The sequence below is a fragment of the Pseudomonas morbosilactucae genome (assembly GCF_023241715.1).
Classification (GTDB): domain Bacteria; phylum Pseudomonadota; class Gammaproteobacteria; order Pseudomonadales; family Pseudomonadaceae; genus Aquipseudomonas; species Aquipseudomonas morbosilactucae.
The window spans coordinates 57,427-114,841 of the sequence record NZ_JALQCW010000005.1 but is presented as its reverse complement, the minus strand read 5'-3'; the positions used below and the strand labels follow the sequence as shown (position 1 = coordinate 114,841).

The following is a 57,415-nucleotide window of genomic DNA, read 5'->3' as shown; positions in this document are numbered from 1 at the left end:
AGGCCGACCAGCTGGCGCGCCTGGAATCCTTGAACTGCGGCAAACCCCTGCACCTGGCCCGTCAGGACGACTTGAACGCCACGGTCGATGTGTTCCGCTTCTTCGCCGGCGCCGTGCGCTGCCAGACCGGGCAATTGGCCGGCGAATACCTGCCGGGCTATACCAGCATGGTGCGCCGCGACCCGATCGGCGTGGTCGCCTCCATCGCGCCCTGGAACTACCCGATCATGATGGCGGCGTGGAAGATCGCCCCGGCCCTGGCCGCCGGCAACACCCTGGTGTTCAAACCCTCGGAACACACCCCCCTGTCGATCCTGGCCCTGGCGCCGACCCTCGCCCAACTGCTGCCCCGCGGAGTGATCAATATTCTCTGCGGCGGGGGCGAAGGTGTGGGCAGCCATTTGGTCAGCCACCCGAAAGTGCGCATGGTGTCCCTGACCGGGGACATCGTCACTGGGCAGAAAATCCTCCAGGCCGCCGCCAAGACCTTGAAGCGCACCCACCTGGAACTGGGCGGCAAGGCCCCGGTGATCGTCTGCAACGACGCCGACCTTGAAGCGGTGATCGACGGCGTACGCAGCTACGGTTACTACAACGCCGGCCAGGACTGCACCGCCGCCTGCCGGGTCTATGCCCAGGCGGGCATTCACGATCGCCTGGTGGCGGAACTGGGCGCAGCGGTCAGCAGCTTGCGCTTTGCCAGCAAGCGCGACAGCGACAACGAGATCGGCCCGCTGATCAGCACCCGCCAGCGCGACCGCGTGGCCAGCTTTGTCGAACGCGCCTTGGGCCAGCCCCATATCGAACGCATCACCGGCGCCGCCGTGCATTCCGGCGCCGGCTTTTATTACCAGCCGACCCTGCTCGCCGGCTGCCGACAGAACGATGAAATCGTCCAGCGCGAAGTCTTTGGCCCCGTGGTCACCGTGACCCGCTTCGACGAATTGGAGCAGGCGGTGGACTGGGCCAACGACTCGGAATACGGCCTGGCCTCCTCGGTCTGGACCCAGAACCTGGACAAGGCCATGCAAGTGGCCGCGCGCCTGCAATACGGCTGCACCTGGATCAACAGCCATTTCATGCTCGCCAGTGAAATGCCCCACGGCGGCCTGAAACGCTCCGGCTACGGCAAAGACCTGTCCAGCGACTCACTGCAGGATTACAGCGTGGTGAGGCATGTGATGGCGCGCCATGGCGCGGCGTTTTGAGCGCTAAGCTGCAAGCTACAAGGAACGGCCGTACCGCCTTGAAGCTTGCCGCTTGCAACGTGCAGCTCGCCCCAATAACAACTAGCCACACCGCTTTTGCTCCAACTGCCCCGACCATAATTAAAGTAGAGGGAACCCCGATGTCCGCGCACAAGACTGCAATGCTCAGTGCTCTTACCACCGCCCTGCTGGCCAGCGCCAGCCTGCAGGCCGCCGAACCGTTGAAAGCCGTGGGCGCGGGTGAAGGCCAGTTGGATATCGTCGCCTGGCCCGGCTACATCGAACGCGGCGAGAGCGACAAGAGTTACGACTGGGTCACCGGCTTCGAGAAGGAAACCGGGTGCAAGGTCAACGTCAAGACCGCCGCCACGTCCGACGAAATGGTCAGCCTGATGGCCAAGGGTGGCTACGACCTGGTCACCGCGTCCGGCGACGCGTCGCTGCGGCTGATCGTCGGCAAGCGCGTGCAGCCGATCAACACCGACCTGATCCCCAACTGGAAAAGCATCGACCCGCGGCTCAAGGACGGGCCTTGGTACGTGGTCAACAAACAGGTGTACGGCACGCCCTACCAGTGGGGCCCCAACGTGCTGATGTACAACACCAACGTGTTCAAAGAGGCGCCCACCAGCTGGGGCGTGGTCTTCGAGGCGCAGAACCTGCCGGACGGCAAGCCCAACAAGGGCCGGGTCCAGGCCTACGACGGGCCGATCTACATCGCCGACGCGGCGCTGTACCTCAAGGCCAAACAGCCTGAACTGGGGATCAAGAACCCCTACGAACTGACCGAAGCGCAGTACAAGGCCGTGCTCGACCTGTTGCGCGCCCAGCAGCCGCTGATCCACCGTTACTGGCACGACGCAACGGTGCAGATGAGCGACTTCAAGAACGAAGGCGTGGCCGCCTCCAGCACCTGGGGCTACATGGTCAACGGCCTGCAGGCCGACAAGCAGCCCGTGGCCTCGACCATTCCCAAGGAGGGCGTGACCGGCTGGGCCGACACCACCATGTTGCACGCCGAGGCCAAGCACCCGAACTGCGCCTACAAGTGGATGGACTGGTCGCTGCAACCCAAGGTCCAGGGCGATGTGGCGGCCTGGTTCGGTTCGTTGCCCGCGGTCCCGGCGGCCTGCACCGGCAGCGAGTTGCTGGGGGCCGAAGGGTGCAAGACCAACGGTTTCGACCAGTTCGAGAAGATCGCCTTCTGGAAAACCCCGCAGGCCGAGGGCGGCAAGTTCGTCCCTTACAGCCGCTGGACCCAGGACTACATCGCGATCATGGGCGGCCGCTAGTACACCTTCGCGCGTTCCCACCGGCACCTGGGAACGCGGTTCGTGATGCCCCACCGACCTCAGCCGGCGCCTGGCGTCCGCTGAGGCCTGCCCACGCAGAGCGCGGGACCGATCATTCATTTCAGCGTTTCAGGCACCGCCTGCGATAGGCCCTGCCCTTTCGGAGCACCGCACCATGACCCTTGCAGTCCAGTTCACCCACGTTTCCCGCCAGTTCGGCGAGGTCAAGGCCGTAGACCGGGTGTCCATCGATATCCAGGACGGCGAGTTCTTTTCCATGCTCGGCCCTTCCGGCTCGGGCAAGACCACCTGCCTGCGCCTGATCGCCGGCTTCGAACAGCCCAGCGAAGGCTCGATCCGCATCCACGGTGCCGAAGCCGCCGGGCTACCGCCCTACCAACGCGACGTCAACACGGTGTTTCAGGACTACGCCCTGTTCCCCCACATGAACGTGCGCGACAACGTGGCCTACGGCCTGAAAGTCAAAGGCGTGGCTAAGGCCGAACGCCTGGAACGGGCCGAAGAAGCCCTGGCCATGGTGGCCCTGGCCGGTTACGGCGAGCGCAAGCCGGTGCAGCTTTCCGGCGGTCAGCGCCAGCGCGTGGCCCTGGCCCGGGCCCTGGTCAACCGCCCACGCGTATTGCTGCTGGACGAACCCCTGGGCGCCCTCGACCTCAAGCTGCGCGAGCAAATGCAGGGCGAGCTGAAAAAGCTCCAGCGCCAACTGGGCATCACCTTTATCTTCGTCACCCACGACCAGACCGAAGCCCTGTCCATGTCCGACCGGGTGGCGGTGTTCAACAAGGGCCGCATCGAGCAGGTGGACACCCCGCGCAACCTCTACATGAGGCCCGCCACCACCTTCGTCGCCGAGTTCGTCGGCACCTCCAACGTGATCCGTGGCGACCTGGCCCAGCAACTGGGCGGCAGCCCGCAGCCGTTTTCCATTCGCCCGGAACAGGTGCGCTTCGCCGCCGGGCCGCTGGCCAGCAATGAGGTGGAAGTCAGCGGCTTGCTGCACGACATCCAGTACCAGGGCAGCGCCACTCGCTACGAGCTGAAGCTGGACAACGGCCAGACCCTGAACCTCAGCCAGGCCAATAACCAGTGGCAGGACAACGGCGCCCAGCACCCGATCGGCGAGCGCCTGAACGTGCGCTGGGCCCGGGAAGCCATGACGCCGCTGAGCGACACCCTGGCGAGCGGGGCCTGACATGAACAGCCTGCCCCTGACTCAAGGCAAGGCCGACAGCTCAACGCTGCGGCGCTTCGCCAACCTGCTGTACCGCCGCCCCAACCTGTACCTGGCGCTGTTGCTGGTGCCGCCGCTGATCTGGTTTGGCGCGATCTACCTGGGCTCCTTGCTGGCCCTGCTGTGGCAAGGCTTCTACACCTTCGACGACTTCACCATGGCGGTCACCCCGGACCTGACCCTGGGCAACTTCGCCGCGCTGTTCCAACCGGCCAACTTCGACATCATCCTGCGCACCCTGGGCATGGCCGTGGCGGTGTCCATCGCCAGCGCGGTGCTGGCCTTCCCCATCGCCTACTACATGGCGCGCTACACCAGCGGCAAGACCAAGGCGTTTTTCTACATCGCGGTGATGATGCCAATGTGGGCCAGCTACATCGTCAAGGCCTATGCCTGGACCCTGCTGCTGGCCAAGGGCGGCGTGGCCCAGTGGTTCGTCCAGCACCTGGGGCTGGAACCGCTGCTGCAACTGATCCTGGGCATTCCCGGGGTGGGTGGCAGCACCTTGTCGACCTCGCACCTGGGGCGCTTCCTGGTGTTCGTCTACATCTGGCTGCCGTTCATGATCCTGCCGATCCAGGCGGCCCTGGAACGCCTGCCGCCGTCCCTGCTCCAGGCCTCGGCGGACCTGGGGGCCACGCCGCGCCAGACCTTTATGCAAGTGATCCTGCCGCTGTCGATCCCGGGGATCGCCGCCGGTTCGATCTTCACCTTCTCCCTGACCCTGGGGGACTTCATCGTCCCGCAACTGGTGGGCCCGCCCGGCTACTTCATCGGCAGCATGGTCTACGCCCAGCAAGGGGCGATCGGCAACATGCCCATGGCCGCCGCCTTCACCCTGGTGCCCATCGTGCTGATCGCCATTTACCTGTCCATCGTCAAACGCCTGGGGGCCTTCGATGCGCTCTAACTCGACACAGCATGGCGACAAAGCCTCCCTCGGCCTGCGGGTCGCGGCCTGGGGCGGGCTGGTGTTCCTGCACTTCCCGATCCTGATCATCTTCCTCTACGCCTTCAACACCGAAGACGCGGCGTTCAGCTTTCCGCCCCAGGGTTTCACCCTGAAGTGGATCAGCGTGGCCTTCTCCCGGCCCGACGTGTTGGAAGCCATCAAGCTGTCGGCGCAGATCGCCGCCATCGCCACCCTGATCGCCATGGTCCTCGGCACCCTGGCCTCGGCGGCGCTGTACCGCCGGGAGTTCTTCGGCAAACAGGGCATCTCGCTGATGCTGATCCTGCCCATTGCCCTGCCCGGGATCATCACCGGCATCGCCCTGCTGGCGACTTTCAAGACCCTGGGCATCGAGCCTGGGATGTTCACCATCATCGTCGGCCACGCCACCTTCTGCGTGGTGATCGTCTACAACAACGTGATCGCCCGGCTGCGGCGCACCTCCCACAGCCTGATCGAGGCGTCCATGGACCTGGGCGCCGACGGCTGGCAGACCTTCCGCTACATCGTCCTGCCCAATCTCGGCTCGGCCCTGCTGGCCGGCGGCATGCTGGCGTTCGCCTTGTCGTTCGACGAAATCATCGTCACCACCTTCACCGCCGGCCATGAACGCACCCTGCCGCTGTGGCTGCTCAACCAACTCAGCCGGCCGCGGGACGTACCGGTGACCAACGTGGTGGCCATGCTGGTGATGCTGGTGACCATGCTGCCGATCCTCGGCGCCTATTACCTGACCCGTGGCGGCGAAAGCGTCGCCGGCAGCGGCGGCAAATAACCCAACCTTCCAGGAGCCGGCTGGCCGGCCATGCGTCTTCGACGCCGGCTCCTAACGATCGCATCAAGAGAGGAGATGACCATGCAAACCAAGTTGCTGATCAATGGCCAACTGGTTGCCGGCGAAGGCCCGGCCCAGGCAGTGCTCAACCCGTCCCTGGGCCAGGTCCTGGTGGAGATCAACGAAGCCAGCGAAGCCCAGGTGGATGCCGCTGTACGCGCCGCCGACAGCGCTTTCGACAGCTGGTCCCAGACCCCGCCGAAAGACCGCGCCCTGCTGCTGTTGAAACTCGCCGACGCCATCGAAAGCCACGGCGCCGAGCTGGCCAAGCTGGAATCGGACAACTGCGGCAAACCCCTGAGCGCCGCCCTCAACGATGAAATCCCGGCGATTGCCGATGTGTTCCGCTTCTTCGCCGGCGCCAGCCGCTGCATGAGCGGTTCGGCCGGGGGCGAATACCTGCCGGGCCACACCTCGATGATCCGCCGCGACCCGGTGGGGGTGATCGCCTCCATCGCGCCGTGGAACTACCCGTTGATGATGGTCGCCTGGAAAATCGCCCCGGCCCTGGCCGCCGGCAACACCGTGGTGCTCAAGCCTTCGGAGCAAACCCCGCTGACCGCCCTGCGCCTGGCCGAACTGGCCGCCGGGATCTTCCCTGCCGGCGTGCTCAACCTGGTGTTCGGCCGAGGCCCGACAGTCGGCGCGCCGCTGGTGACCCATCCCAAGGTGCGCATGGTGTCCCTGACCGGCTCCATCGCCACCGGCTCGCACATCATTTCCAGCACCGCCGACAGCGTGAAGCGCATGCACATGGAACTGGGGGGCAAGGCGCCGGTGATCATTTTCGACGACGCCGACATCGACGCCGCCGTGGAGGGCATCCGCACCTTCGGTTTCTACAACGCCGGGCAGGACTGCACCGCCGCCTGCCGCATCTATGCCCAGGCCGGCATCTACGAACGCTTCGTCGAGAAACTCGGCGCGGCGGTCAGCAGCATCCAGTACGGCCTGCAGGACGACCCGGCCACCGAACTGGGCCCGCTGATCACCGCCCAGCACCGCGACCGCGTGGCCGGTTTTGTCGAACGGGCCATCGCCCAGCCCCATATCCGCCTGGTCACCGGCGGCAAGGCGGTGCCGGGCGACGGCTTCTTCTTTGAGCCAACGGTGCTGGCCGATGCCCAGCAGGACGACGAGATCGTGCGCCGCGAAGTGTTCGGCCCGGTGGTGTCGGTCACCCCGTTCACCGATGAAGCCCAGGTACTGGGCTGGGCCAACGATTCGGACTACGGCCTGGCCTCCTCGGTGTGGACCGCCGATGTCGGCCGCGCCCATCGCCTGGCCGCGCGCCTGCAATACGGCTGCACCTGGGTCAACACGCACTTCATGCTGGTCAGCGAAATGCCCCACGGCGGGCAGAAACTTTCCGGCTACGGCAAAGACATGTCCATGTACGGGCTGGAGGACTACACCAGCGTGCGCCATGTGATGTTCAAGCACTGACCCCTTCGCCGGTCCACCGGCGCTGGCAACACCACAACAATAACCACCGATCCGGGTTGGGCCGCCAAGGCCCAGCCACGGTGTCGGCCATCCGAAATCTGCCGATTTCCCGGAGAACTCCGCCATGAGTGCAGCACCCGATCTCACCCCAGGCGTCGCCGACAGCGATGCCGAACAGCTCCGCCAACTGGGCTACAGCTCGAACTTCAACCGCAGCATGAGCCTGTGGGAAAACTTCGCCCTGGGCTTCACTTACCTGTCGCCGGTGGTCGGGGTCTACACCCTGTTCGGCCTGTGCCTGGCCGCCGGTGGCCCGCCCATGTTCTGGGCCTACCTGCTGGTGGGTTGCGGGCAGATGCTGGTGTGCCTGATCTTCGGCGAGGTGGTCTCGCAGTTCCCGATTTCCGGCGGTGTCTATCCTTGGGCTCGACGCCTGGTGGGCAAGCGCTGGGCATGGATGGTGGGCTGGATCTATTCCATTGCCCTGTGCGTGACCATCGCCGCCGTGGCGGTGGGCGCCGGCCCCTACCTGGCCGCGATGCTGGGTTTTGAGCCGAACAACAACACCAACATCGTCATAGCCCTGGTGCTGACCCTATTCGCCACCCTGGTCAACCTCAGCGGTACCAAGACCCTGGCACGCATCGCCATGTTCGGCTTCCTCTGCGAACTGGTGGGCGCAGTGATCGTTGGCGTGTACTTGCTGATCTTCGAGCGCCATCAATCCATCAGCGTGCTGTTCAACACCTTCGATATCCGGGTGGACGGTTCCTACCTGCCGGCCTTTCTCACCGCGTCCCTGGCGGGCATGTTTCTCTACTACGGCTTCGAGGCCTGCGGCGACGTGGCCGAAGAAACCCCCAACCCCAGCCAGAAGATTCCGGTGGCCATGCGCATGACCATCTACATCGGCGGCATCGCGGCGATGTTTGCCTGCCTGGCGCTTATTCTCGCCGTACCGGACATGCAGGCGGTGATCGACGGCACCGACAAAGACCCGGTGACCACCATCCTCAACAACGCCTTTGGCAGCTTCGGCTCGAAACTGGTGATGGGCGTGGTGATGATTTCCTTCATCTCGTGCGTCATCAGCCTGCAAGCGGCCGCCAGTCGCCTGTTGTACTCCTACGCCCGGGACGAAATGGTCATCGGCAGCGCCTTGCTCAAGCGCCTCTCCCCCACCACCCAGGTGCCGGTGGCGGCACTGTTCGTCTCCGGCGTGTTGCCGGCCCTGATCATCGCCCTGGGCTTTTTCCTCCAGGACGCGGTGGCGACCATCGTCAGCTTTGCCGCCATCGGCATCTACCTGGCGTTCCAGATGATCGTCCTCGCGGCGCTCTACGCCCGCGCCAAAGGCTGGAAGCCCAGCGGCAAGTTCACCCTCGGTGCGTGGGGCTGGCCGGTGAACCTGGGAGCGCTGGTGTATGGCGTCGGCGCGATTATCAACATGGCCTGGCCACGGACCCCGGACGCGGCCTGGTACAGCAACTACGCCATGGTCCTGAGCACCGCCATCGTCATCGGCCTGGGGCTGTTGTACATGTGGCTGGCCAAGCCGTATGACCACGGCAGCGCCCCAGCGGGCGATGCCTGGACCATTCGCCGCTGAGGTTCGGCGCCCCGGCAAGCACCTGACGCCGGGGCGCCCTTGAGGTGCCCCGGCGCAGGCGCCCCTGGTTCACCCGCCCCGATGCTGAAAAACCTGCACGCCCCGCTCTGGATTCGCCCTCGCGGTTACGGCACTATCCGCCGCCTGAACCTGCCCGACCTCTGGAACCGGGCCACTGAACACACCTCAGGCAGCAAGGACGCGCCCATGCCCTCCCCCCTGTTATCCGCCCGTGACGGGCAGCGCCCCGTGCGGAGCGCCCGGCCATGACGCACAAGTACGATGAGCTGATCCGCCTGGCCACCGCGATCCTCGCCCACAGCCTGGCTGCTGTGGCCTTCTTGCTGATCGATATCTATGGCGTACCGCTGTACGAGCAGTGGTTCGGCGCCATCCGCAAGGCATTCGGCATGGGCATGCTGATCCGCACGCTGTTCGGCCTGTTTATCGCTGTCAACCTGGTGATCGCCATCGTCCCGGTGCTCAAGGTCAAACTGTTTCTGACCCTGCCATTGGTGCTGCTGACGGCTTACGTGCTGTTCCCCCAACACCCGATTCGCGGTTGGGTCTACACCGCCGAGGTCGCCCTGCTGCCCCTGGCGGCGATCTACCTGTCGCGCTGGATGCACCAGCGACTGAGCCCCAGGTCCAACCGAGCCAGCGCGCCATGACCCGTGACACATCACCGGGCCAACACGCCGCCAGTGCAGCCCCCGGCCGCCCCCACGACGCACTGATCCGCGTGCTGACTGCCTTGCTGGCCCACGGCCTGGCGGTGGCGCTGTTTTACCTGGCGCACCTGTTCGGCGTGCCGATCTACCGCCACCTGTTCGGCTCGATCTCCCGCGGCATCGCCCTGGGGCTGGGCAGTTACTACCTGTTTATTCTGTTTATCCTGGTCAACGGCGTGGCCGCCCTGGTGCCCAACCTCAAGCTCAAGCTGGGCCTGGTCCTGCTGCCGGTGCTCGCCAGTGCCTGGATGTTTTTCCCCAACAACCCCATTCGCGGCCTGGTGTACTGCAGCCTGACCGGGATCCTGCCATTACTGGCGATCGGGCTGGCGCAGCGGTTGCACCGGTTGTTCAGCCCCAAGGAGGTGACCCATGGCTAATGGCACGCGCGTAACGGCAACGCTGAAATACCTGACCCTGCTGGGCACGCTGGGCACGTGCGGCCCTAGCCTGGCGACGAGCCTGGAGCAGCAGTTCGCTGACCTGGCCACCTGCCGTGTCGATCAGGTGTACCTCAACCCCGTCGATCAACAACCCAGCGGCGACTACTTCGTGGAACGCCAACTGCTGCCTTGCGACGTCGACGAAGTGGCACGCTACTGCGTCGACGAGCGCTTCCACGGGCTGACGGTGCTTGCCGTGGCGATTCCCTACCGCGGGCCGTTCTCGGTGCATGCCCTGTACTTCAAGGACGATGTGGCCAGCGTGCGCACCCGCCTTGGCCCAGGCTTCGACGGTGACGGCATCCACCAGCCCCGCTTGATGGCCGACCGACAGAACCCCAGCGGCTCGGTGCTGTATTGCGACCCGGACAGCCAATGACCCCTTTTGCCCCCTTTCGCCACGGATAGCCCTATGTCCAGATTCCACCACGCCCTGCGCCTGAGCCTGTTGAGCCTGGCCTTCAGTGCCGGGGCCCAGGCCGCCGAGCCCGCTTGCCCCTCCTCAGACCTGAAAAGCTTTGTCCAGGCCTTCGCCACAAACCCCGAGTTGCAGACCGCCTTCAGCGCCTCACCCTTGGTCGAGCAGCGCCCGGCCTACGATGACCGCGGCCGCAGCGTGACCGTGCGGCAAAAACTGTCGGCCCTGCCGGAGGGTGCCCTGGCGCTGCTGGATCCCCAGGCACAGGCCCGGGCGGCCTGCAAAGCTTCTGGGTCGATGAGCAGACCCTGGTGGTCCACGATCAATTGGGGGATGTGCTACAGGCCTTTGTGTTCAAGCAGAACAGCTGCTGGAACCTGGCCCGTATCGAACAGTGGTCAGTGGAGTCGATGCTCAATGAGCGCGCGCCGGCCAACGAAACCGCGCTGCAACGCAAGCTGCGCAAGGGCTCGCTGTACGAAGGCTTTGGCGCGCGGGAACAGTACCTGCTGACCCCTTATTTCTTCGAGCTGGCCCAACGCATCGACCTCGACGCCGCCGCCCAGGGCTCGGCCGAAGGTGCAGTACGGGCAGTGGTACTCGGCTATTCGGGCATGTCTCCGGCCGTGCCCCCGGCGCAGATCGAGCAACTGACTTCGACCTACGCCGAGGTCAATGCCGATGCCGCGATGCTGCTGTCGGGTTTCTACTGCCACGGCGGTGACGACGTGTCCGACGAGCCCTGCAAAGACCCGGGCAAGGCCGAAAGCACCTTGCAACAGGCCGCCAAGCGCTTCGATTCGGGGCAGGTGTATTCGGTGCTCGGCAGCGCCTACGCCGACGGCACCTGGGGCGCGAAAGACCAGCCTCGGGCCCTGGCCTGCTACCAACTGGCCGCCGACAAAGGCGACGACGAGGTGCTGCACACCCTGGCCTACTACGCCAAGCAAGGGCTGACCCCGCCGCCCGGAACCCACTGCCTCTGAGGCTGGCGAACCGGCGCGGGGATTTATTTACCAATGGACACATCCTGGAGATTTTTTGCCGTCGGCGAACCGTTTATCCTCTTTGCCCTCTGATAACAGTCCATTGCGTTTGGCCGAAGGCATGACCGAACCTCAATTCGCGACCCCGTGCGCAGCCAGGAAGGGCTCCGGGATCCCAGCCATAAGGTTCACCCATGCACCGCAGGAATCTACTGAAAGCCTCCATGGCCCTCGCGGCCTACACCGGTCTCTCGGCCAGCGGCCTGCTGGCGGCCCGCGCCTGGGCCGGCGCCGCTGATGGCCAGGCAAAAACCTTCGATTTCGAGGGCCTCAAGGCCCAGGCCAAGCAGTTGGCCGGCAGCCGTTATGTCGACACCAAACAGGTGCTGCCGCCGACCCTGGCGACCATGACGCCGCAGAATTTCAACGCCATCCAGTACGACGCCAAGCATTCGCTGTGGAACGAACTCAACGGCCAGTTGGACGTGCAGTTCTTCCATGTCGGCATGGGCTTCAAGCAGCCGGTGCGCATGCACAGCGTCGACCCGCAGACCCGTCAGGCCCGGGAAGTGCACTTCCGGCCACCGCTGTTCAACTACCAGAACACCAGCGTCGACACGGCCCAGCTCAAGGGCGACCTGGGCTTTGCCGGCTTCAAACTGTTCAAGGCCCCGGAGCTGGACAAGCACGACGTGGTGTCCTTCCTCGGCGCCAGCTACTTCCGCGCCGTGGACGCCACCGGCCAATACGGCCTGTCGGCCCGGGGCCTGGCGATCGACACCTACGCCAAGAAGCGTGAAGAATTCCCCGACTTCACCCAGTTCTGGTTCGAGACCCCGGACAAGAACAGCACCCGCTTCGTGGTCTACGCCCTGCTCGACTCGCCGAGTGCCACCGGTGCCTACCGCTTTGATATCGACTGCCAGGCCGAGCGCGTGGTGATGGACATCGACGCCCACGTCAACGCCCGCACCGCCATCGAACAACTGGGCATTGCCCCGATGACCAGCATGTTCAGCTGCGGCAACCACGAACGGCGCATGTGCGACACCATCCACCCGCAGATCCACGACTCCGACCGCCTGGCCATGTGGCGCGGCAACGGCGAGTGGATCTGCCGCCCGCTGAACAACCCGGCCACCCTGCAATTCAACGCCTTCGCCGACACCAACCCGAAAGGCTTTGGCCTGGTGCAGACCGACCACGAGTTCGCCAACTACCAGGACACCGTGGACTGGTACAGCAAGCGCCCAAGCCTGTGGGTCGAGCCCACCACGGCGTGGGGCGAAGGCTCCATCGACCTGCTGGAAATCCCCACCACCGGGGAAACCATGGACAACATCGTGGCCTTCTGGACCCCGAAAAAGCCCGTGGCCGCCGGCGACTCGCTGAACTACGGCTACAAGCTCTACTGGAGCGCCCTGCCACCGGTGAGCACGCCCCTGGCACGGGTCAATGCCACCCGTTCGGGCATGGGCGGTTTTGTCGAAGGCTGGGCCCCGGGGGAGCACTACCCGCCGGTCTGGGCGCGGCGCTTCGCGGTGGATTTCAACGGTGGCGGCCTCGACCGGTTGCCGGCCGGCACCGGGATCGAACCCGTGATCAGCGCCTCCAACGGCCAGATCAAGGACATCCATGTGCTGCCTCTGGACCCCATCAAGGGCTTCCGCATTCTCTTCGACTGGTACCCGACCAACGACAGCGTGGACCCGGTGGAAATGCGCCTGTTTATCCGCACCCAGGACCGTACCCTGAGCGAAACCTGGCTCTACCAGTACTTCCCGCCCGCACCGGACAAACGCAAATACCCGTGATCCGCTGACAGCGATGGCGCCCTAAAGCCGCCGACAAAAAAACCGGTCCATTTGGACCGGTTTTTTTATGCCCAACAGGCCTAATCGCGCACATCCGACTCATGAATCGGCTGGTCGCGGTGGGTGGCGCGCTGGTACTGCGCCGGCCAGATGGCTTTGCGCCCGCCCAGGTCGTCGTCGGCATGCAGCGGCCAGTAAGGGTCACGCAGCAGCTCCCGGGCCAGAAGGATGATATCCGCCTGGCAGGTACGCAGAATGTGTTCCGCCTGAGCCGGCTCGGTGATCAGGCCCACGGTGCCGGTGGCGATCCCCGCCTCCTTACGCACCCGCTCGGCAAAACGTGTCTGATACCCCGGCCCCGTCGGAATCTCGGCGTTGGCCGCCGTGCCGCCGGAGGACACATCGATCAGGTCCACCCCCAAATCTTTCAGGCGCAACGCCAGTTCCACGGTTTCATCCGGGTTCCAGCCGTCTTCCACCCAATCGGTGGCCGAAACCCGCACAAACAGCGGCAACTCCTCGGGCCAGACCTCACGCACCGCCGCGGTCACTTGCAGCACCAGGCGGATGCGATTTTCAAACGAACCGCCGTACTGGTCCTGGCGCTGGTTGCTGATGGGCGACAGGAACTGGTGCAACAGGTAACCGTGGGCGGCGTGCACCTCCACCACCTTGAAGCCGGCCACCAGGGCCCGTTTGGCCGCGTCGACAAAGGCCTGGATGATCTCGCCGATCTGCCCTTCATCCAACGGCGTAGGCGGGGTGTGCTGAGGGTCGAAGGCAATCCGTGAAGGTCCCACCGGCACCCAACCGCCGTCTTCGGGCTTGACGCTGCCGTGCTTGCCGATCCAGGGCCGATGGGTGCTGGCCTTGCGCCCGGCGTGGGCCAGCTGGATCCCCGCTACCGCGCCCTGGGCGCTGATAAAACGGGTGATGCGTTGCAAGGGTTCGATGTGCTCGTCGCTCCACAGGCCCAGGTCCTGGGCGGTTATGCGTCCGTCGGCGGTGACCGCCGTGGCTTCGGTGAAAATCAACCCGGCACCGCCCACCGCACGGCTGCCCAAGTGCACCAGGTGCCAGTCGTTGGCCAGGCCATCGACGCTGGAGTATTGGCACATGGGCGACACGGCAATGCGGTTGAGCAGGGTCAGTTGACGCAGGGTATAGGGTTCAAGCAACAGACTCATGGGGCACCTCTCGATCAATGGTCAGGCTCCAGGGTGCTGTTTGAAGGGTCGACAAGTGACAGCGAAGAGAACGCCCGCCCCCGCGGGTAGAAGAATGACAAAAGGTCACAAGGCCAATCAGACAGTGTTTAGAGACTAGTCGAAAGGTCAGCCTCCAGCGGCAAGTTTGCTCGCCTCTTGGACTGACGGAGTGATAACCGCCCTCAAATGACGCCGAGCGTCAGACGCGGCATGCCCACACAGAGCATGGGCACGAGAGTGACAGGTGGGGATGCCCGAGGGACGTCAGCGCGGTTCGATATGGGCAATCATCAGTTGCACGGTTTCCTGGCCACGGAATTCGTTGAGGTCGAGTTTGTAGGCCAGTTCCACCCAGCGAATGGTCGGGTTGGGCCAGACTTCGCGGTCGATGCCAAAGGCGATGCCGTCGAGTTTCAGGGACCCGCACTCGCTGCGCAGCACCACCTTCAAGTGGCGCTCGCCGACGATGCGCTGCTCCACCAACTGGAACACGCCGTGGAACATCGGTTCAGGGAAATGCTGGCCCCAGGGACCGGCGTGGCGCAGGGCGCGGGCCAGTTCCAGGTGGAACTCTTCCACCGCCAGGGTGCCGTCCGACAGCAGGCGCCCGGTGAGGTCTTCCTCTTGCAGTTGGCGCCGGACTTCGGCGTCAAAGGCCTCGGCGAATGCCGGGAAGTTCTCTTCGGGCAAGGACAGGCCGGCGGCCATGGCGTGGCCGCCAAACTTGCTGATCAAATCCGGGTGCTTGGCCGCTACTGCATCCAGGGCATCACGGATATGGAACCCCGGCACCGAACGCGCCGAGCCCTTGAGCATGCCGTCGCCGGCATCGGCAAATGCGATGGTCGGCCGGTGGTAACGCTCTTTCAGGCGCGAGGCGAGAATCCCGATCACCCCTTGGTGCCAGTCGGCGTCGAACAGGCACAGGCCGAACGGCATCGACTCCACGGGCAGGTCCTTGAGCTGGGCCAAGGCCTCGCGCTGCATGCCTTGCTCGATGGATTTACGGTCCTGGTTCAGTTCGTCCAGCTGGCCGGCCATTTGCCGCGCCGCCGCCACGTCGCTGGTCAGCAGGCATTCGATGCCCAGGCTCATGTCGTCCAGGCGGCCGGCCGCATTCAAACGCGGGCCGAGGATAAACCCCAGGTCAGTGGAGGTGATGCGCGAAGGGTCGCGCTTGGCCACTTCGAGAATCGCCTTCAGCCCCGGGCGCGCACGCCCGGCGCGAATCCGCTCCAGGCCCTGGTGCACCAGGATGCGGTTGTTGGCATCCAGGGGCACCACGTCGGCCACGCTGCCCAGGGCCACCAGGTCCAGCAGTTCACCGATGTTCGGCTGCGGCTGGCTGTCATAGCGACCCAGGCTGCGCAGGCGCGCACGCAAGGCCATGAGCACGTAGAAGATCACCCCGACCCCGGCCAACGCCTTGCTCGGGAATTCGCAGCCCGGCTGGTTGGGGTTGACGATGGCGTCCGCCGCCGGCAACGCATGGCCCGGCAAGTGGTGGTCGGTGACCAGCACTTTCAGGCCCGCGGCCTTGGCAGCCGCCACGCCTTCCACGCTGGAAATGCCGTTGTCCACGGTGACCAGCAACTGCGGCTCGCGTTGCAGGGCCACGGCGACAATTTCCGGGGTCAGGCCGTAGCCGTACTCGAAGCGGTTGGGCACCAGGTAATCCACATGGGCCGCCCCCAGCAAGCGCAAGCCCAACAGGCCCACGGTGCTGGCGGTGGCGCCGTCGGCGTCGAAGTCACCGACAATGAGGATGCGCTGGCGCTGATCCAGGGCGGTCACCAGCAGGTCCACAGCGGCATCGATGCCCTTGAGCTGCTGATAAGGGATCAACCGCGCCAGGCTCTTGTCCAGCTCCGCCTCGGACTGCACGCCACGGGCGGCATACAGACGGGTCAACAGCGGTGGCAGATCACCCAGAAACGGCAGGACGGCAGGCAACTCACGGGGTTCGATACGCATGGGGCTCGTGGGGCTTCTCTTCAGTAACGGGGAATCAATCGGGGCAATTGGCGGCGAGTATCAACCGCGCTCGCCCATCAGCCATTCCAGCTGGACTTCGTGCTGGCCACGGTCGTCGGTGACGAAGATCGTGCCTTCGCTGATCATCACGTCCCACTTGATGACGCGGGGCATGTCCTTGGCCAGGGTTTCCAGCACGTCCTGGGGCACGCCGGCGACGTTGACGTTTTTCAGGTTCTTCACCGTGTCCAGCACACGGGTCTGCCACACACGCAGGCTACCGTAGGCCAGCAGGCTGGTGCGTTCGGTGCGGCGCGAGCACCAGGTCAGGCGATCGGCATCCGGCTGGCCGACTTCGATCCAGTGCAGCACGCGATCGTCCAGGCTCTTTTCCCACAGGGCCGGCTCATCCACGTCCGACAGGCCGCGACCAAACGACAGCTGTTCGTTGTACCAAAAGGCATAGGCCAGCAAACGCACGGTCATGCGCTCTTCGGTTTCCGAAGGGTGACGGGCGATGGTTTGCTTGACGCTTTCGTAAACGCCACGGTCAAGGTCAGTCAGGTTCAGTTCAAATTTATACGTGGTGGACGGCTGGGCCATGTGTGGGCTTCTTGGTTGTGCGAAAAGGTCGCAAGTCTAACCCGAAACCCCGTGCCCTGCCCGACCGCTGACCGCCCGCTCGGCCCCTGGGCGACATCCGTTGAAACGCATTGCCTGGGTAAAGACGGTTGCCAGCCTGCGCCCACCGTTTTATAACCGCGCCGCACGCAGGCTGGCGCACACCGCGCGAGTCCCGCAGACCCACAGGAAAGGACCTCCATGGCCATCGTTGTCACCCTCATTGTCATTGCGCTGATTGCTATCGCGCTGATTCTGTACACCCGCCGCAAGCTCAACGCCCCTAGCCCGGTGTCGCTTCACGACCTCAATGCCCAGATCAATCAGGCGATGATGCTGAGCAAGGCCGAGCCGCTGCTGGCGCTGCAACTGGCACAGCGCATGACCGGCAATGCCCAGGAGCTGGCCTTGCAACTGGTGGCCGCCGAACTCTACCTCGCCGGGCACCAGGACCAGGCCCTGGAGATACGGGCCGGGCTGCCGCCCCATGCCCAGGAATACATCCTCAACACCCTGATCGAATCGCTGCTCGACAGTGACGACACCCAGGCCTGCCTGGAACTGCTGGACCGCTGCGGCGAGTCCCTGCCCACCTGGCCCCTGTTGCAAGTGCGAATCCTCCAGGCTCGCGGCGAACAGGACCAGGCCGTGGCGCTGCTGGGCGAACTGGGCGCCCCGCAACACCCGTCGGCCCAGGAGCGCCAGAGCATCGACAACCTGCTGATCCTGGCACGCCTGCAATATCAGGCCGGGCTGCAGGACGCCGCACTGGCCAGCGTCGAGCAGGCCTGGTCGACGTTCCAAGCCTCTGACGAGAGCCATCGCCTGAGCACACTGCGCAGGCTCTTCGATGCCTACGCGGACCAAGGGCAGTTCGAGCTGATCCTCACCCGGGCCGCGCAACTGCCGGTAGAAGAGCAAGAGCAGGCGGCCGCCGCCTTGTTCAGTGCCGGCCAGTTGGACTCGGCGTTCAGCCTGCTGGCGCAAATCGGCGATGCCCACTCCTACTTGACCTACGGCGAGCTGATGGATTCAGCCCTGGCCGAACACCAGGTCGATGCCGCGCTGCGCCTGCTGGACGTTGCCCCGGCGAGCGAGCAGAACAGCCTGCTGCTGAGGCTGCTGAAGCATCACGTGGAACAAGGCCGGACCGCAGAAGCCGAGGCCTTGTTGCTGGCCCGGGAAAGCGAAGCGTCGCAGCGCCCGGGGATGATGCTCTACCTCTGTGACGAGCACCACGCGGCGCAGCCGCAGTGGACCGAGGCCTTGCTGGCCAAGGCCCTGCAACAGATCGACGGCCTGCGCGATGACCACGAGTTCTGGAGCGGCTTGCGCTTGCAGGCCCTGCATACCCAGTTGCAGGGGCAAAGCCGCCTGCCGGCCCATCGCCGGGACAGCTGGCTGGTGCGTACCAGCCTTGAGGAAATGCACAGCCTGCGCCAGCAACAAGAGAGCGAAATGCAACTGCTGTACCTGTGCGAGCACGCCAAGCTGTTGCATAGCCTGGGCCAGACCGCCCAGGGCCGGACCTTGCTGGAACAGGCCCTGGACCTGCTGGAGAACGCCCCGGACGTCGATGAAGACGACAAGACCCTGTACCTGGAAAACATCGCCGAAAGCTACCTGCACCTCGACGAAGTGGAGCAGGCGCAAACCCTGCACGACCGGCTCAACGCCCAGAACGCCGGCAGCCATTCGCTGGAAGAGGGCCTGCTGCTGCACCACATCGAGCATCAGCGTTTCGCCCAGGCCATCAACGCTCTGAACCTGAGCACCTTGCTCAGTGAGAAAAAGCTCCTGTCACGCCTGCACCAGGCGCTGGAGGAACTGCACAAGCGCTCCCCCGAGCGGGCCACTGAACTGCAGGCGCAACTGATGGAACGCTTTACCAGCGGCCTGGCCTGGCGCTCGCGCTACGCCTCCCAGGCTTAACGGGGCACGTAGCGGTTCCAGAGCTCGTTGAACTCCTTGAGGTAGCTGGCCACCAGTTGCGGGTGGTCAATCACCAGCAGGTTTTCCTCGTTGCCGGTGGTGGCGCTGCGGGTCCAGTTGAAGCTGCCGTTCAGCAAGGTGCGGCCATCGAACACGGCGAACTTGTGGTGCATATGGAAGGGCGTGTCGTCGATCCGCACCGGCACGCCGGCCTCCCGTAGCGCCGCAATGTCGCTGCCGACATCGAACTGCTTTTCGCTGTCGCTGATCACCCGCACCGCCACCCCGCGCTTGTGGCAAGCGCGGATCTCGTCGCTCAGTTGATCGTCGGAAATGGTGAACACGCAGATGTCCACCGAAAGGCGGGCCTGACGGCACAGGTCGCGGATCTTGCGTCGACAATCCTCGCCGGGGCTGAAGTGAGCGCTGGCCATGTCCCGCACCGGAGCCGCACTGACGTCCAGGGTCTTGATCACCTGCTCCAGCCACTTCAGGGCCGGCAGCACATTGGCGCTGTCCGCCAGGCTCAGCTCGCGCACCAGGTCGAAGGAGCGATTACGCAAGTAACGCACCTGATCGGCACTCAGTTCGCTGCCCAGTTGGCGCAGTTCGTCTCGCTCGTCGTTGCTCAGCTTGAGGTCCAGCAGGCTGTCGCGCAGCTGCTGGTCCAGGTTGGCAAAATCCATGTCGTGATCCTTGGCTATGGGTCGGTAAACCGGCGCTTAAGGTTGGGGGTCCTTGAGGGTGGGAACATTGCCATGGCTGAGCATACGGCTCAGTTCGTCGAGACGAGTGGCGATGTCACTGACACGCTGGTGGCTGTGCAGGTCGACGTCGATCTTCTTGTGCATGACCTTGATCAGCGGCAGGAAGCTGTTCTCCAGGTGCTCGGAGAGGTTTTCCAGCACTTCGCGCATACCCTGTTGTTCCGGCGGACGGGCCAGGCCACGCACGCCTTCCACCAAATCATTGAGCTGGGCCACCACACGGCTGCCGACGTCGCTGTCGCTGCCACCCATGGACCGGTTGCGTTGGAAGTCGCGCTTGATCTGCGCCCAGCGTTCCAGCTGTTCCGGCGTCTGATTGCCGCGCAATTCGGCAAGCTTGAGCAGGTTTTCCTCGGCGCCAGTGGTCAATAGCTGGGACTCGCCCTGGTAGTGGTCGGCCAAGAGTTGCAGGAGCTCGGCATCGTTCATCACTGCCGAGATTTTCTCCGCCATTTTGTTCATGTTGCGGTAGCTGCCCTGAAGCTTGAACGGCGGCTCGGTGCGGTACTGGTCGGCCTGGGCGGCACTGGCGATGTACTGCTGGTTGACCTTGAGCACCACGTCACGCACCTGCATCAGGCGCTGCAGGGTGGTGGTGATTTCGTTGATCTCGGCACCGCTGTAGCTGTGGCTCAGCTCGTTGCTGGAGAACGGCTTGCCTTCGGCCTTGGCGACAAAGCGATAGACGTCGGCCATGTCGCGGGTGGCCAACGGCGCCAACACCGGGTTGGAGGTCAGGCCGTTCTCGATGTAACTCAGGGAGAAGGACTCCTGCATGCCGCCCAGGGTGTCACCGAGGTTATAGATATCGGCCCGGTTGGCCAGCATGTCGGGGATCTTGAACACGTCGCCGGACTCGGTGTACGGGTTGCCGGACATCACCACGCAGAACTTCTTGCCGCGCATGTCGTAGGTCTTGGTGCGCCCCTTCCACACGCCTTCGATACGCCGGGTGCCGTCGCACAGCGAAATGAATTTCTGCAGGAACTCGGGGTGGGTGTGCTGGATGTCGTCGACATAGAGCATCACGTTGTTGCCCATTTCCAGGGCCAGGTTGAGTTTCTCCAGTTCCTGGCGCGAGGTGGCGTCCGGCGCCTGGGCCGGGTCCAGGGAACGCACCTCGTGGCCCAGGGCCGGGCCGTTGATCTTCATGAAGATCAGGCCCAGACGATGCGCCACGTATTCCATCAGGGTGGTTTTGCCGTAGCCCGGCGGCGAAATCAGCATCAGCAGGCCCATCAGGTCGGTGCGCTTGTTTTCGCCCACGGTGCCCATCTGCTTGGCCAGGTTGTCGCCGATCACGCCCAGGTAGACGTCGTTGATCAGCTTGTTACGCACAAACGAGCTCAATGGCCGCGGCTTGAACTCACTGAGGCGCAAGGCCTCGCGCTCGCGGCCGATGATGCCCTGGCGCAGCGCCTGGTAGCGCTGCAGGCCCGGCAGGAACTGCTGGCGGTGAGCGCGCAGGCGGGCAAAGAAATCATCCACGGCCAAGGACAGGCGACGCTCCTGGATGCGCGGGTGCTCGCCCATCAGGTTGTCGACGGCGAAGCGCAGGTCCACCTCGGTGATGCGCTTGGCCAGGTCATCGCTCAACAGCGACAGGGCCACGGCTTCGGGCACATAGGCCGCCAGCTCGGCGAACTCGCCGGCCGTGCACAGGCCCTGCAGCCAGTTGGCCGCCAGCGCCCACTGCGCCGCCGGACGCTCGGCCAGCCGGCCCAGGGCCTGCTGGTAGTCGTCCCACATGCGCGCGCCCTGCAGGCGCAACTTGAGCCCTTCCTGCAACTGCTTGGCGTACTTGCTGAAGGTGAACTCGATGCGCTCGGCGGCCAGCTCCTGCACCAGGTACTCGGCAGCCTCGTTGATCGCCGCGGGAGCCAGCCCCAACGGCTGTTGCGTGAGGAACGCCTGCATGGTCGCGAGGATCTCTTCCTGCAACTGGCGCAGCCCTTCACGGCGACCAAACAGTTGCTGGATGTGCCGGCTGGTACGCGCCCGCTCGGGCCATTGCGCCGGGCCTTCAAGGCTGCGCTGCTGATCCCAGAACAGGCTGGCGAAGGCCCGTGGCGCCGGGCTGTAGCTCAACAGCCCGGCGCTCTCGCGCAGGGGCAGCAACTGCACCAGGATCGCCGCGGCGTCATGGTCGTGGATGCCCTTCTCGTAGCCTTCCTTGTAACGCGGCGCGGCGAAGTCGCGGATCACCCGGGCCAGTTCGTCCGGTTGCGCCAGCAGCGGCTTGAGGCCGTCCAGGCTCAGGCCTTCCTGCCCGGCATCGGCGGCCTCCAGCACTTGGCCAGCGAGGTACTCGGCGCGGTACAGGGTTGCCGACTCGGACTCCAGCGCCACTTGCCAGAAGTCCTTGAGGGCTTCCAGTTCCGGGTCGCGCAGGGGTTCGAGGAAATCGGTACCGGTGAGGTGCAGGTGCAGCTCGTCGCCCCGGGGCATCAGGGTCAGGTCCAGCTCCTGGGTGTTGACGCTGAAGCGATGGCGCGGGCCAAGCTTGATGACGTTGCCGCCCTCTTCGAACAGCTCGGTCTTGTCGCGCAGGGCACGCACAGCCTGGTCGCGGGCGCCCTTGAGACGCGCCTCGACGTCATCGGCCTTGACGCTGTCCTTGAGCTCGCGCAGGCGCTCGGCCAGCTCCCGCAACTTGAGGATCAGCGGGTCGGCGGCGAAGAAGGCATTGAGTTCTTCGGCCTGGGTGAACTTGGCAGTGCGTCGGGTCAGGCTGTCGAGAATCCGCCGCGCGGCGTCCAGCAAGCCCTGGGCCTTGCGCTGGCGCTCGTCGAGCAGGGATTGCTTGTGGGCCTCGAAGGTTTCCAGCAACTCCTCACGCTTGCTGAGGATGTCACCGAGGAACTGTTCGTGATCGCCGAAACGGCTTTCCAACTCTTCCAACTGCACCAGCAGGCGCGACAGTTGTTCGTCGCAGCGCTCCGGGTCCTGGGCCTGGCCCAGGGCGTTGGTGATGCCTTGGCTGAAGAGTTTGAACTGGGCACCGAACTGGGCCACGGTTTCCGTGGAACCCAGGCCTTTGCGCCGCTGCTCGGCACGGGCCTTGGCCTGGTTCAGGCGGGCGTAGATTTCCGAGATGGATTCGATAATCCGGGTGCGCTGGGTGGCGTCGTCGATCTGCAGCGACGCCATCAGGCTGGAGAGCATGTCCAGGTCGGCCGCCATGGCCTGCAAGGCCCCCAGCGGCTCGGCCAGTTGGGCCACGGTTTCGGCTTTTTGCGCTTCGCTGTCGAGGCTTTCCAGGCGCGTGACGAACGGCTGCAACGCTTGCTCGCTGGCGAGGAAGGTGGCGGTGCCGGCGGCGGTGGTTTCCTGGGCCTTGAGCAGTTCGGCTTCCATGGCGTCGATGCGCGCCACGTCGATGTAGCGGTACTCACGGATGGTCAGCAACAGGCCGCGCTGGGCGGTGATGTTGTTGAGGGCATCGACAAAATTCTGCACCTGGTCCCAGCTGTCCACCAACAGGCCGGCGAGCAGGGCTTTCTGCTTCTCCTCGGCGCTGTGCATGGCCTGGCCGGACTGGCGGCGAATGCTTTCGACCTTCTCGTATTCATCGAGCACCAGCTCGGAGGTGGCGGCGATTTCCCGCAGCAGCGGCGCCAGCCCTTCGAGCTCGGAGCTGCCCAGCCAGTGATAGACGTCGAACAGGCGCCGGGTGTTCTGGCACAGCAGGGAGTAGCGCTGCACCGACACCGCGGAGGTGCCGATCTCGCGGCACAGGTCATAAAGGTCAGAGACGCTGCGCACCAGCTCGGCATTGCCGATACGCCCGAGGAAGCCGCTGCGGGCCGGTTGCCGGGCAGCGAACTCGTCGGTGAAGAACGGCGTCTGCCAGACCTGCATCGGGTGGACCCGAGTCGGCTCGTCGCCTTCGGCGGCAAAGATCACCATGCGCCCGTCTTCCAGACGCGCGTAACCATGGCCAAACACCGGGTTCTGCAACTGGCGGTTGATCATGTTGTAGGTCAGCAGCACCGAGCGACCCTGCTCGGGGTGGTAGAAGATGTACTGCACGTCTTCGCCATTGGGCGAGCGCACTGAGCGCTTGAAGCGCATGCCTTCCATGGACTGCTCGAAGGTCTTGTACTCGCCGCTCTGCAGGTAGTAGCCACCGGGGAAAATAATCCCGTGGTCTTCGGGCAGTTGCACGCAGGCCAGGCCGATGGCGTCGATGCGCTCCACCTGCCGGGTCAGGCTGTTGAACACCAGGTAGCGCCACTGCTCTTCGCGGTACGGCAGGACCTTGAGCAGGATCAGGCTGCCCAGGCGGGCGAATTCGATCTGCCCGTCGTCCAGGGACTGGGTCTTGTCCACCACCTCTTCGCGGTAGATGCCCAGGCCGTCCTCGGTGTTGTTCTCGACCTTGATGGTCAGGTCGCCGCCGAGGGTTTCGACGAACACCGTGTCGAGGATGTTCATATGCGGGAAGCGACCTTCCACCGCCATCTCGCGGGTGGCCTTCTTCCACTCGAAATCAAAAGGCGCCGGCAAGGCGATGTCGCGCTCGCCGCGGTTGTCGATGTAGCGCACGTCGCGCCCATCCAGGGAGATGGTCCAGCGGAACACTCGAATATCGGTGATGCGCTCGCCAATCTGAAAACTCGCCAGCAGCTTGCCGTCACGGATGGCCAACTGCAGCAGGCGAGTGTTCTTGTAATAGGTGTACAGCTCGTTGAAATCGTTGAGGAAGCCCTGGGCATTGAGGAATGTGCCTTCCAGGGGCACCGATTCCGCCTCGTAGCCTTCGCCCTCCTCCACCAGCCGGTAGAGGGAGAACACGTCGGCCACATGGGTTTCTTTCTTCAGGCCGATAAACACGTTGTAGCCGAACAACAGGCAGTCGCCGACCTGGACGATGTCCCGGGCGATGCAATTGTTCTCAGTGCGGATCCGTACCCGCCCGAGCACGTCCATGTGGCTGCTGCCGAACTCTTCGAGTCGCTGCTGGTTGAGGCCTTCGGCGGTTTGCCGCAGGCGCTGGCCCTGTTCCAGCAGGCGCTTGTGCAGCACCTCATAGGCGCCGCCTTCGGCGACCGCCTTGTCCAATACATCCTGTGGTGGAGTTGCGACTTGAGCGTCCGACATCGTGGCCTTCCTGGATCTACGGCGGGGTACAAAAAACGGCGGTCAGCCTCCCACCCTGCGCGCCACGACCTTGAAGGGCCTTGTGCGCAGAATGGGCGGCTACCGATCAGCGTGGGGTTCAGGCCCCGGCGGCAGGTGTTTCGACTTCAACGTTGCGCTCGGTGGCAGCGGCCGCTACCGCAGCAGCGACTGCCGGTGCAGCCTTGCCGTTGAGCAGGCGGGCCAGCACGTCCTGGACCACCGGGCTCTTGCCCACCACGCCTTCGATGGCCTTGCCCACCGACAGCGACTTGGCGAACGAGTTGAAGAAGTCGCCTTCGCCACCGACGATCTCGATCTTCGCCTTGCTGAGGGCTGCAGACAGCACCTCGGCCTGGTCCTTGGCGATTTCCTTGTTGGCGGCGATGGCAGCCATGGCCTCCTCGAAGTTCTTCTCCAACTGCATGCGGAACTCTTCGTGGGCACGGGCGCTGTCGCTGAGGGCGTCGAGGGCACCGAACTTCTTGCCCAGGCCTTCGGCTTCGGCGTTCAAGCGTTGCAGCAAGACGTCGGCTTCGGCCGAACCCAGGTCCTTGGTGGCCTTGGCCTTGGCCGCGCCCAGTTGTTCTTCGCCACGGGCCTGAGCGCCGAGTTTTTCTTCCATGACCTTGGCTTCGGCCAGGCCGTCTTTTTCCTTGGCAGCGGCCTGGGCTTCCATCACCCGGGCATCAGCCAAACCTTTTTCCTGCTCGCCACGGGCTTCGGCAATCAACTGCTCGCCACGCACGCGCGCCTGGGCCAGACCTTCTTTTTCCTGGGCGGCGGCGGTGACTTCCAGCACCCGCGCATCGGCCAGGCCAGGCGCAGCGCGCTCGGCTTCCAGGCCTTCGGCCAGGCGTTTCTTGGCTTCGGACTGTTTGGCAGCCGCTTCCAGTTCGGCCTGGGCCAGGTTGTTGATTTCCACGGCGCGGTGCTTGGAACGGGTTTCGTCGGCTTCGGCTTGCTTGACCTGGCGCACCAGGTCCTGCTCGGCTTCGGCCTGGGCCTGGATCACCACCACTTGCTTGGCGCGCTCGGCTTCGGAAATTTCACGCACTTCCTTGATGCGCTCTTCTTCCTGGGCCACGGTCTTCTCGACCGCCACGCGCTCACGGATCACCGTGGCAATGTTCTTGCGCTGTTCTTCCAGGGCTTTCTCTTTCTCAATGCGTTGCAGCTCGACTTCACGCTCGCGGGCAACCACTTCCAGGTCACGGGCACGGGTGACTTTTTCCACCTCGATGACCACGGCGCGCTGGCGGTTCTGCTGGGCCACTTCGACTTCGCGCTGATGGTTCTCGGTGCGCACGTCGATTTCCTGCTGGGAATTGATGCGCGCTTGCTCGGCCTTGAGGCGTTCCTCTTCCTTGACCTTGGAGGTCTCGGCTTCCTCACGGGCGCGGATGGTTTCGATCTCGCGCTTCTGCCGGGCTTCGGCGTCGGCCTGCTGGCGCTCAAGGGACAGCGAAGCTTCACGGGTCTCGACGTTTTTCTTCTGGATCGCCAGTTCCTGGTTGCGCTCCAGTTCGTTGGTGATGACGTTCTGCGCCGCCGTCAGCTCGGTGATCTTGCGGATACCTTCGGCGTCGAGAATGTTGCTCGGATCCAGGGAGTGCTTGGCGGTCTGTTCCAGGTAGTCGATGGCCACGTCTTCCAGCACATAACCGTTCAGGTCGTTGCCGATGATCTCGATGATGCGGTCACGGAAATCCTGGCGGTTTTCGAACAGCTGGACGAAGTCGAACTGCTTGCCCACGGTCTTCAGCGCTTCGGAGAACTTGGCGTTGAACAACTCGTTGACGGCCGCGCGGTCGGAGGCACGGTCGACGCCGATGGCCTTGGCCACCTTGAGCACGTCTTCCTGGGTTTCATTGACCCGCAGGTAGAAGGCCACGGTGATGTCGGCACGCATGTTGTCGCGGCAGATCAAACCGTCCTTGGCGCGGCGGTCGACTTCCAGGGTGATCAAGGAGATACGCATGAACTCCTTGAGGTGGATGACCGGGTACACCAGGGCGCCGGTGAAGTGCACCTTGGGCGTCGAGGACATGTCGTTGACGATCAGCGCCGTGCCTTGCGGGACCTTGATGTAGAAGGCCTTGAACAGGGCCAGCAGGCCGACCACCACCAGGACCACGAGGCCGATCCCGAACAGGATGGGCAGCAACGAGGGTAAGTTCATTCCAATCAATCTCCTTTGATCTGAGGGAGTCGGGGTCAGATGCCCCGGAACTCTTCCTCGGTAATGACCCGATAGGCGTGTTGCGCCTCCAGATACTCCAGTAACACGACGCGATCGCCGCGTTTGAATGCATGTTTCTCATCGGCCCGCACGCGCAGGATCAACCCCGCGCCGCCGTTTTCCAGGACCGCCTCGCCGTGTTCCAGGGTCACCCGGCCACTGCGCACCACGGCGGTCTGCCCCAGCACCGAAGTGCTGGTGGTGGCTTCCAATTTACGAAACAGGGGCCGCAGGGGGCTGCAGATAAATGCGCTGATGGGCGCCGCGAGGAACAGTGCCACGCCCGCCACCAGCACGCCCAGGGGGTAACGCAGCCACCCCAGGGGCAACTGGCTGAGGACGAAGAGTTCGGTGAAATAGCTGATGAACCAGCTGAAGAAGAACAGCAGGGTCAGGACCACCGTGACAGGCAGCCCGTTGAGCTTGAACTTGATCAGCAAACCCGCCAGGCCGTCGGCATGGCCGGAGCCTTCGAGCACCGAGTCGACCTCGATGTCCAGCAGGTCCACCTCGACCATGCCCAGGGCCACGACGATCCAATAGATGAACGCCAGGCTCAGCAGGAAGCTGAACAGCACGGTGGGAAACGACAGTACCGTCTGCAGAAAGATTTCCATTGCTTTCCTAATCCATGAAAAAAGCCGGCAGTGGCCGAACGGCCACGCCTTGTCACACGTCCGTTCAGGCCTTGCCCTGGGCCCTCAAGCGCTCCAGCACACTGTTGGCACTGGTGTCGTCGGCGACGATGCCCGCCGCCCGCAGCTTGGCATCCAAGGCATCATCGACAGTGCCTTGGGCGGCAAGTTCAGCCGCTGCTTCCATTTGCGCCGCGCGCTCGGCCTGTTTGAGCTTGATACGCTCCAAGGACTCCACCGCCGTGTGCAACTTGCTCTGGGAACCGCCGTAGCGCTGGGCCACGGCCAACTGGGCCTTCTGCACACTTTCCGTGGCCTTGACCGTATCCACTTGTTGTTTCAAATGCTTGATGTTGCTTTCGGTTTGGCTCACCGCCTTGCGCAGTTGCCCGACATTGAGCGCCAGGGCTTCAGCCTGCTCGCGTTCGCTTGCCAGTTCACGCTCCAGATTGGCGATCTTTTCCGCCACTTCCAGGGCCAGGCTTTCATTGCCGGCGTCCAGAGCCTTGAGGGCATAGCTCTCGTATTCCACGACTTTGGCGGCGCTGCCCTGGGCGCGCTCAGCGGCCAGCTTCTGCCGGGCCATGATTTCCGCCAAGGCCGCCTTGGACACACGCAACTGCTGATCGGCGTCGCGGATTTCCTGATCGAGGATGCGCAGCGCCTGGCTGTCCGCCAGGGCTTCGCCGGCTTCGTTGACACCGCCGCGCAGGGCGCTGAGCAACTTGCTCCAAACGTTCATGGGCATTCCTCCAAGTCAGGCCCGGGCCTGCAGATAACCTTCGTAGGCCTCGGTGGCGCGAATTACGTTGCCGGCCAAGGTCTCGATTTCAAACAGCACGTTGGACAGGATCGAAGTCGCGCTGAGGGCGCCGAACATGATGTAGCAGCGCTCGCCGCCTGGCAGCGTATCCAGGCCAATGCTCGACAGCGGGAACAGTTGGCGGCTCAGCAACACCTCTTCGTTGAAGGCACTGGCGTCGCTCACCTCGCTTTGGGGCCAGAGCAATGCCTCCACCAGAATCTGCTCGCCTTGCACGGCGACGAACAACGGCAGGTCACCGTATTCGCGCATGGTCACGTGCAAGCTGGGCTCGGCGCCTTCGAGCAATTCGATGCTGGCTTCGCCGCTACTGAACAAGTCAGTGGCAGCCAAAGCCTGGCAGAGCGTCGGGGCGTTCCAGACCTGAGGCATGCTGATCTCTCCATCCTGATCCAAAGAGGCCAAACCGTTGGCGGGCTGGCGCAAATGTCTTTCCACTGCCAGCAACGCCTGGGCATGCTCGGGCAGTATCCAGATTTCCTTTTTCACCAGGCCCTGATCACGCAGGCGCTGGCGAAATAATCGCTGGTAATGGGCTGAGGACTTGGTGTGCATGGGCAGAGACTAAAACATCACATGTAATTTTTTCAACACATCACATGTGATTAATGCGAAGGGATTCACACGCAGACAGCCGAACACCCCGGAACAGGTCCGGAAGCCGCAGATAAGGGGATGGTGAACATGACACGCGAACCTCTCCCTGGTTTTTTGACGGCGTACATTCCATGACAGGCGGCAATTAAACCCGCTGCCGATGGGAATGAGAAGCCGAAAAACCTCAAAACCGCCGGGACACCGAGGAAAAGCCCTCGGCCGACGGCTGCCTAAACCACCCTCAATGGTCTAGGCTAGGCGGATTTTCCTGCCTCGCGGACGCCCCATGAACAGCCTCAGCAAGCCCCTCGCCGGATTGAAAGTCATCGAACTCGGCACCCTGATCGCCGGCCCCTTCGCTTCGCGCATCTGCGCCGAGTTCGGAGCCCAAGTGATCAAGGTCGAATCCCCCGATGGCGGCGATCCGCTGCGCAAGTGGCGCAAGCTGTATGAAGGCACCTCCCTGTGGTGGTTCGTCCAGGCCCGCAACAAGCAGTCCCTGACCCTCAACCTCAAGCACCCTGAAGGCCTGGCGATCCTCAAGCAACTGCTGGGGGACGCTGACATCCTGATCGAGAACTTCCGCCCAGGCGTCCTAGAGAAACTCGGCCTGAGCTGGGAAACCCTGCACGCCCTTAACCCCAAACTGGTGATGGTACGCCTGTCCGGGTTCGGCCAGACCGGCCCAATGAAAGACCAGCCGGGCTTCGGTGCCGTGGGTGAATCCATGGGCGGCTTGCGCTACATCACCGGCTTCGAGGACCGCCCGCCCGTGCGCACCGGGATCTCCATCGGCGACTCGATTGCCGCGCTGTGGGGCGTGATCGGCGCGCTGATGGCCCTGCGTCATCGCGAAGTCAACGGCGGCCAGGGCCAGGTGGTGGATGTGGCGCTGTACGAGGCGATTTTCGCCATGATGGAAAGCATGGTGCCGGAGTTCGACGTGTTCGGTTTTATCCGCGAACGCAGCGGCAATATCATGCCCGGCATCACCCCCTCCTCCATCCACACCAGCGCCGACGGTCGTCACGTACAGATCGGCGCCAACGGCGATGCCATCTTCAAGCGCTTCATGCTGATCATCGGCCGCGAAGACCTGGCCAACGACCCGGCGCTGGCCAGCAACGATGGCCGCGACACGCGCCGTGACGAGTTGTATGGGGTGATCGATCGCTGGGTCAGTTCGCTGCCGCTGGAGCAGGTCTTGCATCAGTTGAACCTGGCCGAAGTGCCCGCCAGCCAGATCTTCAGTGCCGAGGATATGTTCAAGGACCCACAGTTCCTGGCCCGGGAAATGTTCCTCCAGGCCAAGCTGCCCGATGGTAAAGATTTCAAGATGCCGGGGATTGTGCCGAAATTATCAGAGACACCTGGTTCCTGTGACTGGGTGGGCCCGGAACTCGGCGAACACAACACCCAGGTACTGAATGCACTGGGGTACGACGCGCAACAGATCAGCCGCCTGCGTGAAGACGGGGCGATCTAGGCCTGCACCCACGACCCGATGATTGTTTTTCCATAGAGGATCCCCCCTGATGGACTCACCCGGCAGACGGCCAAAGATAAGCGTGACACGCCTATTGCCCATGCTGCTGGCGCTGAGCGGGTTTCCACAGCTCAGCCAGGCCAAAGACACCTTGATCTGGCTGCTGCGAGATTTGCCGCCGACCACGATTTTCGAAGGACCGCAACGAGGCCAGGGCGTCATCGACCAGACTCTGCCAGCGCTGATCGCCAGCCTGCCGGAGTACGAGCACAACGTGATCCATGTCAACCGCGCCCGCGGCACACAGATGCTCAAGGACCAGCCCTTTGCCTGTGACCCGTCGCTGATTTTGACGCCGGCGCGGGCCCAGTGGCTGCTGTTTTCCAAGACCAGTTTCCGCGCCTTCAGCAACGGCCTGGCCGTGCTGCGCCGCGACCATGCGAGCCTGCAACCCTTTGTCAAAGACGGGCGCGTCGACCTCAGCGCACTGCTCGCCAGTGGCGCCCACAGCGTCGGCGTGGTTGCCGAGCGCAGCTACGGGGAACCGATCGACAGCCTCTTGCAACGGGCCCCAGCCGACGCCCTGACCAGCCATTACGGCAACAGCGCCATTGGCAATCTGCTGCAGATGCAGCGCCTGGGACGCCTGAAGACGCTGCTGGGCTATCAGACCGAAATCCGCTTCCAGGCCCAGCAACAAGGGCTCAACCCCGACGAACTGGAGTTCTACCCGATCCAGGGCATGCAGAAGTATCAATCGGTGCACGTGGGGTGTTCGAAGACCGCCCAGGGCCAGCACGCCATCGAGCGCATCAACCAGACCTTGCTGGAGCTGCGGGAAAAGACCCTGGTGGAGCTCTATGCCATCTGGCTGGACCCGACCACGCGCGAAGAATACCGCCAGGACGCCGCGGCTTTTTTTCGCGACACCCGGGAATAAACCCAAACGCCAGGCAAAAAGAAACCCCGAGAAGTGGGGAGACGACTCGGGGTTAAACGTGATCTTCAAAGAGATCCGTATCAACAAGCGACAAGCACCGGAGCACAATGCTCGCTCTTGCTGATACGGGGTCTGACTGGTTAAACAGCGGGAAGGTTCCGTAAAAATTGATCAGCTACCGCGATGGAAGCTTTTCTCCAGGGCAGCATTGCGCAAAGCGGCCACCACACAAGGCTCAAGGCGGCCTTCGGCGATCAGCACATCACGGTGCAGCCCATCGACCACATCGGTCAGCAAACGCTTATCGGTGAGCTGGGCCTGATTGACCTCCCGCTCGACAACAATCGCGCCCAGCGCGTTCTTCAGGGTGACCAGGCATTCGCCGTGTGCACCCGACGGGGTCAGAGTCACTTGATACGGGCTCAAAGCTTCACCCAACAACAGGCTGATACTTTCCATCTCGATCACCACTCAATAGTCCGAAAACAAGTGCCTAAGGGCGTGTCCACAATAAATGACCACCGGCCCGAGAGGAAAGTTCGTCGTGTGCAAAAGCCATCAGGGCTTGCAGTCTGTCGAGCATGCACGGCAAAGATGACAGGGATAAAACAACGGCAGGCCGCTGACCACCGGCCAGTTATCGCGCCCATAAAAAAACCCGTCGCCAGACGGGTTTTTCAAACCAGCGCCGTTCAATCAATCAGAGCGGCTTGCCCCGATTGCCGTGCTGGCTGACAAAGCTCTGAACGGCCTTCAGGTCATTGGCCAGAACGGTGCAACGCTCATCGCGCTCGAACAGGTCGGCCAGGTGCGCCGGCAACTCCAGGGCTTTGCCGATACCGGCCTTCTCCACAGCCTCCGGGAACTTGACCGGGTGCGCGGTGCCCAGGATCACCATCGGGATGTCCAGGCTGCGACGGCACTCGCGGGCCGCTTTCACGCCGATAGCGGTGTGCGGGTCCAGCAGCTCGCCGCTTTGGGCAAAGACTTCAGCGATGGTTTCGCAGGTTTGCGCATCGTCCACCGCCAGGGAGTCGAACAGCTTGCGCGCTTCGCTCCAACGGTCCTGGTCGACACTGAAACCGCCACCCTGCTTGAAGGTTTCCATCAGGCCCGCCAAGGCCGCACCGTTGCGACCGTGAAGGTCAAACAACAGGCGCTCGAAGTTCGACGACACCATGATGTCCATGGACGGCGACAAGGTGGCGTGCAGGGTTTCCTTGACGTACTGATTGCCGCTCATGAAACGGTGCAGGATGTCGTTGCGGTTGGTGGCGACGATCAACTGGTTGATCGGCAGCCCCATATTGCGCGCCAGGTAGCCGGCGAAGATGTCGCCGAAGTTGCCGGTCGGCACGGAGAACGCCACGGAACGAGCCGGGCCGCCCAACTGCAGGGCTGCGTGGAAGTAGTAGACGATCTGGGCCATGATCCGCGCCCAGTTGATCGAGTTCACTGCTACCAGGCGCGTGCCCTTGAGGAAGCTCTGGTCGGCGAAGCTGTTCTTGACCATTTCCTGGCAGTCATCGAAGTTGCCCTCGATGGCGATGTTGTGGATGTTGTCGCCGAACAGCGTGGTCATCTGCCGACGCTGCACTTCGGACACACGGTTGTGCGGGTGCAGGATGAAGATGTCGACGTTTTCGCAGTGCTTGCAACCTTCAATGGCCGCCGAACCGGTATCGCCGGAGGTAGCACCCAGGATCACCACACGCTCGCCACGCTTGGCCAGCACATAGTCCAGCAGACGACCCAGCAGTTGCAGGGCAAAGTCCTTGAACGCCAGGGTCGGGCCGTGGAACAGCTCCAACACCCACTCGTTGCCGTTCAACTGGCGCAGTGGCGCCACGGCACCATGGGCGAAGACGCCGTAGGTTTCTTCCAGGATCTTTTTGAAGTCCGCATCCGGGATGCTGCCGGTGACGAACGGGCGCATGACCCGGAACGCCAACTCGTGATAGGGCAGACCGGCCCAAGAAGCGATTTCTTCCTGGGTGAAGCGCGGCAGGTTTTCCGGCACATAGAGGCCGCCATCGCTGGCCAGGCCGGCCAGCAGGACATCTTCAAAATTCAGGGCCGGTGCCTGGCCGCGAGTACTGATATAGCGCATGGGGGCAAACCTTTGGTTTGAGCGACAAGCTCCAAGTTTCAAGCCACAAGTCAAAGCCGATCAGCTTCCAACTTGCCGCTTACGGCTTGCAGCTTGCCGCTGCTTCATTAATTCAAATGTTCGACGCGGATACGGACCACTGGGCCGACAACGCCCTGCAGGGCTTCCAGCGCGGTGATCGCATCGTTGATGTGCTGTTCCTGAACCCGATGGGTCAGCAGGATCATCGGCACCAGGCCGTCCTGCTCTTCCACTTCTTTCTGCATGATCGATTCGATATTGATGCCGCGCTCCGAGAGGATGCTCGCCACCTGGGCCAACACGCCCGGGTGATCCTTGGCTTGAATCCGCAGGTAGTAGGCGCTCTCGCAGGCTTCGATCGGCAGGATCGGGTGATCCGACAACGAGTCCGGCTGGAAGGCCAGGTGCGGCACGCGGTTTTCCGGGTCGCTGGTCATGGCGCGAACCACGTCCACCAGGTCAGCCACCACCGAGGAAGCCGTCGGCTCCATACCGGCACCGGCGCCGTAGAACAGGGTCGAACCGGCGGCGTCACCGTTGACCATCACGGCGTTCATCACCCCGTTGACGTTGGCGATCAGGCGATCGGCCGGAATCAGGGTCGGGTGCACCCGCAGCTCGATACCGGCGTCGGTGCGACGCGCCACGCCCAGGTGCTTGATGCGATAACCCAGGGCTTCGGCGTAGTTCACATCAGCCGTGGTCAGGCGAGTGATGCCTTCGGTGTAGGCCTTGTCGAATTGCAGCGGAATACCAAAGGCGATGGACGCCAGGATGGTCAGCTTGTGGGCCGCGTCGATGCCCTCGACGTCGAAGGTCGGATCGGCTTCGGCGTAACCCAGGGCTTGCGCCTCGGCCAGCACGTCTTCGAAAGTACGGCCCTTCTCACGCATCTCAGTAAGGATGAAGTTGCCCGTCCCGTTGATGATGCCCGCCACCCAGTTGATGCGGTTGGCCGACAAGCCTTCACGGATGGCCTTGATCACCGGAATACCGCCGGCCACCGCAGCTTCGAAAGCCACGATCACGCCCTTCTCCCGGGCCTTGGCAAAAATTTCGTTGCCGTGGACAGCGATCAGCGCCTTGTTTGCGGTGACCACGTGCTTGCCGTTGTCGATGGCCTTGAGCACCAGCTCACGGGCCACGGTGTAGCCACCCACCAGTTCGATGACGATATCGATCTCGGGGTTGGTGGCGACGGCGAAGACATCGTTGGTAATCGCAATACCGGTCGTCTGGAACTGAGGCTTTGGCGTACGCGTAGCAATTTGTGCTACCTGGATTCCACGCCCGGCACGGCGGGCAATCTCCTCGGCGTTACGCTGAAGTACGTTTAAGGTACCGCCACCGACAGTACCCAGCCCACAGATGCCTACTTTGACCGGATTCACTCTGAACTCCCCATAAAACGCCGACTCAAGGTCGGCCGTGGAAACAACCGCGATCAACGCGGTTCTCTATTAATGACCCGCCAATCGCAACCGGCGCGCCATGATCGTCAAAGGCTTAGCGTGACGATGCAGGATTATTTCGCACCCAGCGCCAGTTTGGCCACTTGCGGTGCAGGCTGGTAGCCCGGAATGACTTGGCCATCGGCCAAAACGATGGCCGGCGTACCGTTCACGCCAATGGACTGGCCCAGGGCGAATTGCTTGGAAACCGGGTTGGCGCACTTGGCGGCCTTGATTTCCTTGCCATCGACCATCTTGTCCATCGCGGCTTTCTTGTCCGCCGAGCACCAGACCGCTTGCAGTTGTTCGTCACCCGGCGAACCCAGGCCCTGGCGCGGGAACGCCACATAACGCACTTCGACGCCCATTTTGTTCAGCTCGGGCACTTCGGCGTGCAGTTTGTGGCAGTACGGGCAGGTGGTGTCGGTAAAGACGGTGATATGGGTCTTGGTCTCGCCAATGGCCGGATAGACCACCGTTTCTGCGACCGGAATGTTGTTGATCAACTTGGAGACGCCCAGGCGCTCGGTTTTTTCAGTCAGGTTGACCGGTTTGCCGTCCTTGAGCTGGAACAGATACCCCTGCATCACGAACTGGCCGTCAGCGCTGGCATAGAGCACGCGACTGCCCTTGAGCTTGACTTCATACAGGCCCGGCAGCGGGCTGGCGCTGATGCTTTCCACGGGCACTTCGAGCTGCAGGCTTTCGAGGCTCTTGCGAATGGTTTTCTCGGCGGCGTCATCGGCACAGGCGAAGGTACTGACCAACGCGATGGCGGCGGCAGCAAAAATCTGGGTCAAGCGCATGGAAACTCCTGAAGACGGGCAAAGGGGGCGACTCAAACGCCCTTTTTGCAAACCGGCAAAGCCTATCACATCTGGTTGCGAGGGCCGACTCCGGCTGACGCAAGTGCTTTTACAGAGGTCGATTATCGATCAACCACGAGGGTGATGCTTGGCGTGCAGCTCTTGCAGGCGCGCCCGAGCCACGTGGGTGTAGATCTGCGTGGTCGACAGGTCGCTGTGCCCCAGCAGCATTTGCACCACCCGCAGGTCGGCACCGTGGTTGAGCAAGTGCGTGGCGAAAGCATGGCGCAAGGTGTGGGGCGACAACGATTTGCCGATCCCGGCCACCTTGGCCTGGTGCTTGATACGGTGCCAGAAGGTCTGGCGCGTCATCTGCTCGCCGCGCAGGCTGGGGAACAGCACATCACTGGGGCGCCCGCCGAGCAACTCGGCGCGTGCATCGCGCATGTAGCGCTCGACCCAGACGATGGCCTCTTCCCCCATGGGCACCAGGCGCTCCTTACTGCCCTTGCCCATGACTCGCAACACGCCCTGGCGCAGATTGACCTGTTCCAGGGTCAGGCTGATCAACTCGGTCACCCGCAATCCGCAGGCGTAGAGCACTTCGAGCATGGCCCGGTCACGCTGGCCGATGGCCTCGCTCAGATCCGGCGCGGCCAGCAGGGCTTCGACATCGGCTTCAGACAGGGACTTGGGCAGAGGGCGACCCAACTGGGGCATGTCGACCCGCAGGGTTGGGTCCACGGCGATCAGCTTTTCACGCAGCAGGTAGCGGTAGAAGCCCCGCACGCCCGACAGAAAACGCGCCGTAGAACGGGGCTTGTAGGCCTTTTCTACGCGCCAGGCCAGGTGATCGAGGATCAGTTCGCGCCCTGCATTCTCCAGGGCCAGCCCCTGCTCCAGCAGCCAGCCGTTGAACAGTGCCAGGTCACTGCGATAGGCATCACGGGTGTTGTCCGAGAGGCCTTTTTCCAACCACAGGGCATCGAGAAATCGGTCTATCAGGGGGTGATCGACAGCGGCCATAAACACTCGAAAGGCGCGCCCTTGGGCCACGCGAAAAAAACAAATGAACTGCATGCAGGGTCGCTAGTCTTTCATAGCCGGCCATTTCAAGAAACAGGGAGCGTCAATGAACGAACAACAGATTCTGTTGGCCTTCGGCGGCATCGGCGTCGCCGCGCTGGGCTGTCAGTGGCTGGCCTGGCGCCTGAAGCTGCCGGCGATTCTTTTTCTGCTGCTCAGCGGCATCCTGGCCGGGCCCGTGCTGGGCTGGCTCGACCCTCAGGAAATGTTCGGCCCCTTGCTGATGCCGCTGGTTTCCCTGGCGGTGGCGCTGATTCTGTTTGAGGGCAGCCTGACCCTGCACCTGTCGCAATGGCGTGAAATCGGCAGCGTGGTCCGCCGCCTGGTGACCCTCGGCGCGCTGTCCACCTGGGCCGTGATCACCCTGGCCACCCACTGGTTGCTGGGTTTCGACTGGATGCTGGCCTTGCTGTTCGGGACCCTGACCCTGGTCACCGGACCGACGGTGATTGTGCCGATGCTGCGGGTGGTGCGCCCCAAGGCGTCGATCGCCAATATCCTGCGCTGGGAAGGCATCGTCATCGACCCCATCGGCGCCTTGCTGGCGGTGGTGGTCTACAGCTTCATCATTGCCAGCGCCACTGGCGACGGGCTGAGCCACAGCCTGCTGACCTTCGGTGGAGTGATTCTTTGCGGCAGCCTGTTCGGCATCGCCGGCGGCTGGGTGCTCGGCACCATCATCCGACGCCAATGGCTGCCGGAGTACCTGCACAACCTGGCGAGCCTGGCCGGTGTGCTGGGGATTTTCATCGCGTCCAACCAGGTGATGCACGAGTCCGGGCTGCTGGCGGTCACCCTGATGGGCATGTGGATGGCCAATATGAAGGGCGTGGACGTGCGACACATCCTGCACTTCAAAGAAAACCTCAGCGTACTGCTGATTTCCGGGCTGTTTATCCTGCTGGCGGCGCGCCTGGATCTTAACGCCCTGATTGCCCTGGGGCCGCTGGTGCTGATTCTGCTGCTGGTGATCCAACTGATCGCCCGCCCACTGAATGTGCTGCTGTCCACGGCGGGGTCGAGCCTTAACTGGCGGGAGCGGGCCTTGCTGGCCTGGATTGCTCCACGGGGGATCGTCGCCGCCGCGGTGTCCGCGATCTTCGCCATCCGCCTGGACGAAGCCGGCCATGAGGGGGCGTTGCTACTGGTGCCACTGACCTTCGCCGTGATCATCGGCACGGTGGTCCTGCAAAGCGCCACCGCACGCCCGCTGGCGCGCCTGTTGAAAGTCGCCGAACCAGCCCCCAGCGGCTTCCTGATCGTTGGTGCCAACGGCCCGGCGCGCATCATGGGCAAAGCCTTGCAACAACTGGGCTGCCGCGTGCTGCTGACCGACTCCAGCTGGGAAAACATCCGCGCCGCCCGCATGGAAGGCTTGCCAACGTACTTTGGCAACCCGGCTTCCCAGCACGCCGACGCCCACCTCGACCTAGTGGGGCTGGGCCACCTGCTGGCGCTGTCACCCTCCGGCGAACTGAACACCCTGGCGGCGATGCGCTTTCGCCATGAATTCGGCCACCAACGCCTATTCACCCTGGCCAACAGCCAGGAGAGCCGCCGCACCGACAAACACCGCGCCAGTCATGAACATCGGGGGCAACTGCTGGGCAACGAAGCCCTGACCTACACCAAACTGGCGAGCCTGCTGGGCCAGGGCGCCGAGCTGTACAGCACGCACCTGACCGAGGCTTTTGGCTGGGACGACTACCAAGCCCTGCATGGCGAACGAGCCACCTTGCTGTTCGCCCGGGACGGCAATGGATGGGTCCACGTGATCACACCCGACAGCAGTCTCAAGCCAACTTCGGGCTGGACCTTACTGGCCCTGATCCAACCTGAAACCCCGCGAGCGCCTACATGAAGCCTGGGAGCACCGGCACGGGGCGCTTGTCGTCATCGATAGCGACAAAACTGAACAGGCCATGGATGGCTTTCTCACGCCCGTCACAACTCATGCTTTCAACAAACACCTCCACCTCGACCTTGAGGCTGGTATTGCCCACCTTCACCACCGTCCCGACCAACTCGACAATCGAGCCGGCCGCAATCGGGTGATTGAAATCGATACGGTCGGTCGACACCGTCACCAGCGGCAGCCGACAGAAGCGTGTCGCGGCGATGAACGACACTTCGTCCATCCAGGCCAGGGCGGTGCCGCCGAACAGGGTGTTGTGGTGATTGGTGGTGGACGGGAATACTGCCTTGGTCACGCGGGTCACCGAGAGCTCGGTGCGGCGCTGGATTTCTTGCTCGCGAGGGGACATGGATCGACTGCCTGAAACACTAAAAAGGGATAAATGACGGGCAACAAAAAAGCAGCCCGTAGGCTGCTTTTTTCTGCATCGGAAGCTGGACTTAAACCAGTTTTTCCTTGATGCGAGCTGCTTTACCCGACAGGTCACGCAGGTAGTACAGCTTGGCTTTACGCACGTCACCGCGACGCTTGACCGACATGCTGTCGATTTGCGGGCTGTAGGTCTGGAAAGTACGCTCTACGCCAACACCGTTGGAGATTTTACGTACGGTGAACGCGCTGTTCACACCGCGGTTGCGCTTGGCGATTACTACGCCTTCGAACGCCTGCAGACGCGAACGATCACCTTCCTTCACTTTCACCTGAACGATGATGGTATCGCCCGGGGCAAAGGTAGGGATTTCTTTGGTCATCTGCTCTGCTTCGAGTGCAAGGATGATTTTGTTGGTCATGCTGTGCTCCTAAGGTAAATCGTCTGACTTACCATCGATACGTTGTTAACTATCGTCCCGCTCGCGGAGATATTCCTCGAGCAGCTTCTTCTCTTCTCCAGAAAGCGAGCGGCTTTCCAGAAGATCGGCGCGTCGTTCATAGGTCCGACCAAGGGACTGCTGTAAACGCCAACGCCGGATATGTGCGTGATTGCCACTTAGCAACACGTCGGGAACACGCTGATCCGCATACACCTCCGGTCGGGTGTAGTGCGGGCAATCCAGCAGACCATCCGTGAAGGAATCTTCCTCCGCGGAATCCGCATGCCCTAAAGCTCCAGGCAGCAGTCGCGTAACCGCATCAATCAGGACCATCGCCGGCAGCTCGCCACCGGAAAGTACATAGTCGCCAATCGACCACTCTTCATCGACATGAGCCTCAATAAAACGCTCGTCAATGCCTTCATAGCGACCGGCAATCAGGATCAATGCATCCTCATTCGCCAAATCGCGTACCGCCGACTGATTCAGCTGGCGGCCTTGGGGCGACAGGTAAATCACCTTCGCACCCTCCCCGGCTGCGTTTCTGGCCTGAACCAGTGCATCTTCCAGGGGCTTGATCTTCATCACCATGCCAGGGCCACCGCCAAACGGGCGATCGTCCACAGTGTGATGTCGATCCGTTGTGTAGTCTCGCGGATTCCAACAGGTGAGCTGCAAGAGCCCCTGTTTCACCGCGCGGCTGGTTATGCCGTAATCGCTGATGGCGGAAAACATCTCGGGAAACAAACTGATCACTTCTACGCGCAAGTTAGCCACGCTTAGAAGTCCGCATCCCATTCCACCTTCATCTCGCCTGCCGCCAGGTCGACGCTCAACACACATTGCTCCGTATAGGGCAACAAGCGTTCACGATCATCCAGGCTGCCAACGCAAGGCTTAACCACCATTACATCGTTCGAGCCAGTCTCCAGCAGGTGATCGATTTTCCCGAACAGTTGTCCGTGAGTGTCGATGACCTTGAGACCTTCCAGCTGGTACCAGTAGTACTCGCCGTCGGTCAGCTCAGGGAACAGGTTACGCGGCACGCAGATCTCATAACCGGCCAGAAGACGCGCTTCTTCACGATCATCGAGACCCTTGAGCTTTGCGACCAGGAACTTGTCATTCCCGCGTCCGCTGACCAGCTCAACCTGTTTCACGCTACCTTCGCGCTTGAGCGTCCAGGTTTTGTAGTCCAACAGGTTTTTAATCGGATCAGTAAAGGAATACACCTTCACTTCGCCGCGAACGCCATGAACAGAATAGATTTTGCCAATAACGATCAAATCATCAGCAGGAGCAGGCGTCGCGTTCATAGGGTTCAGGCTGCAGCCTTAGCCGATTCCTTCAGCAACTGAGCAACACGCTCAGAAGGCTGTGCACCAACGCTCAGCCAGTAGGCTACGCGCTCTTGGTTCACGGACAGGCGGACTTCTTGACCACGAGCGATCGGGTTGAAGAAGCCTACTTGTTCCTTGTGCGAACCGTCGCGTGGGTTGCGGCTGTCGGTCACGGTCAAGTGGTAAAACGGGCGCTTTTTGGAGCCGCCAAGGGCAAGACGGATTGTTAGCATGTGAACATCGTTCCTGTAGTCGGTGCTGCAAATCTAAATGCACAGCGGGCATGGGTGCCCGAAAGGCCGCATATTCTAAGGAATATCCGGACTTTTGCAAATGTCTTTTTCCGGCGCCTATCGGCCGCCATGCAGATTTGCTATAGAGCCGTCGCGAACAACGGCGAGTCAGCGCCCGCAAAAGCGGGTTGGCTGTGGATTCCACGTCCCCGTGGAAAGCGCCGGCATGACTGCCGGCGCGGATTCTTTACATCTTTGGCATGCCGCCGCCGGGCAACATTCCGCCCATGCCGCGCATCATTTTGGCCATACCGCCCTTGGCGGAGAATTTCTTCATCATCTTCTGCATCTGCTTGTGCTGCTTGATCAAGCGACCGATGTCCTGCACCTGGGTACCGGAACCCATGGCGATCCGACGCTTGCGCGAACCGCTGATCAGCTCAGGGTCACGGCGCTCGGCCGGGGTCATGGAGTTGATGATGGCTTCCATCTGTTTGAACTGCTTCTCGGCTGCGCCCTGGGCATTGCCCATCTGCGCCAGGTTGACCCCACCGATGTTCGGCAGCTTGTCCATGAGCCCGCCCAGGCCGCCCATGTTTTTCATCTGCTGCAGCTGATCGCGGAAGTCTTCGAGGTCGAAGCCCTTGCCCTTTTTCAGCTTCTTCGCAAGTTTGTCGGCCTTGTCTTTGTCAAGGGTCTGTTCGGCCTGTTCGATCAGGCTGAGCACGTCACCCATGCCGAGGATGCGCGAGGCAATACGCTCGGGGTGGAACGGCTCCAGAGCCTCGGTCTTCTCGCCCATACCGATGAACTTGATCGGTTTGCCGGTGATGGCGCGGACCGACAGTGCAGCACCGCCACGGGCATCACCATCGACCTTGGTCAGGATCACGCCGGTCAGTGGCAGTGCATCACCAAAAGCCTTGGCCGTGTTGGCGGCGTCCTGGCCGGTCATGGCGTCGACCACAAACAGGGTTTCCACGGGCTTGATGGCCGCGTGCAGCGCCTGGATCTCTTCCATCATCTCGCCGTCGATGTGCAGACGGCCGGCGGTGTCGACGATGACCACGTCGATGAATTTGAGTTTGGCTTCTTTAATAGCCGCTTCGGCGATGGCCACCGGCTTCTGGCTCAGGTCCGACGGGAAGAAGGTCACGCCGATGTCGTTGGCCAGGGTTTCCAGCTGTTTGATCGCCGCCGGACGGTAGACGTCCGCCGAGACCACCATCACGCTCTTCTTCTTGCGCTCTTTAAGGAAGCGCGCCAGCTTGCCGGCGGTGGTGGTTTTACCCGCACCCTGCAGACCGGCCATCAGGACCACGGCTGGCGGCACTGCACTGAGGTTCAAATCCTCGTTGGCGGCGCCCATCAGGCTTTCCAGTTCCGCCTGGACGATCTTCACGAAGGCCTGGCCCGGCGTCAGGCTGCGCGACACCTCGGTGCCGACCGCACGTTCCTTCACCGAATTGACGAAGTCTTTGACCACCGGCAAGGCGACGTCGGCTTCCAGCAACGCCATGCGCACTTCACGCAGGGTGTCTTTGATGTTGTCCTCGGTCAGCTTGGCCTTGCCGGTGACATGGCGCAGCGTCTGCGAGAGACGGTCGGTTAGGTTTTCAAACATGCGCGATCCTTTCAGGCCCAAGGTAGACCGGGGGTAATGGCGGCCCAGAGCGTAATAAACAAGTGCTCGATGAGCCTGCGGCGTGGGCAGGTCGCGGATTATAGCGAAGACTGCGCGTGGCGCACACCTCGCTGACTGCGGCCACGGTCTTTCGGCCCTCAGGGTTCTATGCCAAACTCAGCGACTTTCGGGCTTGCCTAACAGGATTTATGCTCCCCTTGTCACCCAGCTTGCTACCCACTATCGCCGCCGCTTGCCTCTACGCCGCTGCGACCGTCTATCAAGGCACTCGCCTGGCCAAAGGCACCAAGGCGGACAAACGCCTGCTGGTTACGCTGGGCATCTTCGCCCTGCTGGCTCACTGCACCAGCCTGTTCACTCACTTGGTCACGCCCGTCGGCCTGGGCCTGGACTTTTTCAGCGCAGCGAGCCTGATTGCTGCTGCCGTCATTGCCCTGACCCTCCTCGCCTGTTCGCGGATACCGGTGGAAAACCTGCTGATCCTGCTGTTCCCCCTCGGCGCCCTGACCGCGCTGACGGCGCAGTTCGTGCCCACTGGCACGGTGCCGGTGATTGATGAAGAGCCAGGGATTCTCGCCCACATCCTATTGTCGATCCTGGCCTACGGCATGTTCACCATCGCGGTGTTCCAGGCCTTGCTGCTGCTGGTGCAAGACCACCAACTCAAGCACAAACATCCCTCCGGGCTGATCAAGAACTTCCCGCCGCTGCAAACCATGGAAAGCCTGCTGTTCGGTTTCCTCTGGGCCGGCTGGACCCTGCTCTCGCTGTCGCTGATCTCCGGCTGGCTGTTTGTCGAGAACCTGTTTGCCCAGCACCTGGTGCACAAGACCCTGCTGGCCTGCCTGGCCTGGATCGTCTTCAGCGTGCTGCTGTGGGGCCGCAACCGCCTAGGCTGGCGCGGGCACAAGGCAATTCGCTGGACCCTGGCCGGATTCTGCCTGCTGATGCTGGCGTATTTCGGCAGCAAGCTGGTCCGTGAATACATCCTGCATATCTGACGAGCGGCGATCATGGACAACATGCCCATAGGGCCGATGCTCGCGGTAGTGGCCCTGCTGGTTTTATGGTCGGCACTGTTCACTGCCATCGAGGCCGCCCAACACCACCTGCTGACCCTGCGCGCCTCCCGCTCCGGAGACAAACCCCAGGGACGCCTGAACTTCCCCCGGGACAGCCTGATCCTGTGCAACACCCTCTGCCGAGTGCTGGTGGTGATTATCAGCACCCTGCTGGCGCTGTTCTACCAGGCGGAAAACGGCCCCTGGCTGGCCTGTCTGCTGACCACCTGCGGCTTGCTGATCCTGGCCGACTACCTGCCCCGTAGCGTGGCGGCGCGTTACCCGGAAGCCCTGCTGGGCCTGGGCAACACCCTGCTGGCCATCCCCCTGAAGATCATTTACCCGGCCGCCTGGCTGCTCAATGCCATCAGCCAGTTGCTGCTGCGCCCCTTCACGCCAAAGGCCAGCGTGGTGAAACAGAGCGATGACCGCCAGGACACTGAAACCGACGAGTCGCCGCCCCACGAGCACAGCCATCACCGCCCTCACGTGCTGTCCGGTATCCACGCCCTGGACAACATCACGGTCAATGACATTCTGGTGCCACGCAGCGACGTCGACGGGATCAACCTCGACGAGCCGATCGAAGCCATCATCGAACAGTTGCGCCTGTCCAAGCGCACACGCCTGCCGGTGTTCCACAGCGATATCAACCAGGTGGAGGCCGTGCTCAACACCCGGCAGATCCGCCATTTGCTGCCCGACGCCCGCCTGAGCAAAGAGGCCTTGCTGGCCGCCTGCCATGAGCCCTACTTCGTCCCCGAAAGCACCCCACTGCAACTGCAACTGCTGAACTTCCACAAACAGCAGCGGCGCCTGGGCATGGTGGTGGATGAATACGGTGAAGTGCTGGGCATCGTCACCCTGGAAGACATTCTCGAAGAAATCGTCGGCGAATTCGAAAGCGAACACAGCCTCGACAACCCCCATATCCACCCCCAGGCCGATGGCCGCTATGTGGTGGAAGGCGCCGCGTCGATTCGCGACCTGAACAAGAGCCTGGGCTGGCACCTGCCCTGCGACGGCCCCAAGACCCTCAACGGCCTGGTCACCGAAGCCCTGGAAACCATTCCCGACAGCGCCGTGTGCCTGAAGATCGGCCGCTATCGCCTGGAAATCCTCGAGACCGAGGACAACCGGGTCAGCCGCGTACTGATTTGGCACACCAGCTCGACACCCGTTGCGGCATAAACCTCAAGCGACGGTGAGTTCCGCGCAAAACGGCACCCTTAAAGCGATTAAACCCGCAAGATAGCCCCTGTTTTCTGGAAAAAATCGCCGTTTTTCCCCCTTGTTGAATCGATAGCCCCCTTCCTATAATCCCCAGGCTTATCCAAGCCCCGCCCGACCGCGTGCTACCCGCACTCAGCGCGTCCAGGCACCGCTTTATCGTGTCTGACCGGTGTTTGCTCCCATCCCGAGCCACCCCGCGCACGCCCCCTGATCCAGAGGGGTACGACCAATAATAATCCGCGTCCAAACGCGCACTGACTGTCAGGGATACCTCCATGAGCACCACCTATAACGAGGCCGCGACCGCCGCCCCGACCAACTCGACCGCTCGTGTTGCCACGGCAAGCATCGTCGGCACCGCCATCGAGTTCTACGACTTCTACATTTACGCCACGGCCGCCGCGCTGGTGATCGGCCCGGTGTTCTTCCCGCAAACCTCAGGCACGGCGCAGATGCTCGCCTCGTTCCTGACCTTCGGTATCGCCTTTATCGCCCGCCCCCTGGGCTCGGCGCTGTTCGGCCACTTTGGCGACCGCATCGGGCGCAAATCGACCCTGGTGGCCTCGTTGCTGCTGATGGGGATCTGCACCACGCTGATCGGCTTGCTGCCCGGGTACGACAGTATTGGGGCCTGGGCGCCGATCCTGTTGTGCGTGCTGCGCTTTGGCCAGGGCCTGGGCCTTGGGGGCGAATGGGGTGGCGCGGCCTTGCTGGCCACCGAGAACGCGCCCAAGGGCAAGCGCGCCTGGTTCGGCATGTTCCCCCAACTGGGCCCCTCCATCGGCTTCCTGGCGGCCAACGGCCTGTTCCTGATCCTGGCCATGGGCCTGAGCGATGAGCAGTTCCGCAGTTGGGGCTGGCGCATCCCGTTCATCCTCAGCGCCGCGCTGGTGATGGTGGGCCTGTATGCCCGCTTGAAGCTGCATGAAACACCGGTGTTCGCCAACGCGGTGGCCAAAGAAGCTCCGGTAAAAGTGCCGCTGGTGGAGCTGTTCAGCCAGCATTGGTTGCCGGTCCTGCTGGGCGCGGCGTCGATGGTGGTGTGCTACGCGCTGTTCTATATCACCACCGCATTTTCCCTGAGCTACGGCGTGTCCACCCTGGGCTATAGCCGTGAGACCTTTCTCGGGCTGCTGTGTTTCGCCGTGCTGTTCATGGGTTTGGCGACACCGATTGCCGCCCTGGCCAGCGACCGTTACGGACGCAAGCCGGTGCTGATCGTCGGCGCGGTGCTGGCCATTCTGTCGGGCTTCACCATGGAGCCGCTGCTGACCCACGGTTCGACCTGGGCAGTGGCGTTGTTCCTGGCCCTGGAGCTGTTTCTGATGGGCGTGACCTTCGCCCCGATGGGCGCGATGCTGCCAGAATTGTTCCCGACCCGTGTGCGTTATACCGGCGCTTCAGCGGCGTATAACCTGGGCGGGATTGTCGGCGCCTCGGCCGCCCCCTTCTTTGCCACGAAGCTGGTGGCGATGGGCGGTTTGAGTTACGTCGGCGGGTATGTGTCGGCAGCAGCGCTGCTCAGCCTGATCGCTGTGCTGTGCCTGAAAGAGACGCGGGATAACGACCTGAATCGGGTCGCCTGATAGAACCTATCGCCGGCAAGCCAGCCCCTACAAGGGTTATGTGTAGGAGCCGGCTTGCCGGCGATGCTGTCAGAGTTCGACAACAACCGCCTGGGAAGCACGGGTCGCCTTGGCCCGGGCGGCCTCGATCGACTCGTCACGCGCCAGGGCGACGCCCATGCGGCGCTGACCATTGACTTCCGGCTTACCGAACAGACGCAGCGCCGTGTCCGGCTCGCTCAGGGCCGCGCCCAGGTTGGCGAACGCGGTCTGGGTCGACTGGCCCTCCACCAGAATCACCGCCGATGCCGAAGGCCCGAACTGACGGATCAGCGGAATCGGCAAGCCCAGGATTGCCCGCGCATGCAGGGCGAATTGCGACAGGTCCTGGGAGATCAAGGTCACCAGACCGGTGTCATGGGGGCGCGGCGACACTTCGCTGAACCACACCTGATCACCCTTGATAAACAACTCAACGCCAAACAGACCACGACCGCCCAGGGCTTCGGTGACCGCTTTGGCCACGCGCTCGGATTCGGCCAAGGCTTTCGGGCTCATGGCCTGGGGCTGCCAGGATTCCTGATAGTCGCCCTTCTCCTGACGATGGCCCACAGGCGCGCAGAAGGTGGTGCCGCCCACGTGGCGCACGGTCAGCAGGGTGATTTCGTAATCGAAGTCGATAAAGCCTTCGATGATCACTCGGCCTTTGCCAGCACGTCCGCCTTCCTGAGCGTAATCCCAGGCTTTCTGCACGTCATCAGCGCTGCGCAGCAGGCTCTGGCCCTTGCCCGAGGAACTCATCACCGGCTTGACCACACAGGGGAAGCCCAGGTCTTCCACGGCCTTGCGGTAATCTTCGACGGTGTCGGCAAAGTGGTACGGCGAGGTCGGCAGGTCCAACTCTTCAGCGGCCAGGCGACGAATGCCTTCACGGTTCATGGTCAGCGAAGTGGCGCGCGCCGTCGGGATCACGGTGAAGCCTTCGGCTTCCAGCTCCACCAGGGTGGCGGTGGCGATGGCTTCGATTTCCGGCACGATGAAGTGCGGTTTCTCCGCCTCGATCACTGCCCGCAGGGCGGCTCCGTCGAGCATGTTGATCACGTGGCTGCGGTGGGCCACTTGCATGGCCGGGGCATTGGCGTAGCGGTCCACGGCAATCACTTCAACGCCCAGGCGTTGCAGCTCGATCACCACTTCCTTGCCCAACTCGCCACAGCCACAGAGCAAAACGCGGGTCGCGGTTGGCGACAATGGAGTTCCGATACGGGTCATCTGCAGGTCCTCAAAGGAGCGGATCATCGAGGGCCGAGCGCCAAGCGGGCGGCCCATGGGGAGAAAGCGCGGCATTTTACATGAAGCGCGAGGTTTGGCCTCAGCTGGCGCACGCAGCTTTGCGCAGGCGCCAGGCCATGGCCAGCCAAACCACGGTCACACCGGCGAACTTCGAGCCCAGGGCCGTGAGGATCACCCCAGGCGTCAAGGCATCGATCAGGCCGAAGAAGATAAAGGTGTCCAGGGGAATGCTCAGCGCCGAACTGATCCATAGGCGGTCGTGCAGCGGACGCTTGGTGATGCTGAACACCAGCCAGTCAATGCATTCGGATACGGCGAACGCCGTGGCGCTGGCCAGAGCAATGGCCGGATCGGAGGTCACGTAAGACAGGACCAGCGCCGCCAGCATGGCCAGGATGGCGCCGTGGCCGAAACGGGTCTGCACCATGTCGCGCAATACGAACACCAACCCACCCCATGCCGACCAGATGATGTCCAGGTGCGGAGCGGTGGAAAAGGCGTAGTTGATCAGCACGACACTGCTGATGTAGGCAATCAGGAAGAGCATGGGGTGCAAAGTACCTGTCAGGAAGGCGCACAGGGTACTTCAAGCGCGGGGCCTGGGCCAAGAACGTCTGATGCGCTGCTCGCAGGCAAACCGGCCCCTACACAGGGGCCACCACCATCAGCTTGCCGGGCTGGAACCTATCATCCATAACAGTCCACTGGACTTGGCCCGCTCATGGCACAAGACCAGCACCGCGCGACGTTCGGTGTTGTCCATCCGACTCCAGCGGGTGATTTCATCCACCGTGCGCTGGCAGCCGGTGCAGATATCGTCATCATCCAGCGCGCAGATACTGACGCAGGGTGAAGCGACGGGGCGTTCGATGGGGGTCATTCTTCTTGCTCAACCAGATCTCGGGCATACCGCTGGGCATTATGCACGTAGTGCGCGGCACTGGCTTCGAGCATCTTCTTCTGGGCCTCGGTCAGCTCACGCACTACTTTTCCCGGGGACCCCATCACCAGCGAACCGTCGGGAATTTCCTTGCCTTCGCCGATCAGGGAATTGGCGCCGATGATGCAGTTTTTGCCGATTTTTGCGCCATTGAGGATCACCGCGTTAATCCCGATCAGGCTGTAGTCACCCACCGTGCAGCCATGCAGCATGGCGTTGTGGCCGATGGTCACGCCGGTGCCGATGGTCAGTGGATACCCCATGTCGGTGTGCATCACCGTACCGTCCTGGACGTTGCTGTTCTTGCCGATCAGGATCAGCTCGTTGTCGCCGCGCAGCACCGCGTTGAACCAGACATTGGCCCCCTCTTCCAGCTTGACCTTGCCCACCAGCGTGGCGTTCGGGGCGACCCAGCTCTGGGCATGGGTCTCGACTCGGGCGTCGCCCAGGCGGTATTTCATCTTATTGTCCTCAAGGCTCAGGCAGCCGCGGGTTAAGGCCATACGTGGCGATGGCTTGTCAGAGAGTGATGTAGCTTTTGGGGGGCTGATGCAGGCTGATGTTGGCGTCGTACAGCAGGTTGATCAACTCGACGATCATGATCGCCGTCAGCCCCCAGATCTTGTATTCGCCATAACGGTAACTGGGCACGTACCAACTGCGCCCCTGGTAATCAATGCGATGGGTGTGCTCGCGCGGGTCCTGGCGGAAGAACTCCAGGGGCACACTGAACACCGCAGCGATCTCGGCGTCGTTGGCCAGGTATTCGACGTAATCGGGAATCACCCCCACATAAGGCGTGACCTTGATCCCATGACGGGATACCAGCGGGCTCAGGGGGCCGATGATTTCCACCAGCCCCGGCGGCAGGCCAATCTCTTCTTCGGCTTCGCGCAGGGCAGTAAAGATCAGGTCCGGGTCTTCAGGGTCGCGCCGGCCTCCGGGAAAGGCCACTTCACCGCCATGGGTGGACAGGCCGCTGGCCCGCAGGGTCAGCACCAGTTCAGGTTCAGCGCTACGGGTGATGGGCACCAGCACCGCAGCCTCCGGGAAACGCGTATCGGTCTCCAGCGTCAGCGGCGTGTAATTGCTTACCCGATGAAGTAGCTCGTCCAGCATGAGGCATCTCGATCTGTTGGCTACCGTGCATCATGCACCAATCCCCGCAACCGCCCAACCCCCGAGCCCCGCCATGTCGCTTAACGACAACTTGCCGACAACAGGCCGCGCACGCCAAGATAGGCGCAGCCTTTTCGGATACCCAGCATGAAATTTTGCAGTCAGTGCGGCAACACAGTGACCCAGCGCATTCCTGAAGGCGACTCCCGCCTGCGATTCGTCTGCGATCACTGCCAGACCATCCATTATCAGAACCCCAACATCGTCGCCGGCTGCGTGCCGACCTGGGGCACCCAGGTGCTTTTGTGTCGGCGTGCCATCGAGCCGCGCCGGGGTTACTGGACCCTGCCAGCAGGCTTTATGGAGAACGGCGAAACCGTCGAGCAGGCGGCCATCCGCGAAACCCTCGAGGAAGCCTGCGCCCGGGTCCGGAACCCGCGCATCTACACCCTGATCGACGTGCCCCATATCAGCCAGGTGCATGTATTCTTCCGTGCGGAACTGGCGGACCTGGACTTTGCCGCCGGCGAAGAAAGCCTGGAAGTCAGGCTCTTCGAAGAACACGAAATCCCTTGGTCCGAGCTGGCTTTCCGCACGGTCGGGCGTACCTTAGAATGCTTCTTCGCGGACCGTCGCACCGAGGATTACCCGGTACGCTCCGAATCGATTGCAGCACCCGCTCAACCTGCCATCACTTAAACAATAAACCGTACGCGGCACCTGCGTACGCCTGGGGATATCGTGTCAATGCGCTGGTTGCTTGCCCTGCTCTGCTGGTCTTTCGTTGCCCTGTCCCAGGCCTCCACGGTGGAAACCCTGGACGGCAAAATCATCGAAAAAGTCCTGGTCCTCAAATCTGCCCACCAACTGCAGCTGATCAACGACGGCAAGCCCCTCAAGACCTATCGCATCTCCCTGGGCAAGGGCCCCAAGGGCCCGAAACTCATGGAAGGCGACAAACGCACCCCCGAGGGGTTTTACTGGCTCGACTGGCGCAAGCCCAGTGACCGCTATTACCTGTCGATGCACATCTCCTACCCCAACATCAGCGACTCCGCCCGGGCCCGGCGCGAAGGCGTGCCGCCGGGCGGCATGATCATGATCCACGGCACCCCGGACAGCGAAGACTACCCGGAGCAGTTCTTCCATACCCTGGACTGGACCGACGGCTGCATCGCCATGCGCAACGTCGACATGCGCGAAGTCTGGGGCCTGGTCAAAGACGGCACGATGATTGAAATACGCCCCTGATCGCCAGGCATAAAAAAACCCGCTGACCGTAACCGGTTCAGCGGGTTTTTCATGGGTGGCAACCTTAGAAGTCTTCCAGGCGCCAGACTTCATAAGCCGGAGTCTCGTAGGGATGGCTCTGCTTGAGGGCCATCACCACCGAGCGTACCAGCTCATCGGCGACCACCAGCTCCACCTTCCACTCCTCCACCTGCTCGGTCAGACCGGTTTGCCCAAGGAACGGCTGACTGCCGTCCCGCGGGCGAAACTGGCCCTGGCCCAGCACCTGCCACGCACACTGGTCATAGTCGCCAATACGACCGCCACCGGCGGCGAATACGGCGTTCTTGACCACGTCCACGTGGCTGGGCGGAACAAAGAAGCAGAGCTTGTACATGCCCTTAGTTCACCCACACACGAGCGTTGCGGAACATGCGCATCCACGCGCCGTCTTCGCTCCACTCGTCCGGACGCCAGGAGTTCTGCGCGGCACGGAACACCCGCTCAGGGTGCGGCATCATGATGGTGACGCGACCGTCGCGGCTGGTGAGGCCGGTGATCCCGCGCGGCGAGCCGTTCGGGTTGGCCGGGTAGTTTTCAGTGACCTTGCCGTGGTTGTCGACGAAACGCAGAGCCACGCAACCGGACAGGTCGGCTTCCAGCAGGGCTTCGGCGCTTTCGAACTCGGCATGACCTTCGCCGTGAGCGATGGCGATTGGCATACGCGAACCGGCCATGCCCTGCAGGAAGATCGAGTTCGACTCCTGCACCTGGACCATGGCCACACGGGCTTCGAACTGCTCGGAACGGTTACGCACGAAGTGCGGCCAGAACTCGCTGCCCGGGATCAGCTCGTGCAGGTTGGACATCATCTGGCAACCGTTGCACACACCGAGGGTGAAGCTGTCGTTGCGCTCGAAGAAGCCCTGGAAAGCGTCGCGGGCACGGCTGTTGAACAGGGCCGACTTGGCCCAGCCTTCACCGGCACCCAGCACGTCGCCGTAGGAGAAACCACCGCAAGCCACCAGGCCCTTGAACTCGTTCAGGTCGACACGGCCGGCCAGAATGTCACTCATGTGCACGTCGATGGCATTGAAGCCGGCCCGGTCGAACGCCGCAGCCATTTCCACCTGACCATTGACGCCCTGCTCACGCAGCACGGCAACCTGTGGACGGATGCCTTTCTTGATGTAAGGCGCGGCCACGTCCTGGTTCACGTCGAAGCTCAGCTTGACGCTCAGGCCCGGGTTGTCTTCTTCCAGCAACACGTCGAACTCTTGCTCGGCGCAGTCGGCGTTATCACGCAGGCGCTGAATCTGGTAGCTGGTCTCGGCCCACTGGCGTTGCAGCAGACGACGCTGGCCTTCGAACACGGTCTCACCGTTGAAGGTGATGATGATCTGGCCGTTGTTGATCGGCTGACCGATCACCGACACGCACTCGCCCAAGCCCGCTGCGCTGAACTGCGCGAGGATGTCCGGTGTGGCGTCCTGACGAACCTGGATGACGGCACCCAGCTCTTCGTTGAACAGGATTGCCGCGATGTCAGCGGACGTTTCTGCCAGGCCGTCGAGGTTCAGGCTCAGGCCGCAGTGACCGGCAAAGGCCATTTCCACAGCGCTGGTCAGCAAACCACCGTCGGAACGGTCGTGGTACGCCAGCAGGTGACCGTCGGCGTTGAGGCCCTGGATCACGACGAAGAAGGCTTTGAGGTCTTCAGCGTCGTCAACGTCCGGCGCCTGCTTGCCGAGCTTGCCGTGGGTCTGGGCGAGTATCGACGCGCCCATGCGGTTCTGGCCACGGCCCAGGTCGATCAGGATCAGATCGGTGGTGCCCTTGTCCATGCGCAGTTGCGGGGTCAGGGTCTGACGGACGTCCGCTACAGGCGCGAAGCCGGTCACGATCAAGGACATCGGCGACGTGACAGTCTTGTCTTCGCCGTTGTCGTTCCAGCGGGTGGCCATGGACATCGAGTCCTTGCCCACCGGAATGGTGATACCCAGCTCAGGGCACAGCTCCATGCCGACCGCTTTCACAGTGTCGTACAGACGCGCGTCTTCGCCCGGGTGGCCGGCAGCGGACATCCAGTTCGCCGACAACTTGATGTCGGAGATTTTGTTGATGCGCGAGGCGGCGATGTTGGTCAGGGTTTCACCAATGGCCATACGGCCAGACGCCGGAGCGTCCAGCAGTGCCAGCGGCGTCCGCTCGCCCATGGCCATGGCTTCACCGGTGTAGACGTCAAAACTGGTGGCGGTGACGGCAACGTCGGCCACCGGAACCTGCCATGGCCCCACCATCTGGTCACGGGCCACAAGGCCGGTGATCGTGCGGTCGCCGATGGTGATCAGGAAGCTCTTGCTGGCGACGGCCGGGTGATGCAGTACGCGCTCGATGCTTTCGCCGATGTCGAGGGTGCTCGGATCGAAATCATCGCCCAGCTCAGCTTCGCGAACCACCGAACGGTGCATGCGCGGCGCCTTGCCCAGCAACACTTCCAGTGGCATGTCCACCGGGTTGTTGCCGAAGTGGCTATCCGTGACAGTCAACTGCGGTTCGGCCGTGGCTTCACCGACAACGGCAAACGGGCAACGCTCACGTTCGCAGATGGCCTGGAAGCGCGCGAAGTCTTCAGGGCCGACCGCCAGGACGTAACGCTCCTGGGATTCGTTGCTCCAGATTTCGTGCGGGGCCATGCCCGGCTCGTCGTTCGGAATGTTGCGCAGTTCGAAACGGCCACCGCGGTCGCCGTCGTTGACCAGTTCCGGGAAGGCGTTGGACAGACCGCCCGCCCCCACGTCGTGGATGAAGCTGATCGGGTTCTTGTCGCCCAACTGCCAGCAACGGTCGATCACTTCCTGGCAACGACGCTCCATTTCAGGGTTTTCACGCTGAACGGACGCGAAGTCCAGGTCCGCCGAACTGGTGCCGGTGGCCATGGAAGAAGCCGCGCCGCCGCCCAGGCCGATCAGCATCGCCGGGCCGCCGAGCACGATCAGCTTGGAGCCCACGACGATTTCGCCTTTCTTGACGTGTTCTTCACGGATGTTGCCCATGCCGCCGGCCAACATGATCGGCTTGTGGTAACCGCGAACCTCGTCGCCATGGGGCGTGCTGATCGACTGCTCGAAGGTACGGAAATAGCCGGTCAGGGCCGGACGACCGAATTCGTTGTTGAACGCAGCGCCGCCCAGCGGGCCTTCAATCATGATGTCCAGCGCGGTGACAATGCGCTCAGGCTTGCCGTACGCCACTTCCCACGGCTGTTCGAAGCCCGGGATCTGCAGGTTGGACACGGTGAAACCGGTCAGGCCAGCCTTGGGCTTGGCGCCACGACCGGTGGCGCCTTCGTCGCGAATCTCGCCGCCGGAACCGGTGGACGCGCCCGGGAAGGGAGCGATCGCGGTTGGGTGGTTATGGGTTTCGACCTTCATCAGGATGTGCACCGGCTCTTGCACCGCGCCGTACTGGCGGGTTTCAGGGTCCGGGAAGAAGCGGCCGGCAACGTTGCGACGATCACCGAGGCGTTGTCTTTATAAGCCGACAACACGCCTTCGCTGTGCATCTGATAGGTGTTTTTGATCATGCCGAACAGGCTTTTTTCCTGGCTCTGACCGTCAATATCCCAACTGGCGTTGAAGATCTTGTGGCGGCAGTGCTCGGAGTTGGCCTGGGCGAACATCATCAGTTCGATGTCGTGCGGGTTGCGCTTGAGGCCGATGAAGGCGTTGACCAGGTAATCGATCTCGTCTTCGGCCAGGGCCAGGCCCAACTCGGTGTTGGCCTGCTCCAGCGCAGCGCGGCCGCCGCCGAGGATGTCGATGGCGGTCAGCGGCTTCGGCTCGGCGTGGCTGAACAAGCCGGATGCCTGCTCAAGGTTGCCGAGGACGATCTGGGTCATGCGGTCGTGCAGGGCATCGGCGACCTGTTGCGCCTCAGCTTCGCTGAACTCGCCGGTCACGTAGAACGCAATACCACGCTCCAGGCGCTGGATCTTGCCCAGGCCACAGTTGCGGGCGATATCGCTGGCCTTGCTCGACCAGGGCGAGATGGTGCCGAAACGCGGCAACACCAGGAACAGTCGGCCGGTGGGTTCTTGTACCGGTACGCTTGGGCCGTACTTCAGAAGGCGCGCAAGCACCTGCTGTTCGTCGCCGGTCAGGTCGCCGGTAACTTCGGCGAAGTGAGCGAATTCAGCATACAAGCCACTGACAGCCGGGACAGATCGGCTCAGTTGCTCAAGGAGTTTGCTGTGGCGAAAGGCAGAAAGGGCAGGAGCGCCGCGCAGGATCAACATCTTCGGGACAGCCTCGGGAAGGGGGTGTGCTTTGAGGCCGTGCATTCTAACGTAAACCGCCCGCAACGGCACTCGAAACGCTACGCAGGGCAGCGGTCAGGCGTCGGCCCATGACTGGCCCCCTATAACAAAGGGGGATCAAGGCCATTCAGACGGGTTATTTACAAGGGGTTGGCAGCGCCCGATGCCCCATTCTTGAGGGCTGCAGCCGGGAGCGGAAATCTCTAGCAGACAAGCCCTTCGCTGTCGAGATATGGCGGCCGTTATCCTTTGCGTATACTGCGCAAATGTTTTCCCCTATGGCGTTACGTCCGCGCTGGGCCAAGTGGCTTATCGCAACTGGACTCTTCCTGATGCTCGGTGCCTGTGTTGAAAAACCCAGCACCCTGGAGCGTGTAAAGGAGGATGGTGTGCTGCGGGTGGTTACCCGTAACAGCCCGGCCACCTACTTTCAGGACCGCAACGGCGAAACCGGCTTCGAATACGAGCTGGTGAAGCGCTTCGCCGACGATTTGGGGGTGGAGTTGAAGATCGAAACCGCCGACAACCTCGACGACCTCTTCGACCAGCTAGGCAAGCCCGGCGGCCCGGTGATCGCCGCTGCCGGCCTGGTCAGCAGCGACAAACGCAAGCAACAGGTACGGTTTTCCCACTCCTACCTCGAAGTCACCCCGCAAATCATTTATCGCAACGGCCAATCGCGCCCCACCACCCCGGAAAACCTGGTGGGCAAGCACATCATGGTGCTCAAGGGCAGCACCCATGCCGAGCAGCTGGCGGACCTCAAGCTCAAGTACCCCGGCATCGAATACGAAGAGTCCGATGCAGTGGAGGTGGTCGACCTGCTACGCATGGTCGATGAAGGCCAAATCGATTTGACCCTGGTGGACTCCAATGAACTGGCGATGAACCAGGTGTATTTCCCCAACGTGCGGGTCGCCTTCGACCTGGGCGACGCCAAGAGCCAGAGCTGGGCCGTGGCTGCGGGCGAAGACAACAGCCTGCTCAACGAGATCAACGCGTTCCTCGACAAGGTCGAGAAGAACGGCACCCTGCAACGCTTGAAAGACCGCTATTACGGCCACGTGGACGTCCTCGGCTACGTCGGCGCCTACACCTTTGCCCAGCACCTGCAACAGCGCTTGCCCAAGTATGAAAAGCACTTCAAGGCCTCGGCCAAAACGGAAAAGGTCGACTGGCGCCTGCTGGCAGCCGTGGGTTATCAGGAGTCCATGTGGCAACCGGCCGTGACCTCCAAGACCGGCGTACGCGGCCTGATGATGCTGACCCAGAACACCGCCCAGGCCATGGGCGTGTCCAACCGCCTGGACCCCAAGCAGAGCATCAGCGGCGGCGCCAAGTACCTGGCCCTGATCAAGGATCAGTTGGATGAAAAGATCGAGGAGCCGGATCGCACCTGGTTCGCCCTCGCCGCCTACAACGTCGGCACCGGCCACCTGGACGACGCACGCAAGCTGGCGGAGAAAGAGGGGCTCAACCCCAACAAGTGGCTGGACGTGAAGAAAATGCTCCCGCGCCTGTCGCAAAAGCAGTGGTACAGCAAGACCCGCTATGGCTACGCCCGAGGCGGCGAGCCGGTGCATTTCGTGGCCAACATCCGTCGCTACTACGACATTCTGACCTGGGTGACCCAGCCGCAGCTGGAGGGGGACCAGGTGGCCGAAGGCAACCTGCATGTGCCCGGCGTAGACAAGACCAAGCCCACAGAAGAAAACCCGCCGCTTTAAGCTCTTCGCTGGCCAGCCTGCTCCCACAGGAGCCGGCTCGCCGGCGATCACTCCTCAGGCCTTTGCGGCCGCCAGGATCAACGCCTTCATTTCCGCCACTGCACCTTTGAAACCCACGAACAGCGCATGGGCCACCAAGGCGTGACCGATGTTCAGTTCATTGATGCCCTTGATCGCC

General features: G+C 62.8%; 49 protein-coding genes and 1 pseudogene (2 of these 50 running past the window's edge). 22 read left to right on the top strand and 28 right to left on the bottom strand.

The window, feature by feature from the left end; genetic code table 11:
• The 12 genes from M1B34_RS03050 to M1B34_RS02995 form a co-directional block, all read left to right on the top strand.
• On the top strand, positions 1-1,208 hold the 3' portion of the coding sequence (locus M1B34_RS03050; protein ID WP_123336795.1) for a gamma-aminobutyraldehyde dehydrogenase. Its footprint begins 250 nt before the window's first position; 1,208 of the gene's 1,458 nt are visible here — the last part of the coding sequence; its start codon lies beyond the left edge, outside the window; it ends in the stop codon at positions 1,206-1,208.
• A gap of 140 nt (positions 1,209-1,348) precedes the next feature.
• Complete coding sequence (ydcS, locus tag M1B34_RS03045; protein WP_268261419.1) at positions 1,349-2,500, top strand: putative ABC transporter substrate-binding protein YdcS; 1,152 nt, start codon at positions 1,349-1,351, stop codon at positions 2,498-2,500.
• Positions 2,501-2,675: 175 nt separating this feature from the next.
• The gene (locus M1B34_RS03040) at positions 2,676-3,713 is read left to right on the top strand and encodes an ABC transporter ATP-binding protein (RefSeq protein WP_123336798.1); all 1,038 of its coding nucleotides are present in this window, start codon (positions 2,676-2,678) and stop codon (positions 3,711-3,713) included.
• A 1-nt stretch (position 3,714) separates the two neighbouring features.
• The gene (locus M1B34_RS03035) at positions 3,715-4,662 is read left to right on the top strand and encodes an ABC transporter permease (RefSeq protein ID WP_123336800.1); all 948 of its coding nucleotides are present in this window, start codon (positions 3,715-3,717) and stop codon (positions 4,660-4,662) included.
• Positions 4,652-5,479: an ABC transporter permease gene (locus tag M1B34_RS03030; RefSeq protein ID WP_123336802.1), complete on the top strand. Its 828-nt coding sequence runs from the start codon at positions 4,652-4,654 to the stop codon at positions 5,477-5,479. Before M1B34_RS03035 ends, M1B34_RS03030 begins: the two co-directional genes overlap by 11 nt.
• An 81-nt stretch (positions 5,480-5,560) precedes the next feature.
• Positions 5,561-6,985: a gamma-aminobutyraldehyde dehydrogenase gene (locus M1B34_RS03025; RefSeq protein WP_123337509.1), complete on the top strand. Its 1,425-nt coding sequence runs from the start codon at positions 5,561-5,563 to the stop codon at positions 6,983-6,985.
• Between the two features lie 124 nt (positions 6,986-7,109).
• Positions 7,110-8,594, top strand: coding sequence for an APC family permease (locus M1B34_RS03020; protein WP_268264414.1), 1,485 nt, complete (start codon positions 7,110-7,112; stop codon positions 8,592-8,594).
• Between the two features lie 266 nt (positions 8,595-8,860).
• Positions 8,861-9,265, top strand: a complete 405-nt coding sequence (locus M1B34_RS03015; protein ID WP_123336808.1) for a hypothetical protein — start codon at positions 8,861-8,863, stop codon at positions 9,263-9,265.
• Positions 9,262-9,705, top strand: a complete 444-nt coding sequence (locus tag M1B34_RS03010; protein WP_268261423.1) for a hypothetical protein — start codon at positions 9,262-9,264, stop codon at positions 9,703-9,705. The genes M1B34_RS03015 and M1B34_RS03010 overlap by 4 nt, the downstream gene beginning before the upstream one ends.
• A complete protein-coding gene (locus tag M1B34_RS03005; RefSeq protein WP_268261424.1) occupies positions 9,698-10,147 on the top strand; it encodes a hypothetical protein in 450 nt (149 codons plus the stop codon). Before M1B34_RS03010 ends, M1B34_RS03005 begins: the two co-directional genes overlap by 8 nt.
• 350 nt (positions 10,148-10,497) lie before the next feature.
• A complete protein-coding gene (locus M1B34_RS03000) occupies positions 10,498-11,172 on the top strand; it encodes an SEL1-like repeat protein (RefSeq protein WP_268264413.1) in 675 nt (224 codons plus the stop codon).
• Positions 11,173-11,366: 194 nt separating this feature from the next.
• Positions 11,367-12,986 carry a glucan biosynthesis protein D gene (locus M1B34_RS02995; protein ID WP_268264412.1) on the top strand — a complete coding sequence of 540 codons (1,620 nt, stop codon included), beginning with the start codon at positions 11,367-11,369 and terminating at the stop codon, positions 12,984-12,986.
• An 80-nt stretch (positions 12,987-13,066) separates the two neighbouring features.
• Here M1B34_RS02995 and M1B34_RS02990 read toward each other — a convergent pair whose 3' ends face one another.
• The 3 genes from M1B34_RS02990 to M1B34_RS02980 form a co-directional block, all read right to left on the bottom strand.
• On the bottom strand, positions 13,067-14,173 hold the full coding sequence (locus M1B34_RS02990; RefSeq protein WP_123336818.1) for an NADH:flavin oxidoreductase/NADH oxidase: 1,107 nt from the start codon (positions 14,171-14,173) through the stop codon (positions 13,067-13,069).
• Between the two features lie 285 nt (positions 14,174-14,458).
• On the bottom strand, positions 14,459-16,168 hold the full coding sequence (recJ, locus tag M1B34_RS02985) for a single-stranded-DNA-specific exonuclease RecJ (protein WP_268264411.1): 1,710 nt from the start codon (positions 16,166-16,168) through the stop codon (positions 14,459-14,461).
• Positions 16,169-16,228: 60 nt separating this feature from the next.
• A complete protein-coding gene (locus tag M1B34_RS02980) occupies positions 16,229-16,771 on the bottom strand; it encodes a YaeQ family protein (protein ID WP_123336821.1) in 543 nt (180 codons plus the stop codon).
• A 219-nt stretch (positions 16,772-16,990) separates the two neighbouring features.
• Here M1B34_RS02980 and M1B34_RS02975 point away from each other — a divergent pair, with 219 nt between their 5' ends.
• Entirely contained in the window at positions 16,991-18,721 is a 1,731-nt protein-coding gene (locus M1B34_RS02975) for a tetratricopeptide repeat protein (RefSeq protein WP_268264410.1), read from the top strand.
• On the opposite strand, the gene M1B34_RS02970 is transcribed toward M1B34_RS02975, so the two are convergent.
• From M1B34_RS02970 to bacA, 6 genes are all read right to left on the bottom strand, one after another.
• Positions 18,718-19,407: a phospholipase D-like domain-containing protein gene (locus tag M1B34_RS02970; protein WP_268264409.1), complete on the bottom strand. Its 690-nt coding sequence runs from the start codon at positions 19,405-19,407 to the stop codon at positions 18,718-18,720. The genes M1B34_RS02975 and M1B34_RS02970 overlap by 4 nt on opposite strands.
• A gap of 36 nt (positions 19,408-19,443) precedes the next feature.
• Positions 19,444-24,591: a DNA repair ATPase gene (locus tag M1B34_RS02965; protein WP_268264408.1), complete on the bottom strand. Its 5,148-nt coding sequence runs from the start codon at positions 24,589-24,591 to the stop codon at positions 19,444-19,446.
• A gap of 118 nt (positions 24,592-24,709) precedes the next feature.
• Positions 24,710-26,791: a flotillin family protein gene (locus M1B34_RS02960; RefSeq protein WP_268261430.1), complete on the bottom strand. Its 2,082-nt coding sequence runs from the start codon at positions 26,789-26,791 to the stop codon at positions 24,710-24,712.
• Between the two features lie 35 nt (positions 26,792-26,826).
• The gene (locus tag M1B34_RS02955) at positions 26,827-27,468 is read right to left on the bottom strand and encodes a hypothetical protein (protein WP_123336831.1); all 642 of its coding nucleotides are present in this window, start codon (positions 27,466-27,468) and stop codon (positions 26,827-26,829) included.
• 64 nt (positions 27,469-27,532) lie between these two features.
• Positions 27,533-28,228 carry a PspA/IM30 family protein gene (locus M1B34_RS02950; protein WP_268261431.1) on the bottom strand — a complete coding sequence of 232 codons (696 nt, stop codon included), beginning with the start codon at positions 28,226-28,228 and terminating at the stop codon, positions 27,533-27,535.
• Positions 28,229-28,243: 15 nt separating this feature from the next.
• Positions 28,244-28,864: a biofilm formation regulator BacA gene (gene bacA, locus M1B34_RS02945; RefSeq protein WP_123336835.1), complete on the bottom strand. Its 621-nt coding sequence runs from the start codon at positions 28,862-28,864 to the stop codon at positions 28,244-28,246.
• A 328-nt stretch (positions 28,865-29,192) separates the two neighbouring features.
• On the opposite strand from bacA, the gene M1B34_RS02940 reads away from it, so the two are divergent.
• Both M1B34_RS02940 and M1B34_RS02935 read left to right on the top strand, forming a co-directional pair.
• Positions 29,193-30,392 carry a CaiB/BaiF CoA transferase family protein gene (locus M1B34_RS02940; protein WP_268264407.1) on the top strand — a complete coding sequence of 400 codons (1,200 nt, stop codon included), beginning with the start codon at positions 29,193-29,195 and terminating at the stop codon, positions 30,390-30,392.
• A 100-nt stretch (positions 30,393-30,492) separates the two neighbouring features.
• Complete coding sequence (locus M1B34_RS02935) at positions 30,493-31,332, top strand: TIGR02285 family protein (protein ID WP_268264429.1); 840 nt, start codon at positions 30,493-30,495, stop codon at positions 31,330-31,332.
• Between the two features lie 171 nt (positions 31,333-31,503).
• On the opposite strand, the gene M1B34_RS02930 is transcribed toward M1B34_RS02935, so the two are convergent.
• The 5 genes from M1B34_RS02930 to xerD form a co-directional block, all read right to left on the bottom strand.
• Positions 31,504-31,791, bottom strand: coding sequence for a DUF3509 domain-containing protein (locus M1B34_RS02930; protein WP_123336841.1), 288 nt, complete (start codon positions 31,789-31,791; stop codon positions 31,504-31,506).
• Positions 31,792-32,032: 241 nt separating this feature from the next.
• Positions 32,033-33,442 (bottom strand): threonine synthase, encoded by a 1,410-nt coding sequence (gene thrC, locus M1B34_RS02925; protein WP_268264406.1) that lies wholly within the window; start codon positions 33,440-33,442, stop codon positions 32,033-32,035.
• Between the two features lie 107 nt (positions 33,443-33,549).
• Positions 33,550-34,854, bottom strand: a complete 1,305-nt coding sequence (locus tag M1B34_RS02920; RefSeq protein ID WP_123336845.1) for a homoserine dehydrogenase — start codon at positions 34,852-34,854, stop codon at positions 33,550-33,552.
• Positions 34,855-34,988: 134 nt separating this feature from the next.
• Complete coding sequence (locus M1B34_RS02915) at positions 34,989-35,720, bottom strand: thioredoxin fold domain-containing protein (protein ID WP_123336847.1); 732 nt, start codon at positions 35,718-35,720, stop codon at positions 34,989-34,991.
• A 129-nt stretch (positions 35,721-35,849) separates the two neighbouring features.
• Positions 35,850-36,746, bottom strand: coding sequence for a site-specific tyrosine recombinase XerD (xerD, locus tag M1B34_RS02910; RefSeq protein WP_123337510.1), 897 nt, complete (start codon positions 36,744-36,746; stop codon positions 35,850-35,852).
• A gap of 106 nt (positions 36,747-36,852) precedes the next feature.
• Here xerD and M1B34_RS02905 point away from each other — a divergent pair, with 106 nt between their 5' ends.
• A complete protein-coding gene (locus M1B34_RS02905) occupies positions 36,853-38,667 on the top strand; it encodes a cation:proton antiporter (protein ID WP_268264405.1) in 1,815 nt (604 codons plus the stop codon).
• Here M1B34_RS02905 and M1B34_RS02900 read toward each other — a convergent pair.
• From M1B34_RS02900 to ffh, 6 genes are all read right to left on the bottom strand, one after another.
• Entirely contained in the window at positions 38,660-39,070 is a 411-nt protein-coding gene (locus M1B34_RS02900) for an acyl-CoA thioesterase (protein ID WP_123336851.1), read from the bottom strand. The two genes, M1B34_RS02905 and M1B34_RS02900, sit on opposite strands and share 8 nt — an antisense overlap.
• A gap of 91 nt (positions 39,071-39,161) precedes the next feature.
• Positions 39,162-39,512 (bottom strand): 50S ribosomal protein L19, encoded by a 351-nt coding sequence (gene rplS / locus M1B34_RS02895; RefSeq protein WP_123336853.1) that lies wholly within the window; start codon positions 39,510-39,512, stop codon positions 39,162-39,164.
• 45 nt (positions 39,513-39,557) lie between these two features.
• Positions 39,558-40,331 (bottom strand): tRNA (guanosine(37)-N1)-methyltransferase TrmD, encoded by a 774-nt coding sequence (trmD, locus tag M1B34_RS02890; protein ID WP_185039417.1) that lies wholly within the window; start codon positions 40,329-40,331, stop codon positions 39,558-39,560.
• Positions 40,313-40,849: a ribosome maturation factor RimM gene (gene rimM / locus M1B34_RS02885; protein ID WP_123336855.1), complete on the bottom strand. Its 537-nt coding sequence runs from the start codon at positions 40,847-40,849 to the stop codon at positions 40,313-40,315. Before rimM ends, trmD begins: the two co-directional genes overlap by 19 nt.
• Before the next feature lie 5 nt (positions 40,850-40,854).
• Complete coding sequence (gene rpsP / locus M1B34_RS02880) at positions 40,855-41,106, bottom strand: 30S ribosomal protein S16 (protein ID WP_007927680.1); 252 nt, start codon at positions 41,104-41,106, stop codon at positions 40,855-40,857.
• A 247-nt stretch (positions 41,107-41,353) separates the two neighbouring features.
• Complete coding sequence (gene ffh / locus M1B34_RS02875) at positions 41,354-42,730, bottom strand: signal recognition particle protein (RefSeq protein WP_123336857.1); 1,377 nt, start codon at positions 42,728-42,730, stop codon at positions 41,354-41,356.
• A gap of 209 nt (positions 42,731-42,939) precedes the next feature.
• Between ffh and M1B34_RS02870 the strand changes: the two genes are divergently transcribed.
• The 3 genes from M1B34_RS02870 (at position 42,940) to M1B34_RS02860 (ending at position 46,631) form a co-directional block, all read left to right on the top strand.
• On the top strand, positions 42,940-43,752 hold the full coding sequence (locus M1B34_RS02870; RefSeq protein ID WP_123336859.1) for a cytochrome C assembly family protein: 813 nt from the start codon (positions 42,940-42,942) through the stop codon (positions 43,750-43,752).
• Positions 43,753-43,764: 12 nt separating this feature from the next.
• A complete protein-coding gene (locus M1B34_RS02865) occupies positions 43,765-45,003 on the top strand; it encodes a transporter associated domain-containing protein (RefSeq protein ID WP_268264404.1) in 1,239 nt (412 codons plus the stop codon).
• 317 nt (positions 45,004-45,320) lie between these two features.
• Positions 45,321-46,631, top strand: a complete 1,311-nt coding sequence (locus M1B34_RS02860) for an MFS transporter (RefSeq protein WP_268261435.1) — start codon at positions 45,321-45,323, stop codon at positions 46,629-46,631.
• Between the two features lie 69 nt (positions 46,632-46,700).
• Here the strand turns inward: M1B34_RS02860 and purT are convergent, their stop codons facing one another.
• The 5 genes from purT to M1B34_RS02835 all read right to left on the bottom strand — a co-directional run bounded on the left by purT (position 46,701) and on the right by M1B34_RS02835 (position 49,962).
• A complete protein-coding gene (gene purT / locus M1B34_RS02855) occupies positions 46,701-47,882 on the bottom strand; it encodes a formate-dependent phosphoribosylglycinamide formyltransferase (RefSeq protein ID WP_123337512.1) in 1,182 nt (393 codons plus the stop codon).
• 100 nt (positions 47,883-47,982) lie between these two features.
• Positions 47,983-48,450 carry a VUT family protein gene (locus M1B34_RS02850; RefSeq protein WP_268264403.1) on the bottom strand — a complete coding sequence of 156 codons (468 nt, stop codon included), beginning with the start codon at positions 48,448-48,450 and terminating at the stop codon, positions 47,983-47,985.
• Positions 48,451-48,567: 117 nt separating this feature from the next.
• Complete coding sequence (locus M1B34_RS02845) at positions 48,568-48,783, bottom strand: DUF1289 domain-containing protein (RefSeq protein ID WP_268264402.1); 216 nt, start codon at positions 48,781-48,783, stop codon at positions 48,568-48,570.
• Entirely contained in the window at positions 48,780-49,304 is a 525-nt protein-coding gene (locus tag M1B34_RS02840; protein ID WP_123336869.1) for a gamma carbonic anhydrase family protein, read from the bottom strand. The genes M1B34_RS02845 and M1B34_RS02840 overlap by 4 nt, the downstream gene beginning before the upstream one ends.
• Before the next feature lie 58 nt (positions 49,305-49,362).
• Entirely contained in the window at positions 49,363-49,962 is a 600-nt protein-coding gene (locus M1B34_RS02835; RefSeq protein WP_123336870.1) for a CoA pyrophosphatase, read from the bottom strand.
• Positions 49,963-50,109: 147 nt separating this feature from the next.
• Here M1B34_RS02835 and M1B34_RS02830 point away from each other — a divergent pair, with 147 nt between their 5' ends.
• Together M1B34_RS02830 and M1B34_RS02825 are read left to right on the top strand one after the other, a co-directional pair.
• Positions 50,110-50,661 (top strand): NUDIX hydrolase, encoded by a 552-nt coding sequence (locus tag M1B34_RS02830; protein ID WP_268264401.1) that lies wholly within the window; start codon positions 50,110-50,112, stop codon positions 50,659-50,661.
• A 48-nt stretch (positions 50,662-50,709) separates the two neighbouring features.
• Positions 50,710-51,213: a L,D-transpeptidase family protein gene (locus tag M1B34_RS02825; RefSeq protein ID WP_268264400.1), complete on the top strand. Its 504-nt coding sequence runs from the start codon at positions 50,710-50,712 to the stop codon at positions 51,211-51,213.
• Between the two features lie 64 nt (positions 51,214-51,277).
• Here M1B34_RS02825 and M1B34_RS02820 read toward each other — a convergent pair whose 3' ends face one another.
• Positions 51,278-51,589 (bottom strand): YqfO family protein, encoded by a 312-nt coding sequence (locus tag M1B34_RS02820; RefSeq protein ID WP_123336876.1) that lies wholly within the window; start codon positions 51,587-51,589, stop codon positions 51,278-51,280.
• Between the two features lie 4 nt (positions 51,590-51,593).
• Positions 51,594-55,489 (bottom strand): annotated as a pseudogene (gene purL / locus M1B34_RS02815) (phosphoribosylformylglycinamidine synthase).
• A gap of 287 nt (positions 55,490-55,776) precedes the next feature.
• On the opposite strand from purL, the gene mltF reads away from it, so the two are divergent.
• Positions 55,777-57,237 carry a membrane-bound lytic murein transglycosylase MltF gene (mltF, locus tag M1B34_RS02810; protein ID WP_123336880.1) on the top strand — a complete coding sequence of 487 codons (1,461 nt, stop codon included), beginning with the start codon at positions 55,777-55,779 and terminating at the stop codon, positions 57,235-57,237.
• A gap of 54 nt (positions 57,238-57,291) precedes the next feature.
• Here mltF and pdxJ read toward each other — a convergent pair whose 3' ends face one another.
• Positions 57,292-57,415, bottom strand: the end of a protein-coding gene (gene pdxJ / locus M1B34_RS02805) for a pyridoxine 5'-phosphate synthase (protein WP_268261438.1). The gene runs 620 nt beyond the window's last position; the window shows 124 of its 744 coding nt (coding positions 621-744); its start codon lies off the right edge, out of view; its stop codon occupies positions 57,292-57,294.

Excerpts from the sequence above, each read along its gene's own strand:
- ydcS (WP_268261419.1), top strand. The coding sequence starts at position 1,349 with ATGTCCGCGCACAAGACTGCAATGCTCAGTGCTCTTACCACCGCCCTG.
- M1B34_RS03040 (WP_123336798.1), top strand. The coding sequence starts at position 2,676 with ATGACCCTTGCAGTCCAGTTCACCCACGTTTCCCGCCAGTTCGGCGAG.
- M1B34_RS03035 (WP_123336800.1), top strand. The coding sequence starts at position 3,715 with ATGAACAGCCTGCCCCTGACTCAAGGCAAGGCCGACAGCTCAACGCTG.
- M1B34_RS03030 (WP_123336802.1), top strand. The coding sequence starts at position 4,652 with ATGCGCTCTAACTCGACACAGCATGGCGACAAAGCCTCCCTCGGCCTG.
- M1B34_RS03025 (WP_123337509.1), top strand. The coding sequence starts at position 5,561 with ATGCAAACCAAGTTGCTGATCAATGGCCAACTGGTTGCCGGCGAAGGC.
- M1B34_RS03020 (WP_268264414.1), top strand. The coding sequence starts at position 7,110 with ATGAGTGCAGCACCCGATCTCACCCCAGGCGTCGCCGACAGCGATGCC.
- M1B34_RS03015 (WP_123336808.1), top strand. The coding sequence starts at position 8,861 with ATGACGCACAAGTACGATGAGCTGATCCGCCTGGCCACCGCGATCCTC.
- M1B34_RS03010 (WP_268261423.1), top strand. The coding sequence starts at position 9,262 with ATGACCCGTGACACATCACCGGGCCAACACGCCGCCAGTGCAGCCCCC.
- M1B34_RS03005 (WP_268261424.1), top strand. The coding sequence starts at position 9,698 with ATGGCTAATGGCACGCGCGTAACGGCAACGCTGAAATACCTGACCCTG.
- M1B34_RS02995 (WP_268264412.1), top strand. The coding sequence starts at position 11,367 with ATGCACCGCAGGAATCTACTGAAAGCCTCCATGGCCCTCGCGGCCTAC.
- M1B34_RS02990 (WP_123336818.1), bottom strand. The coding sequence starts at position 14,173 with ATGAGTCTGTTGCTTGAACCCTATACCCTGCGTCAACTGACCCTGCTC.
- recJ (WP_268264411.1), bottom strand. The coding sequence starts at position 16,168 with ATGCGTATCGAACCCCGTGAGTTGCCTGCCGTCCTGCCGTTTCTGGGT.
- M1B34_RS02980 (WP_123336821.1), bottom strand. The coding sequence starts at position 16,771 with ATGGCCCAGCCGTCCACCACGTATAAATTTGAACTGAACCTGACTGAC.
- M1B34_RS02975 (WP_268264410.1), top strand. The coding sequence starts at position 16,991 with ATGGCCATCGTTGTCACCCTCATTGTCATTGCGCTGATTGCTATCGCG.
- M1B34_RS02970 (WP_268264409.1), bottom strand. The coding sequence starts at position 19,407 with ATGGATTTTGCCAACCTGGACCAGCAGCTGCGCGACAGCCTGCTGGAC.
- M1B34_RS02965 (WP_268264408.1), bottom strand. The coding sequence starts at position 24,591 with ATGTCGGACGCTCAAGTCGCAACTCCACCACAGGATGTATTGGACAAG.
- M1B34_RS02960 (WP_268261430.1), bottom strand. The coding sequence starts at position 26,791 with ATGAACTTACCCTCGTTGCTGCCCATCCTGTTCGGGATCGGCCTCGTG.
- M1B34_RS02955 (WP_123336831.1), bottom strand. The coding sequence starts at position 27,468 with ATGGAAATCTTTCTGCAGACGGTACTGTCGTTTCCCACCGTGCTGTTC.
- M1B34_RS02950 (WP_268261431.1), bottom strand. The coding sequence starts at position 28,228 with ATGAACGTTTGGAGCAAGTTGCTCAGCGCCCTGCGCGGCGGTGTCAAC.
- bacA (WP_123336835.1), bottom strand. The coding sequence starts at position 28,864 with ATGCACACCAAGTCCTCAGCCCATTACCAGCGATTATTTCGCCAGCGC.
- M1B34_RS02940 (WP_268264407.1), top strand. The coding sequence starts at position 29,193 with ATGAACAGCCTCAGCAAGCCCCTCGCCGGATTGAAAGTCATCGAACTC.
- M1B34_RS02935 (WP_268264429.1), top strand. The coding sequence starts at position 30,493 with ATGCTGCTGGCGCTGAGCGGGTTTCCACAGCTCAGCCAGGCCAAAGAC.
- M1B34_RS02930 (WP_123336841.1), bottom strand. The coding sequence starts at position 31,791 with ATGGAAAGTATCAGCCTGTTGTTGGGTGAAGCTTTGAGCCCGTATCAA.
- thrC (WP_268264406.1), bottom strand. The coding sequence starts at position 33,442 with ATGCGCTATATCAGTACTCGCGGCCAGGCACCGGCCCTGAATTTTGAA.
- M1B34_RS02915 (WP_123336847.1), bottom strand. The coding sequence starts at position 35,720 with ATGCGCTTGACCCAGATTTTTGCTGCCGCCGCCATCGCGTTGGTCAGT.
- xerD (WP_123337510.1), bottom strand. The coding sequence starts at position 36,746 with ATGGCCGCTGTCGATCACCCCCTGATAGACCGATTTCTCGATGCCCTG.
- M1B34_RS02905 (WP_268264405.1), top strand. The coding sequence starts at position 36,853 with ATGAACGAACAACAGATTCTGTTGGCCTTCGGCGGCATCGGCGTCGCC.
- M1B34_RS02900 (WP_123336851.1), bottom strand. The coding sequence starts at position 39,070 with ATGTCCCCTCGCGAGCAAGAAATCCAGCGCCGCACCGAGCTCTCGGTG.
- rplS (WP_123336853.1), bottom strand. The coding sequence starts at position 39,512 with ATGACCAACAAAATCATCCTTGCACTCGAAGCAGAGCAGATGACCAAA.
- trmD (WP_185039417.1), bottom strand. The coding sequence starts at position 40,331 with ATGGGATGCGGACTTCTAAGCGTGGCTAACTTGCGCGTAGAAGTGATC.
- rimM (WP_123336855.1), bottom strand. The coding sequence starts at position 40,849 with ATGAACGCGACGCCTGCTCCTGCTGATGATTTGATCGTTATTGGCAAA.
- rpsP (WP_007927680.1), bottom strand. The coding sequence starts at position 41,106 with ATGCTAACAATCCGTCTTGCCCTTGGCGGCTCCAAAAAGCGCCCGTTT.
- ffh (WP_123336857.1), bottom strand. The coding sequence starts at position 42,730 with ATGTTTGAAAACCTAACCGACCGTCTCTCGCAGACGCTGCGCCATGTC.
- M1B34_RS02870 (WP_123336859.1), top strand. The coding sequence starts at position 42,940 with ATGCTCCCCTTGTCACCCAGCTTGCTACCCACTATCGCCGCCGCTTGC.
- M1B34_RS02865 (WP_268264404.1), top strand. The coding sequence starts at position 43,765 with ATGGACAACATGCCCATAGGGCCGATGCTCGCGGTAGTGGCCCTGCTG.
- M1B34_RS02860 (WP_268261435.1), top strand. The coding sequence starts at position 45,321 with ATGAGCACCACCTATAACGAGGCCGCGACCGCCGCCCCGACCAACTCG.
- purT (WP_123337512.1), bottom strand. The coding sequence starts at position 47,882 with ATGACCCGTATCGGAACTCCATTGTCGCCAACCGCGACCCGCGTTTTG.
- M1B34_RS02850 (WP_268264403.1), bottom strand. The coding sequence starts at position 48,450 with ATGCTCTTCCTGATTGCCTACATCAGCAGTGTCGTGCTGATCAACTAC.
- M1B34_RS02845 (WP_268264402.1), bottom strand. The coding sequence starts at position 48,783 with ATGACCCCCATCGAACGCCCCGTCGCTTCACCCTGCGTCAGTATCTGC.
- M1B34_RS02840 (WP_123336869.1), bottom strand. The coding sequence starts at position 49,304 with ATGAAATACCGCCTGGGCGACGCCCGAGTCGAGACCCATGCCCAGAGC.
- M1B34_RS02835 (WP_123336870.1), bottom strand. The coding sequence starts at position 49,962 with ATGCTGGACGAGCTACTTCATCGGGTAAGCAATTACACGCCGCTGACG.
- M1B34_RS02830 (WP_268264401.1), top strand. The coding sequence starts at position 50,110 with ATGAAATTTTGCAGTCAGTGCGGCAACACAGTGACCCAGCGCATTCCT.
- M1B34_RS02825 (WP_268264400.1), top strand. The coding sequence starts at position 50,710 with ATGCGCTGGTTGCTTGCCCTGCTCTGCTGGTCTTTCGTTGCCCTGTCC.
- M1B34_RS02820 (WP_123336876.1), bottom strand. The coding sequence starts at position 51,589 with ATGTACAAGCTCTGCTTCTTTGTTCCGCCCAGCCACGTGGACGTGGTC.
- mltF (WP_123336880.1), top strand. The coding sequence starts at position 55,777 with ATGTTTTCCCCTATGGCGTTACGTCCGCGCTGGGCCAAGTGGCTTATC.